The sequence below is a fragment of the Flavobacterium sp. 270 genome (assembly GCF_004368785.1).
In the GTDB taxonomy this organism is placed as follows: domain Bacteria; phylum Bacteroidota; class Bacteroidia; order Flavobacteriales; family Flavobacteriaceae; genus Flavobacterium.
In genome coordinates, this window is record NZ_SODM01000001.1 from 173014 (window position 1) to 230684 (window position 57671).

The following is a 57671-nucleotide window of genomic DNA, read 5'->3' on the forward strand; positions in this document are numbered from 1 at the left end:
TCAATAACCGAGTGCACACTGCTCCAGCCTTCCTGCGCTAAAGGTAAAACGGTTAAACTTCTTAAAACCGGAAGGATTTTTCCAACTGCGTCGATTTTATCGTTTGGAACGTTCATTAAAATATATTTCGAATTTCTCGCTCTTAAAACAGCTTGAATTCTAAATTTTAAAGTATCGATGTGCTTTTGGATTTCTGGAGAAACATTTGGAGAAACAGCTAAAACTGCCTCACTTTTCAAAATTACTTCAACTTCTTTTAAGTTGTTTTTGAATAAAGTACTGCCGCTTGAAACAATATCAACGATTGCATCTGCAAGTCCGATATTTGGAGCGATTTCTACAGAACCAGAAATTTGGTGAATGTCTACCGTTAATCCAAAAGAATTAAAATATTCGTTTACGGTGTTTGGGTATGAAGTTGCAATTCTTAATCCTGCTAAATCCTGAATAGAATTGTATTCTAAAGTTTTAGGAACGGCTACAGAAACCTTACATTTTGAGAATCCTAATTTTTGAACTACTTCGATTCCTTTTCCTTTTTCGACTAATAAATTATCGCCTACAATAGCTAAATCTACAACGCCGTCTAATAAATATTGCGGAATATCTGAATTTCTAAGATATAAAACTTCTAAAGGAAAATTTGAAGCTTCGGCTTTTAATTGGTCGATTCCATTGTTGATAGAAATACCGCAGTCTTTTAAGATTTGAATGCTTTCTTCGTTTAAACGACCTGATTTTTGAATTGCAATTTTTAAAGTACTCATTTTTTTTTAGTTTTTTTTTTGATTAATAGTCTGAGTACAAAGAATTGGAATTAAAAAACCCGTTTGATGTACTCAAACGGGTTTTAAAATATGATGATTTACATGCATACCATTAACACATCGCTTGAGAGCAATAATGAAAATGATGATGATGCAATTGAATAGAAATCATGATTTGTTGTATTTTGTATTCTTTGATTCGGTTGCAAATATACTAGTTAATTTCATAAAAAAGCAATTTTTAATTTAACTTAACGGTAGTTTATTGTTAAAAAAAATATCAAGCTCGATTTTTATTAGTTTTCTTCTATTGACTCAAACGTTGTAGATTTTTCGTTAAAAACTAAAACAACAGTTGTTCCTATTCCTATTTTACTTTCTATTTGAAATTTTATATGTAGTAGTTCTGTCATTCTTTTTACAATAGACAAACCAAGTCCTGTTCCTTTTATTTCTGAATGAAGTGTTGAATTCGATCTAAAAAATGGATTCATAATAGACTCCAGATCTTCTTTTTCAATTCCTATTCCGTTGTCTGAAATGGTGCAGTTAATTCTGTTATTTTCTTTGGCTAATGCAATGGTAATTTTGCCATTATCATTTGAATATTTTACAGCATTAGAAATAATATTTCGAAGAATGGTTACGACCAGATAATTATCAGAATAGATATAAAAATCTTCTTTTGCTTCAAAAATCACATCCATTTTTTTCGTATTGATTTTCTCAGAATTTAATGTCAGGACATCCAAAACTACGGCGTTTAAATAAACCGATTCTGTATTTATATTCTGCTTTTGGTTTTCAAAACGAGCCATTAAAAGCAGCTGATCTACTAACGAATTTAGATGATCAACTTCATTTATACAATAATTAATTTTTTCTTCATATTCCTTATTATCACGTGGTTTACGAATTAAAACTTCAAGTGTTCCTTTTATTACTGTCAAAGGCGTTCTTAATTCGTGTGAAGCATCAGAAGTAAACTGTTTTTCACGTTCAATTGCATCTTCAATTCTGTTCAATAAATTGTTTATTGTTTTAGAAAGTGTAAACAATTCGTCACGCGTTTTTGGAAGTGCAATCCTTGCTTTTAAGTTGTCTTTGGTAATTATTTTAGACGTATTTATGATCTCATTTATTGGTTTTATACTTCGCCCTGCAAAAAATCTGGCAATCATAAACAGCAATACTAATATAAATGGAAACGCAATTAATAAGGTATCAAAAAGGTTTTTTAAGACTTTAGAAGAGTCTGAAAGTGACATTGCAATAATCAAATAGCCGACTTTTTTTGATTTTATATGAAGCGGAATTTGAATCTGACGAATTGTATTGTTTAATAATTTGGTGTCAAATAATTGATAATGTTCTACACTATCATGAAACACAAGGGTTTCGTTCTTTAAATTAGGTGATTTTTCGATTGTCTTTTTATTCAAATCAAAAAACTGGACAAAAACAGGATTTACATCTACAGAATTATGTTCGCGTTCTTCCCATTCTTCGGCGTCCATAAAAATTACTTTCTTGTTTTCAACTCTGATTTCTTTTAAATGATCGTTTATTTCAATCATCAAATTTTCGTCAATATGCTTGTAAACCGTAAATTTTACCGTAAAATAAATGGCTGAAAAAACCACCAAAATCAACAATCCTGTTGTAATAATATAGTTTAATGCAATTCTGTTTTTAAAGGATAACTGTGCCATTATAAGTCGTTTGCGATATAACCAATACCGCGAATTGTTTTAATATAATCTTCTTCTATCTTAAGATTGAGTTTTTTACGAATAGCGTTCATAAAAACATCAATTACGCCGGTATCGTACTCAAAATGAATTTCCCACACATCTTTTAAGATCTGGTTTCGGGTGCAGACTTTGCCTTTATTCTGAATCAAATATTTTAATAACTCAAATTCTCTTTGTGTAAGGGCTACTTCTTCATCGTTTTTTAGGACAACGTGTTTCGATAAATTAATGGTTATAGTGCCCAAAGAAAGGATTTCTGAATCTTTTTGATTTCTAAAATGCACTTTTATGCGTTCTACCAATTCTTCAAAACTAAACGGCTTTTTTATATAATCGTTTGCGCCGGCTTTTAAACCTTCTATGGTTTCCTGAACGGTATCTTTTGCAGTTAAAAAAATAATCGGCGTTATTTTATCTTTAATTCTAATGGCTTTGCATAAATCCAGACCATTAATTTTTGGCAGCATCCAATCCAGCAGAATCAAATCAAATTGCTGGCTTTGAATTAATTCAAAACCTTTTGAACCATCATCTGCAGTGGTTATCTGATATCCTTCTTCCTGAAGTCCTTGCTGCAAAAACTGAACAATACCTATTTCGTCTTCAACTATTAGAATATGCATGTAGATTATATTATAATTTGTTTGTCAAAGATAAATATTTTAGAACGCAGAAATCGCTTAAAACCACGAGAATACACAAAATATTCATCTTAAGCAAACTTTAAGTTAACACTAAGAAAGGTAATAGTATAACTTAATCTGGTATTAATGAAGTGTAAGTAATTTTGTAAAAAAAATAATACCATGAATTTTTACAAGAAACTTTCCCCTTTTTACAATCTTGCTTTATTCTATTTTATAATAAGTTTTCTGCTTCGTATTGTCTTGTTTTTTCATCCCATTACGCAGAGTTCTTTTACTATAATCCAAAGTTTAAAAATCTTTGGTTTAGGAATTATTTCTGATTTTTTTGTTTTTGTTATCGCCAGTGTTTTTTTATGGCTGTACCTTATTTTTATTTCAAATTCTAAATACAATAAGCCTTCAGGGTACATCATTCTTAGCTTTTTTGTTCTTCTGTTTCTTTATATTGCTTCTGGAAAAAGTATTCTTGACGAATATGGCGGTGCTTTGCCAAGAATTGTTTTAATTTTTATCGGAATCAAAACAACTCTTTTTGCGCTTTTGCTTTTTCTTCCAAAACATAGGGATAAAATTAGATTTTGGCTGTTTGCTTTTGTGATCTTTTTATATGTTTTATTGATTCTTCAAAATGGTTTAAGTGAATATTTCTTTTGGAATGAATTTGGTGTAAAATACAATTTTATTGCCGTTAATTATCTGATTTACACTAATGAAGTGATCGGAAATATTATGGAATCTTATCCTGTAGTTCCGATATTTTCTGCTTTATTTTTAGTGACTGGAATTTTTACTTATTTCATTCTAAAAAAATCCAGAGCTTATATTAACGACATTCCAACTTTCAGCGAAAAACTAAAAATCTCGGCATTGTATATTGGTTTGTTTTTAATTTCCTTAATCGCAATTCCGACTTTGGCAACAACAGAAAATTCTAAAAATGTTTTTGTTAATGAATTACAAGCTAATGGTTTGTATAAGTTTTATTTGGCTTTTGAGAATAATAAATTGGATTATTTTAAATTTTATAAAACAATTCCAAACGAAAAAGCTTTTGCTATTTTAAAACAGCAGTTTCCGAATATTTCAGGCGAAAATACATCGAGAGTTATAGAAAGTGATACTGCAGAAAGTCATAAAAATGTGGTTTTAATTACGATTGAAAGCTACAGCGCAGAATTTATGAAACAATATGGCAACAAAGAAAATATAACGCCATTCTTAGACAGTTTATCTCAAAAAAGTCTTCAGTTTACCAATTTATATGCTGCAGGAAACCGCACCGTTCGTGGACTTGAAGCGGTTACGTTGTGCCTTCCGCCAACTGCCGGCGAAAGTGTGGTAAAACGTGAAGACAATAAAAACAAATTTTCTACCGGCGCTGTTTTTAAACAAAAAGGCTACAACGTAAAATTCATGTACGGCGGTGATGCATTCTTTGATAATATGCAGGATTTTTATTCTGGAAACGGCTATCAAATTATAGACAAATCCAGCTTTTCGCCAGAAGAAATTACGTTTTCTAATGTTTGGGGCGTTTGTGATGAAGACATGTACAACAAAGCTATAAAGGTGATGAATGCTGAAGCGAAAGAAAACAAACCGTTTTTTAATCACATTATGACTGTGAGCAATCACAGACCATTTACCTATCCGAATAATAAAATTGATATTCCGGGTGATATTAAATCGCGCGACGGCGGTGTAAAATATACCGATTATTCGCTTAAAAAATTCTTTGCAATGGCAAGTAAACAGCCTTGGTTTAACAATACTGTTTTTGTAATTGTGGCAGATCATTGCGCTTCGAGTGCCGGAAAAACACAGCTTCCACTAGACAAATATAGAATTCCGGCGTTTATTTACCGTCCGGGAGTAAATCCGGAAAAGTGTACTAAATTAATGTCTCAGATCGATCTTATGCCAACCGTTTTTGGTTTGCTTCATTTTGATTATCACAGTAAGTTTTTTGGTCAGGATGTTTTAAAACCGCATTATAAACCTAGAGCTTTTATCGCTACGTATCAGGATTTAGGTTTAATAAAAGATAATGTTTTAACGATTTTATCGCCTAAACAACAAGTAAGACAATTTCATTTAACGATGAATAAAAAAGAAGACATTGCGCATGATTATCAGATTTATTATGATGAAAAACCATTAAAAACAGAAAGAACTGATTTGGTAAACGAGACGATTTCGTTTTATCAAACCGCTTCGGATATGTTGAAACAAAAGAAATATCAGATGTAATTATTTTCGATTATACGAAAGGACTTTTATATTTTTGTAATACGATTTAAATTGAAATAATTACCGATAATATAAAAAATGTACAATTTTAAAAACGATTACTCTGAGGGTGCACATCCTAATATTTTAAATAAATTAATAGAAACTAACCTAGTACAACAATTGGGTTATGGCGAAGATGATTATTCTATTGAAGCTAAAGAATTACTAAAGAAAAAAATAAACAATCCAGATGCGGTAATTTATTTTTTATCAGGTGGTACGCAAACCAATCTTATTGTTCTTGCATCCTTATTACGTGCTCACGAAGCCGTTATAAGTGCGAAAACCGGACATATTGCATCAAACGAAACGGGCGCAATAGAAGCAACGGGACATAAAGTAATTACTATTGAAACTAAAGATGGAAAACTAAAACCGTCTGATCTTCAGCTTACATTACAAGAACATTCATTAAGACCACACGTTGTAAAACCAAGAATCGTTTACATCTCAAACTCTACAGAAATTGGTACAATTTACACCAAAACAGAACTTACTGCATTGTCTGAGTTTTGCAGATCAAATAATTTGCTGCTTTATTTAGATGGCGCAAGATTAGGACACGCTTTAACTGCAGCGAATAATGATTTGACCTTGGCTGATGTTTCGCAGCTTACCGATATGTTTTACATTGGCGCTACCAAAAATGGCGGTTTAATTGGTGAAGCAATTGTTTTTAATAAACTGGAACTTGCCACAGATTTTGATTATGTTTTAAAACAAAGAGGCGCTTTACTGGCAAAAGGACGATTATTAGCGATTCAGTTTTTAGAATTATTTAGAGATGATTTGTATTTTACTTTGGCAAAACACGCTAATGTTATGGCGCAGAAAATATCGGATGCGGTAAAAGAAAAAGGATATTCTTTTTTAACGGATTCTACCACAAATCAAATTTTCCCGATTTTACCAAAAAATGTTATCGAAAAACTAAACGAAAAATATCTTTTTTATGTTTGGAAAGAAATTGACGCAAACCATTCTGCCGTAAGATTAATTACTTCCTGGGCTGCAGATGAAACTCAAGTTGACGCTTTTATTAAGGATTTAAAAAGTTTATAAGTTTATTCAAAGCCACAAAGGCACAAAGACGCAAAGAGACAAAAATTAAAGCATTAAAAAAGCCTCAAATTCTAATGAATTTGAGGCTTTTCTTTATCCGTATTTCAACCTGAAACCTGAAACCAAAAGAACTTAAAACAAACTTTTAGTCATTCTGATTCTGCATTCCAAAAAGGTAACCACTTTGAAATAATTTTAAATCATCTTTTAAAGCTTGGTTGTTTCTTTGTGTAACCGCTGATGAATCTAAACTGCTTAAATCTGGTTTTCCGGCATTTACCCATGCAGTGTACCAAAAACTAGCAGTTGCAGAAATGGCTTTTCTCATTTGACTTTCCACCATTCCATTTAAATCCTTATGCAATTTTGTTGCATATTCATCCGTAAAAACAGCCGTATTGTATTTAGTTTTTAATATTTTCCCATCAGCATCTTTTTTAAATACTTCGCCTTCCGGAGTAGAAGTTCTTAGCTTTTTATCGATGTCCAATAAAGGTTTTACCAAACTATGTGTATCATTAATCATATCCCAAGTCGCTTTATGAACGTCTTGATAATATTGCGCTTCAGGAACATTTAATTTGTAATTTTTAGCAAATAATTCCGGTAATTTACTTTCCCAAAGAGAGTGAATCCCTTTTTGATCGCTCAATTGTCCGTCATGATTTGCAGAAGTATGCAATGGCATGTGCGCATCACCAATATAATGACCTAAATCTGCAGCAAGAAATAAAATTTCTGCTCTGTTTTTATTTTTAAATGCTGTGGTTAATTTCACCATTAAATCTTCAATGTACCAAGGAAGAATCCCGTTATCATTTAAGAATTTTGCATCGTATTTCTTTTTTGCAGCTTCCATAGTCTGCGGAATACTATCTACAGCCCCGAAGTTTTCCATGTCAAAATAATGTCTTGGATTTTCGTCTTTGTAATTTAAAGCATACTTACGAATGTCCGGCACAGAAGCTTCCTGCGTAATAAAATCGATGTGATTGTAAAAGAAAACCTGAACAGGTCTTGGCAATGCCATTACAGCAGCTTTATTAATACGTTCGTGACCTACAATTCCCCAGGATAATGTCAAAAATCCAATTCCTATAATTGCAAAAGCAATTAGTTTGGATTTCATTTTAAAGTTTTTCATTTGCAATTTGTTTTTGAAGTACAAATCTATTTCTTTTAAAGATAATACAAAAGAATACTAATTAATATTCTGTTAATTTAATTATTATTTGTTTTTATATGCTATAACTAATTTAAGTTCATTTTTAAATTATAGTTCAAAAGTTCTTATTAAATTTGAACTATATAATCCTAAATTCTGGTACATGCGCTTTATTAAATCTATTATTTTCTTTCTGCTTTTTACCTCAATCTGTGTCGCTCAAGACGATATTGTACAACTCAAAAATGTTACCGACACTATTTTAAACACCAAAAGAACCTTATTTGTAAAAGGACAATTAGACGGTGTAAAAACCATGCAGAAATTATTTCCCGGAAAACTATATAATTTATCAGATAAAAATACTTTTGTAAGCTGGAAATGCAAAAACTGCAAACCTGCTCCTTTTATTGATGCAAATGGCGAAGAAGGAGATCAGCAATTTCCTTATACTAATGGCGTTGCTACAAGACTTCTAGCTAATATTGATTATGCAGATTCTAAGGGAAATCAATTTAAATTATTGGTTTTCAATCATTCTGTTTACGATGAAGACGGTTTGCAAACTAGCAGATTTACAGGCGGACTTTTGGGTGTTGCTAAATTTGCCAAAAATAATGATGTTTGGGAAATGAAATCTTTTCAGCCTGCAATTGCCGCTTTTGGTTCTTTTGCACAATCTCCAACTCCTAAATTAGTTCAGATTGGTGAAGATCAATACGCACTCGCATTAACCCATGCAAATGGCGGAGCCGGCGCACCATACAACGGTATTTTATATTTAATTGCCGGATTTGATGGCAAATATCAGTCCTTGATGGAGGTAAATTATTATTCTCTTTTTAATAGCAGTAGTTCAGATTGGTCCAGTTCTTATACTGTAGTTACAGATAATAATAAAAAGTTTTTCCGTGATTTTGTAATTACAACCACAGGTTCATACAAAAAAGCAAAAGGAACCGAAGATGATTACGAAGTTGATTTACCGGAAGAACTTGCTGCAATGGCAAAGACTAAAAAGCAGTTTAATTTTGTGATTGAAAAACATTTTTCTTTTAAAGGAAAAAAATACAATCAAATTGGTAAACCTGTTGTTAAGTTTTCAAACGTAAAATAATCAATTATCCCAGATAAAGTATTGAAGCTAAACCCAAACCTGCAATAAATACCCAAAGAAAAACACCTTGCAACAAAGGCTTTACTCCTACTGATTTTAAAGTATTTACGTTTAAAGTTGCTCCAATTAAAAATAAAGTTATAGTTAAACCAATTTTGGCAATACCAACAATATGCGGCGCAATAATGGCAGTTGCGGGAACATAAGTATTAAGGAGCATTGCCAAAATAAATAATCCTATAAAGTAAGGAATTTTGATTTTACTGTTTTTATTTTTGAATAGTACGGCAGTAAAAATAGAAATTGGAATAATCCATAAAGCTCTTGCCAATTTTACTGTAGTTGCTATCTGCAAGGCTTCGGCGCCGTATTTATTGGCTGCACCAACAACAGAACTCGTGTCGTGAATGGCAATGGCGCACCATAAACCAAATTCTTTTTGAGAAAGATCCAGTTGATGTCCAATAAAAGGGAAAACAAATAATGCGATAGAATTTAATATAAAAATCACGCCCAAAGCAATTGAGGTTTGATTTTCGTTTGATTTGATTACAGGTGAAATTGCTGCGATGGCGCTTCCTCCGCAAATAGCTGTACCGCAAGAAATTAAGTGTGATGTTTTTTTATCGGTTTGAAACCATTTTCCTAAAAGAGTTCCGAAGATTAAAGTGCTGAAAATAGAAAATATAGTAAGTGCAAAACCTTCTTTTCCTGCAGAAACTGCGCTGGCGGCGTTCATTCCGAAACCTAAACCAACAACAGAAAATTGCAATAAAAAAGTAATCGCTTTATGATTGAAGGCTAAAAATGGATTTCCGAAAACATTGACTATTATTACTCCTAATAGCAGCGCTATTGGCGGAGAAATTATCGAAAACACACATAAAAGAATTACCACAACAAAAAACGCCTGTTGTAGATAAATATTTACTTCAAATAAATGTGATGCTGTTTGTTGCCGCGTTTTCAAAATAAGGTATTTAATAATTACCTTACAAAGGTCTGACGATTATATTGAATTCGCCAATCGTAAATTACAATCGACTATAACTTTAAGTTATAGAAAGAAGAAATATTTTCAATAAACAATTCAGATAATGGATCTGATTTGCCAAGTAAAGTAATAATAAAAAAGTGTCTTTCTATAGATAAGCCTTCAACATCTAATACAATTAATTCGTTATTTTGAAGCTCCTTACCTACCGCGTGTATTGACATAAAAGCAAAACAATCAGAATTCAATAAATAGGACTTTATGCTTTCTGTGCTTCCTAACTGCATTTCGATCTGCAAATCGGTTATTTTTACATCAACTTGTTTTAAAGCATATTCTATAACTTCAAGTGTTCCAGAACCACGTTCGCGAGTGATGAATTTCATTGCTTTTAAATCTTCTAATGAAATTTCGTTTTGCTGTACTAAAGGATTTTTGCTGTTACAGACTAAAACCAATTCGTCTTTTAAAAACGGAATGTATTTTATAGATTGATTTTTGGTTTGTCCTTCTACAATTCCAATCTCAATTTCTTTGTTGATTAAAGCATTTTCGATTTGTTCTGTATTTCCGTTTAACAAATTGACTTTTATGTCTTGCTGTTTTTGGTGAAAACGCGCTAAAACGGGTGAAATAATATATTGTGCAATTGTTGTACTTGCACCCAATCGTAACAATCCCTGACGATTGTCTATAAAAGTGCTTAAATCAAAATCTATTTCACGGTATATTTCAAATATACTTTTAGTATGTTTTAGGAGGATTTCTCCGGCTGGAGTTAAAGCAATTTTAGAACCGTTTCGTTCAAAAAGCTTTGTTTTATAAGTTTCTTCTAATTCCTGAATGTGTTTGGAAACGGCTGGCTGTGAGATATAAAGTTCCGTCGCAGCTTTTGTAAAGTTGAGCCTGTTTGCAACGGTATAAAAAACTTTTAGCCGGAAGTCCATGTTTTTTTTTATTTTTTGTTTCAGGTTTAAAGTTTCAGGTTTCAGGTTCTAACCTTTGTCCCTTTGTTACTCTGAACCTTTGCAACTTATAATAACCCATTATACTTTCTAATGAACCATTCTGAAGTTAATAGAACTGCAATTAAAATTAGCAACCAAACCCAGTCAATAATTGGAGTTTTAGTTGAAATATTTTTTTCGATCGATTTGTACTCTTTGTTTTCTAAAAGTGTATTAATCAAATTATCGGCTTGATTTTCAAAGAATGCTTTTCCGTTAGTTTGAAGTGCTAATTGCTTTAATTTTAGAACGTCTGGATTTACAAATTGTTTTTCGATATCAAAATCTAAGATTTCAAAATGACTTGAATAAGTGGTATTTGAATTCAATTCTTTTACAGAAAAATTATATTTTCCTGCTGCTAAACCGTCTAGATTGGCAGAGAAAGAATTGTTTCCTTTTAATAAATCGTAATTTTTGGTTTGTTTTGTCGATGCATTTGTTACACTTATCGTAAGTCTTGCTTTTTCGTCAAACTCATAATTTTTATTGAAATATTGCGCATTGATAACAATTGCTTCTCCAGAATTGTAAAAGCTTTCGTGTGTTACTACCAATGATTTTTTGGAAGCGCTTGTTGCTAAATATTGAACAATTTTATCAATAAAAACATCATATTTCTCAAAAGATTGATTGTCGATATGACTTTGTAAACGCCATTTCCAGCTGTTTTCTCCTAAAAGAAAAGCGGTGCGTTTTCCTTGATTTTCGGCGAAAGCCAATAATGGTGCATTTGTAGAAACGTTTCTAATTTTTGATGAAAGTAAAACCGAGACATTTCCGTTTGTTGTAACGGTTCCGAATACATTTTGCAAAGGCGGAAAATTTTCAAAACCTATATTATCGATTGCAAATAAATTAAACTGCGATTGAAATTCAGATAAATAATCTTCGCGTTGTCCGCTCATTTTAAAATCTAAATTGTTTTGCTGTTGATTTAGAAAATTAAAATCGGTGTTGTTTCCTGTTATGATAAAAGTATTTCTTCCTGCCAATTTGTTGTTGTCAAAAATAGGTTTAAAAGCAGTTGTTGGCTGGTATAAAATTAAGATTGAAGCATCTTGTAATAAATTGATTTCATTGGGTTTAACCAATATTACTTTACGCTGTGCATTAGATTCGATTGAGCGTTTCAGCGCTGCAATATCGGGATGATTTATAGACGATACAATCGCAATAACTGACTTTTGATCTATTACTTCTACCGCAAAATTCTTTATATTATTATAGCTGTTTTTTTCTTTTGCATTTGATGAAACGGATGCTCTAAAAACCTGTAATCCTACTTTGTCTGCCGGCAATAATAAATTTAAAACGGCTGTTTTTTTAGATGGCGAAAAAGAAACTTTTTCTTTTGCTACAACTGAATTTCCTTGTGTAATTGTAAAATCTGCATTTGTGGTTTTGTCTCCGGCATATTGCAGAAAAACTTCAACCGGAAATTTATTTTTGTGAAATGCATATTTATTTACATTTAACTGGTTGATTTTTAAATCCAGAAATGTGGTTGTATCTCCCACAACCAAAGGATAAACTTTATTAACCGGATCAAAACGATATACATAATCGTTTCCGGTAGTTTGATTTCCGTCGGTAATAATAACGGTCGGGAAAATCAGGTTTTTATTAATGCTTTTTAAATTCTTGGCTACCTGATCTATATTGGTTTGTTTTCCTTTAAAATCAAATTGTTTTGAAGATTTAAAATCGGCATCAAATTGATAAGACTGAATATCAAATTTCTCCTGTATGGCAGGGTTTGAAATGATTTTCTGGTATAATTCGGCAGCTTTTTTGTCTGACTTTAAAGCTGCTATAGAACTTGAATTATCGACTACAACTGCCAAAGGTGTTTTGGTAATTTCGAGGGCATTTTTAGTAATTATTGGGTTAATCAATAAAAGTAATAATCCAAAAATGGCCAAAAAACGTAAAAAAGCCAAAAGCAAAGTCACATTAGACTTGCTTTTGGCTTTAAAAAAATATTGAAAATATGACAAACCACCAGCTATTACTAAAGAAAGTAATAATAATAAAATCGTGTTTGTAGTCATATATATAATTTAATAAAAAATGGAAGAAATAATTCAAAGATTAGAAACCTCTGAACCTTTGCAACTTAGAACCTCAGTTTCTTAGGTTAACATTCCTCCACAAACATTAAGAACTTGTCCTGTAATGTATGCACTCATATCTGAAGCTAGGAATAAACAAGCGTTTGCAACATCTTCTGTTGTTCCGCCACGTTTCAACGGAATTCCTTCTCTCCATCCGTTTACTACATCTTCACTTAATTTTGCTGTCATTTCAGTTTCGATAAATCCTGGAGCGATTGCATTGCAACGAATGTTACGAGATCCTAATTCCAGAGCTACAGATTTTGTAAAACCAATTGCACCTGCTTTAGACGCTGCATAATTGGTTTGACCTGCGTTTCCAGATACTCCAACTACTGAACTAATGTTGATAATTGAACCTGCGCGTTGTTTTAAGAATGTTCTTTGAATTGCTTTTGTCATATTAAAAACAGATTTCAAGTTTACATCAATTACCTGATCGAAATCAGCTTCAGACATACGCATTAACAAGTTGTCTTTTGTAATTCCGGCATTATTGATCAAAATATCAACTGTTCCGAAATCAGCCAAAACAGCGTCAACAAAAGTTTGGGCTTCATTAAAATCTGCTGCATTTGATTGGTAACCTTTTGCTTTAACTCCTAAAGCGTTTAATTCAGCTTCTAAAGCTTCTGCAGATGCAGCCGACGAACTGTATGTAAATGCTACGTTTGCTCCGTGTTTAGCAAAAACTTCAGCAATTCCTTTTCCGATTCCGCGGCTTGCGCCAGTAATGATCGCTACTTTTCCTTCTAGTAATTTCATATTAAGGTATTCGTTTTTTATTTTTTGAAATACAAATATAGATTATTTGGGCGTTTTATAAAATTTGTCGCAGAAAAAAAGGCTTTGCAGCCTTGAATATTTCTGTTGTTGTTTAAAGATAAAATTCTTTAAAAGTAAACTAATATGATTTGAACATAAAAACAGCTATCAAATATGACAGCTGTTTTCATTATTTTAATATAAAATATATCAGCAGATAATTGGAGGTGCAAAATCATCATTAGGATCTGGACATAATGTAGGTATAATTCCAGGATTATGAGCACATGGATAAAACGGATATGATGAAGGTGAAGAGCCTGCAGGCGCAAAAACTATGCATCGGGGTTGCGTATCTCCTCCTGTAATAGTTTTTAGCTGTTCTCTGGAAAGCAATTCAATTCTTTCAAAATTTAAAATTTTCTTTAGCATAATAAAATTAGTTATTTAAAATTTTTATCTCTCATACGCTTTAATGTCCGATGAGCTCCAGACCTAAAAAAATAATATAATTCGTTCATTTATAGAGATTAAATATATAAAATAAATTCAAATATGTAAGTTTTTATTTAAAAAAAAGACAGCTCAACCTGAACTGCCTTTTATTAAAATCAAAACTAAAATCTTAAAAGTAATACTGTTTGTATTATTGATCTTTACTTTCTTTTTTCTTTTTTATATTATCAAAAATAATACAAGCAACTGCAATGATTATCGACAGATATAGATAAGTTCTTAAATATTCATAGAATTTTTCGTTTACAATTAGAAGTCCTATTCCCCAGAAGAAAATGGCAATTGTTGATGGTGTGAGAATTTTTTTGATCATAGTGTTTTAAATTAATTTAAACCGTGATATTATAATATTAAAAAGCAATTCAAACTAAATTGTCTTTTATCGAAACGAAATCTTACTAAATATGATCGTGTTTGGTGATAAAGAAAAATACACCAAGCAAAACAGCCATAATCAACATTCTATAAATAGAGGAACTAAAAGAATTCGTATGATTAAGTTTGTCTTCTTTCTTTTGCTTTACAAGATCGAATATCAGTATTAAAATGATGATTGGCAGTGACAGGTAAAAATAATACATCGTGTAATCTGAATAGATGTTTGATATAAGGATGTAAATCAAAAACCATAATAACAAAACTATATTTAATGATGAGAAATATTTCTTCATAAAATTCAAATTTTAACTGGTTAAACATTAAAAATATTTATTAAAAAAGCAGCTCAGTTAAGAGCTGCTTTTCCCAAAATAAAAAAAATCAAAACTAAATTTTTACAATTGGTATGTTGTTATTCTGAAATTACTGCTTGAACTGGTGATTGTCCAGATTTGATTTGAGAAAGTTATTTTAAAAATTTCTTTTTTAATATACAATCCACCAGCATTCATAAACTCTGCATCTAAATCTTTTAGGAAAGCAGGCGCTGCTATGTATGCAGAACCATTATCCCATGAATCATGATTTAGAATTATTGTTTTATTAGTTGCATTTTCTGATGTCGTTAAATTATGATAAAGACTTGCTTTACCTCCATTAAAACGATACTCAATGTAAGTTCCGAAAGCAGAATTGAAATAAATTTGTATTCTGCTAAGTTGCTGATTGGCTGGCAATGTTGCATTAACTTTATCTAATAATGTTTTGGCATATTTAGATGTTGTTGGAGCTGTATATAAATTAGCAGCGATATAACCCAAAACAATTTGAGGTTTACCTGTTAATAAAGCTTTATAATCATCATTAACAATTAATGGTCTGGTAGTATATTTTATGACTGCTGTCGCTCCTCCTGTTCCGGTAGCAGTAAAACTTCCGTCTGCAGGATTATACACAAATACAGATAGCTTTTGAGTCCCTACAAGTACCGCCGGACTTACTACTATGCCTGTTGGTGAATAACCAATTCCCATATTGTAACTCATAACATAACCTGCTTCTATAGAATTAGCCGTAGCAAATCTTGTAACCGGACTAAAGCTAAAATCATATTGGTGCTTTGTTGTTCCGTCGTTAGTTTCTAATAATCTGAAAAGCGGACGACTGTCTGCGCCTACTACATTTTTCTCCATATCTAGATTTAGATGAAGATTTGTCCAGTCTTCTGCTTTTGCTTTTACAAAACGCAATTCTATACCTGATCTGTTGGTTTTAAATATAATTTCTCCGTTTTCCTGACCATAGTAAAGAAACTGAAAATCACCTAAATATCCTTTTGCTCTTAATGCCGGAATTGGATAATTGTCTGATTCTGATAAAAGATGGATTCTGTTTCTGGTAGTAAATACTAAACTTACAGTACTTCCTAACTGAACTTGATATTCACTTTTGTATATAGCTGTATCAGCATCAAAATCTGAAGCCATCTGCACTGTTCCATCAGCAGCAAATTTGAACAAATGTGTGTAACCGCCTAAAACAGTATCATCTGTAAAATAAACTGCTTTCCATCCAAATTCTGAAGAAAGCAATACGTTGTTTAATTCTTCTTTTTGAGCATTTAAACGCTCTGTTGGTGTTTTTTCAAACAATTGCTCCGCCTCTGTTGCATTGCTGCAGGCGCTTAACTGCAATATCAGAATTCCTGCAATTAAGTATTTATATATGTTTTTCATAATACTTTTATTTAGTTGTTAATTACAGCAGTAGTATTTTTCTCAGCTTCGTCTCTTAATGTGTAAAAATCCATATTAAAAGCTTCTTTAAAGTATTTTACAACAATTGCTTCTTTTGTTTTTAAAGCTTGGTAAGCAAAAGGACTATCGATATTATCTAAAAAATCCTCATATTCTGCTTTTGTTAATATTAATATCATTGAAGCTGTTTCGGCAAAATCCTCATTAATATTAGATCTTGCATAACTGGTAATAAATCCAATTTCGTTAGATTCTTCAGTATCAAAATTATACCAATCTGCTGTATATCCTACAGGTGTTACTTTAGCCCACGCTTTTTCGTCAAAAGGTTTGTGCTGATTTAAAATGTGGATATACTCGTGTTGTATCGTATGTATAAATTCTGAAACATTGTCACGGTCGGATTTGTCTATATAATCTGTTTCAAATAATGTAACACGTTGTCCTCCTTCGGCTAAACCTAATGTTCTTGTTCCAACACTATTTAAGTTTACCCCTCCTACTAAAACAATTTCTCTTGGTGCGATCTTTTTTACGAAATCTGCTCCTCCAACGGTAGAATAACTTTTAAGCCAAATCTGCTGCACAATTTCCAGCGCCGGCATTACTTTATCTGTTGCTGGTGGAAATAAATAGCGGCTGTTATCAACTGTATTTTGATTCCATTTGTATTGAACGTTTATATTAAATGGATTTAAATAATTTGCTGTAATCCAGTTGTCTAATGGTGTCTTTATAGGCTGTGTATAGTCTAATTGACTTTCTCCCGGCTGGTCTTCGTGACTACAAGATGTCAGTGCTATCGAAACCAGAGCCAATATGGCAATTTTATTATATTTGAATAGTTTCATACGATTTTACTTTTAAGATTATCTAGGATTTAATTCGATGCCGGTATTAGAAGCATGCAATGGAATTTGCAATGCTCTACGGTTATCATCTTTTACCAAAACATTTACTGGTCTGTTGATTGATTCGTGATTAACTACGATATTAAAACGCTTAATATCAAACCATCTCATCCCTTCGTGTATAAAATCTCTACGTCTTGTTTCTGCAATCGCTTTTATATAAGATGTCTGTACTGGCGTTAAAGCGTAAAATGGTGTGTATTCGTCTGCAATTACAGGATATTTAGCTACAATTTTTGCCTGAGTAAGCTTATCTGCAGCTACATAACCAAACGCTCTTGTAGAAAGGAAATAATCAAGTTCGTCATTTGCTAAAGCAATCTGGCCCTTCATAACGTGAGCTTCAATTCTATTTAAGAAAAACTCGTCGTTACTTAATAAAACTTCTGCAACATAAGGATCTCCAATTCCAGCTGTTACGTTTGAATATTTAAAGTATTCATAAAACTTAGGTAGAAAAACTGTTATACTGCTGTTTGAAGAATAAAAGTTGTAGTACCACGCCTTACCATATGGACTGGCTGATGCTCCTAAAAACTCTTGATATCTTGCTCCCGAAAGGTTAAAACGATTAGAGTAATAAGATCTGCTTACGATAGAATTTGCTGAAACTATTAATAAGTTTGTTTCTGCATCACTACTGGCATAAATTAATTTTTGATCCTCAACACTAAGATTATCATAAGAAGGAAAATCTCTTAATTTTCCAACTGGTCTGGCACCCAAATCATTTGATAATTCAATAACTCTGTCCCATTCTCCTTTTACGAGATAAAATCTTGAAGCAAATGCTTTTGAAGCGTTTACATTAAAATGGAACTTTGGCTGTTTGTAATCGTTTGTTACGTTTTTCAAACCTTCTTCGATGTCTTTTTGAATAAAATCAAAAACTTCAGCTACTGTATTTCTCTTGTATTTAGTCAATAATTCTGTTTCCGGTTTTGTAACATACGGAATTCCTAAATCTGTAGCTGCCGTAGCTGGATTATAGCGTTTTGACCACAAAGAAACTAACATAAAATGAGCGTATGCTCTTGCCATTAATGCTTCTCCTTTTTGAGGATTAAGGCTTGCAGGGCTTCCTAATTCTTCTATTGCCTGTAATGCTTTGTTGGCATGGGCAATAGCAGCATAACAGGCATCCCAATAATAAGCCTGAGTATCAATATTTGTAGTTTCTGTCTGGATTTCCCAGTTATAACTCTGTTGGTTTTTTAATAAAGTCTGACCCAATCCGCTGTCATAAGCATTATCGGTCATGGTTTCAGCAATATCAAAATAACTCATTTGCGGATAAGCCGATACTAGTAATTCGGATATTTTATCTGGGGTGTCAATTTCGGTTCTGTTATCTGGTTTTTCAGATAGAAAGTCATCACAGCTAGTAATACAGATAAGTATTAATAGGGATAAAGCTATTTTTAAGTTTTTCATAATTTAAACTATTATAATGAAAGATTTAAAGTAAAAGTATATTGAGAGGTAACTGGTAAAGCTACTCCTCCAGAATTGCGGAACTCAGGATCCTGACCATTTAATCTTTTGTCTGAGTAAATTAACCATGGGTTAACTGCTGATCCTTTTAATGTAAATGTGCTAACTCCTAATTTCTTTTTGAAATCTTTAGGAAATTCCCAGCTTAATGAAATGTTTTTCAATCTCACAAAATCACCATCTGCAATACGAACATCAGAATAATTATAAGTATTGTAAGCTATTGCAAGTTGACGCTCACCACCATAATTAGCATTTAAACGTTTGTCTGCAATAACCGGAACATTAGTAAAGTTTTCGTCACCAGGATTTATCCAACGGTTTGTAAAATCTTTAGTAAATACAGTTAAATCATCATAAGCACTATCGTAAACAGGGTTTAAACGAACTTTATTACCTCCTGATCCTACGAAAAACACGTATAATGACCAGTTTTTATAAGTAAATGTGTTTGATAAACCTATTGATTTATTAGGTTCGATAGATCCTTCATATTTCAAGTATTTTGTAACATTCAGGTTATCCTGAAAATTAGCTCCGGTAATATTATCTGCTTCTCCTTCTGGCATAACAAAAGTTGGAAGACCTTGATTGTTTAAACCTGTAAACTGGTAAGAATACAATGAGTTTCTTGGATGTCCAATAGTGTTTCCTCCATTTGCATCAATTAAGTCAAATGCAGTTGGCGTGTTTTCCAATCTTGTAATTTCTTGATTATAAACTGAGAAATTAAGTGTTGTAGACCATTTAAAATCTTTGCTTTCAATGTTTCTTGTCGTAAAACCAATTTCAAGACCTTTAGTTTCCATATCAGCATTGTTTCCTTGTCTGATTCTTTGACCTCCAACTCCTGAAGTGATTACATAATCAACCAAATCAAACGCTTTACGGCTGTAAACATCAGTAGTAAACTGTACTCTGTTGTTAAACATCCCTAAATCAAGACCAATGTTAGTTTCAAACTGTTTCTCCCAAGTCAGACCTTGGTTTTGCAATTGATCAATATTAATTGCAGTTTCTCTGTCGCTAAGATTAAAACGATCTGTAACATAACTTTTGTAAATTGCTAAAGAATTTGTTGCCGGTCCTGCAGTAGCAGTTAAACCGTAAGAAGCTCTAAGCGCTAAATTGTTTACAGATTCTATACCTTTCATGAATTTTTCTTCAGAAACATTCCATTTTCCACTAAAAGTATACGTTGGTAACCATCTAGAAGAATCGCTGTTTCCTTGTCTGTTAGATCCATCATAACGACCTGTAACAGAAGCTGTATAACGACGATCGTAAGTATATCCTACTTTTCCAAAGAAACCTACTGTTCTTTCTTTTTCTTCATTAAAACCATAATAAGAATCTCCTCCATTAATAATCTTTTCGATTAATCTAGGATCAGTAAAAGCGGTTAAACCTCTGTCATATTGTAAACCTGCAGCTGTAAAATTATCGCTGTTTCTGTCTACAACTCTCATCTCTGTACCAAAGAAACCTTCTACTTCATGTTTGTCATTAAAAGTATTTCTGTAGTTAATACTATTTCTTAAGTTATAAGAAGTTAAATCATTCGTGAATTTTCTTAAGAAACCTCCATTTGGTAAAACTGAAACTTTAGGAGCAGTTAAATCATTTGGATCTTGATATAAAAAGATGTTATCATTTCTTACCAATGTATTTACACCGTCTTCTCCATCTGGCGTACCAGCTTTGTAAGCTCCTACTACATTTGAATTTTCTAAAATTTTGTGCTCACGGCTTGTATTTGCATAACGTGCAGAACCTGTTAAATTATAACTTAAATGCGAGTTTATTTTATAATCTAAATCCAATTGAAAACGAATGTCTTTTACCTGAATTTCCATGTAGTTATTTGCTAACTCATTTACGATATTCATTTTCGCCCAGTTGTTTCTATAGTACTCTAAATTACCATTTTCATCATAAGGTCTTAAAGTTCTACTTGTATTTAAAACATAGTTAAATGGGTTGATATCAAAGTCACGGGTTACTTTACCAAAAACTTCGTCTTTTTCGCTTTCATAACTTCCCGGCGCACCTTGATCACGCACAGAAGCCATTGTAGAAAGTGTAACATTTAATCTGTCATTTACATAAAATGTACCTTTAATGTTAGATGAAATTTGTTTTACATCATCGGCAATAGTCCATCCCGGATCTGTATAATATCCTAAAGACGCATAAAAAGTATTGTTTTTACCACCGCCAGAAAAACTTAAAGAGTGATTTTGTGTAATAGATGGTCTAAACAAAACACTAAACCAATCTGTATTTGCCTGCTCGTATTTCTTTAAAAAATTATTACGGCTAACAGGATCATTGTTAACCAAATAACCTCCGGTTTCTGGCACATAAGTATTAATTGCTCTACCCAAAAGGTTGTACGCACCACCGTATCTTCCGTTTACTGTAGTTGGCAAATCCAAATATCCTTTAGATTCCATTTCTTTAAGGATACTCATTGTTTCCTGAGAATTCAGGATATCATATTGGCTGTAATTAGGCACTGCTCTCACACTTTGCTCCAAGCCATAAGTTACTTTTAGCGGTGCATCTCTACGTCCTTGTTTTGTAGTAATAACAACAACTCCGTTTAATGATCTTGAACCATAAATAGAAGTTGCCGATGCATCTTTTAAGATCTCAATACTTTGAACATCATTTGAGTTTAATCCTGCAATTGATGAACTTAATAAAGTCTCTGAGTTTCCAGAAGCTAAATCTGCAAATGATAAGTTGATAATATCTTCCTGTACAATACCATCAATTACCCATAATGGTTTTGTGTCTCCAAAGATTGAAGAAGATCCACGAACGGTAATTTTTGGCGCTGTACCAAATGTTCCGGTAATGTTCTGAACTGTAACCCCAGCCGCTTTACCTTCAATCATTCTGCTTACATCTACAACACCATCTACTTTTAATTCTGCACCAGAAATTTTACTAATTGCTCCTGTAAAAGTTCTTTTAGATGTTTTTTCGTAACCTGTTGTAACTATAACTTCTTTTAGGTTTTGACCTGCCTCAGTCAAAACTATATTTGGTGAAGTATTCTCTGTACCAATTTCTTTTGTTTCCATACCAACATAAGAAATTACAAGAGCCGTACTGTTTGCCGGCATTTCGATGGAAAAGTTTCCATCAAAATCTGTCAATACTGCCACTTTTGTACCTTTTGCCATTACTGTAGCTCCTGGCAGCGGGCTTCCTGTTTGGTCTGTTACTTTACCTCTAATAATTGGACCCGGAACTAATTCTTCAAAAACAGAATTAGTAATGTCCAGATTTTCAAGAGGATTTGTAGCAGCAGCTTTTTGCAATACAATCTGATTACTTACTTCTGTAAAACTGATATTAAATGGTTTTAAAATTCGATTTAAAACACTTGAAAGCATTTCTTTATCTGCTTCAACTGTCACTTTCTCACCTAATTGTGGTAATCTCGAATTATAAGAAAATTTCACACGTGCGGACTTTTCCAATTTAGACAGAAAGCTATCTAAAGTCAAATCATTAACCGTGATGGTAACTCTTGTATCTAATTTTCTTTGCCCACTCGCTGTGTTTGCCATTGTAACGGTAGAAAACACAAATGCCAGGACAAGCTGAAATAGCGTTATTTTCATGATTTGGTGGAGTAATCGTTGCTTAACAACTGGTTTTTTCATAATTTTGGTTTGTTTTGATTAATACTATTCGCGTGTATTTTAAGAAACGTCAATAAATTACCCTTTACAGAGAGTGATTTATATCCTTTAAGTGTCGATAATGTTACAGCATTTCGGCACTTTTTTTATGCAATTATTTTTTACATAGGCATTTATAGATTTTTTTAGTTTTAACGATTAGTTTCATTTTGGTTTTTTATTTTAAATTAATTACAACCTTGAGAAGTAATTACAATTTGATTTCCGTTCATTTCAAACTTTGTATCATTACCAATGCTTTTACAAATAATTTTAAGCTTTTCCGGCAATGGCTGATCGCTTAAGGAAGTTGTAAGACGGCAATCTTTTAGTTTATCTTTTGGAAAATCAATATCAATTAAATAAGCCTGTTCTATTGTTTCAAAAATTTGTTCAACAGGAATATCAGTAAATTCGAAACTTAACTGTTCGATATTTCCAACACTTTTAACTAAGATTTCGTCTTGAGTAATGTTGTTTATTTTATTAAAAACTAAATCTTTACGAGTAAAACGCAATGCCTGGTTAGGAAGTAAAACAATTTCTTCGTTTTTTGAATCACTTACCAAATCATTAGATTTTACCCGAACTTTACCGGTGCGAACCAAAACTTCAACATCAGGCTGGTCAGAATAAGCTTTAACCCTAAAACTCGTTCCCACCACTTTTGTCACAATCTCATTCGCGTAAACGTAAAAAGGTTTTTTTGGATTTTTACTAATTTCAAAGAAACCTTCGCCAGATAAATAAACCTTTCTTTCGTTTCCGGTAAAAGTTTTTGGGTAACTTAATTTACTATTCGGCTGCAATAAAACAGAACTTCCATCAGATAATGTAATACTTTGCGGTTTATCAGAATTATTGGTCTGTTCTACTAATCCTTCGCTGTTATCGTCTATAAGCTCTTTATAAGTAACTTCAGAATTACTTCCTAAAGCATTGCTTTTATAAACCCATACTGATAAAAGACAAAAAATTAATGTTGCTGCAACGGCACCAAACCAGTGTCGTTGTATTGTTCTTATTTTTGAAAAGGGTGTTTTTTTAATAAAATATTCTTTATCCTCAATTTTTTTCCAAGTCGCTTCTAAAGCAGAGTGAATTTCGCCAGGAGATAATGCAGCATTTTGAACTTTCATTGCCAGCAGCAAAAGTCTTGCATCTTCAACTAATTTTGCACGTTGACGATTTTCTAAAGTCCATTCTTCCCAGCCTTCTTCATCAATTTTAGATAAAATCCATAATTGAAATGATTCATCACTTAAAAAGTCTTCTAATTCGGTATAATTGTTACGTTTTTGCATCTTAATATTAAGGTTACAAAAACATAGAGGACAGTTTTCTTATTATATACTCACTTATTTATGATTTTTTTTTGATTATTTCTTAAATAAATCACAAAACCCCTGTAGACAGTAGTAAAATAAGGGGAATTGTACCTTTCCATTCTTTACGAAGACTTAAAAGAGCACGATACAATAAGTTATTTGCAGATTGATAATTAACATTTAATAGTTCTGCAATTTGGTCTACAGACAAACCTTGATGATATCTAAGATATAAAGCTTCCTTTTGGCGCGCTGGCAAATCATTCAAAAGTTTGTTCAAATACAAAACACGTTCTGCAGTAACTTCATCTTCTACAAGATCATTTTCTATTGCAAAATCAAAAAGAAATTCAATTGCTTCCGTTGTAGTTGTTTTACGAAAGATATGATCTCTTTCAAACAAGCGGGCAATTCTTTTTCTTACGCTTGATAATAAATATGCTTTTACCACGACATTTTCCTGCAGTGTATTTCTATAAACCCAAATATCTGCAAAAACATCCTGAACACAATCCTGCACTTTTTCTGAAAATGGAGAAAGAGAATTTCCATAACTTATCAAGTCATTATAATATCGCTCAAAAAGTAAAGAGAACGATTTCTCGTCACCTTCTTTTAAATTACTCCAAAGAATATTGTCGTTGAGTATTTTACTCGTTTTTAAGATTGGATTTGGCATAATATAATGGCTGAATTAAGCTGATTAATTGTTACTGCTTTCGTTTACAAAAAGCACAAGTTTTCCCTGTAAAAATTGATTAGCTCAACTGTTTGTCTAACGTAGTTTTGGGGCAAACTTTTTTAAATCGAAACAAAAATTATAAGCTTTGATTGCTATAATTTTGCAATTTATTTACATTCAAAACAAAAAACATTTGTAGTTAAAGAGTTAAAATTTAACATTATTTTTTGTTTTTGTTCGATAAATATATAAAAGCTAATATTCAAAAACCAATTTATTTGTAAAAATTCTGCCTCTTTTCTAAATTTAACATTAAATCATTGCGTTTTTTACCTTTATCTTAAATTTTGATTGTTAAAATTAAATTTACATAAAGGCAATGAATTCGTAACATTTTACTTTTTTAGCTTTAGCTTTAAAATCAAAAATGATGAAACAAAAAAAGCTTTACCGAAGTAAAGCTTTTCATTAAGCTATTATATAAAAACAAAAAAATGTCTAAGATTACGATTTATTTTTTAATGAATTTAGCATTGGAAATTCCTTTATCGCTTGTGATCTTCAAGAAATAGCTGCCGGTTCTTAGATTAGATACATCAATATTTGAAACTTTTTCTGCATTAGGAACCGCAATAATTAATTGTCCTAAAAGATCATAAACAGCCATAGATTTAATTTGAATGTCATTTTTTATATTGATATTCAAAATATCCTTTGTAGGAACAGGATAAATGTTTACGTAATTTGAAAATTCAAAATCCTGAGTTCCTAAAACTTTAAAAGTTGAAGATGCTTTATTGGTTAAAATAGGAAAATTGTAATCAAAATATATATTGGCTTCATTAGTAAAACTGTCTCCAACTACAAGAGTTGGTAAAGTTTTTATTTTAAAAGCAATGTATCCATCATTGTCGGCATCATTAAAGGGAAGATTGATTTTCTCAAAGATAAACTCTACTTTATTGCCATCGGATATTTTAGTGGTATAAGAATGACTTGCACTTGTTGGCACAAGGGTCGAAATATCAAATTTTGACAAATCGATCATATCTTTAACGACAATATTTTCTGCTGGATATGTTCCTGTATTTTCAAAACGAATCATATAATGAACATATTCTCCAATTAACTCTGATTTAATAACATCTCCTTCTAAACATGTTTTATCATTTGGATCAAAGGAACCAACCACAATTTGACGCAATGCAAAAGAATTGTCTACTGGTTTCTCATCATTTGTTACAGGTGTAATTAATGCATTAAAACTTAAGCGATCATCTATATTTACCGCAGGAGTTTCCATTGGAGAGTTAACATTTAGAACAACTGTAATTTCTCTTGTTTCAAACGGCTGTAAGTCAACATAATTCCAGGTTAATTTATTAGTGGCCTGATTTGACAATGATGGAACAGATGAAATATAATCTAAAACAGCATCATTAAAATCAAGTACAACTGTTCCTGATTTTATTTGATTCCCCTTATTTTTATAAACTAATTTATAAATAGCATCAAAACCTGGTCTCGCAGGAATTTTTGGTAAAACTGAGATTTCTAAATCTTGATGGGAACCATTGGGAGTAACGTAAAAATTCTGAACAAAAGGACTTGGTGAATCAGGAAATTTAATATCAATTGATTCTGGTGAAACCTTAAAATAAGTTGGATTTTCAATTATTGGAGTTATGGTATGAGTTCCTTCCCCTGCTTGCAACTCATAATTTCCAGAAGAATTTGCAATAATATTTGCAGATTTTATTCCATCTGTAATTTTATAATTTAAATTTGGAAGCTTTATATCTACTTGATCTGGCCCATTATTATTACTGTCAAATGCATTACTTCCTTTTATTACATAATATATACCACCAGGAGTAAAAGAACAATATGTATTAATAGAAAAAGAATATGATACGCCATAACTAGGAAATAAATAATCATCTAGCTCATCACAGCAAATATATTTTAAATTATCGTTGTCATGGTATTGATAATTGTGCTTTTTAATTCCATTTTTTTGATTTATAAAAATTAAGTTATTGTTATTAATATGCAGATTTGCCAGCAATGGACATGTACTGATATCTAAATTCTCTAATTTGTTAAAACTGACAATAAGCCATTCAAGCTTTTTTAAATTAGTTACATCAATAGAAGTCAAATTGTTACGAGAACATGATAAATTTTTAAGATTTACTAAATCCTTTACATCCAGAGCTTCTATTTTATTGTTATCACAATTTATATCTTCGAGATTATTAGAATTTTTGAGATTTAAAGTTTCTAATTCATTAGATAATAAATTCAAATAGGTAAGATTTTTAAGATTTGATACATCTAGTGTCGGCAGCTTATTAATCCAGGCATCTACGTGAGTCAAACTAGTGCAACCAGATAATTTAAATGATGTTAATTTATTATTGTAAACATTTATTTTTTGAAGCTGTGTTAGTCCACTTATATCTAAAGTGACTAATTGGCCGGTGTGCATAGTAACCTCCGTTAAATTTTTACAACTGGTTAAATCTAAAATCGTAAATTGATTACCACTGCTAAGTAATGTTTTTAAATTTATTAATCCACTTACATTCAATGAGGTTAAATAAGTATTGTCACATTCGATAGTTTCTAATTTTGTGAAACTTCTTAAATCTAAAGCACCTGGTTTAGTACTGCTGCAATTTAATGCTGTAAGATTAGTACAGCCTGCAAAATCTAAATTGTTCAGGTCATAATTTGCCTGGCAGTTTAAATATTGAAGTTTAGTAAGCATACTAATTTTTAGCACTTTTAAAGTATTATAATTAACACTTCCTTCATTACCAAGGTCAAGATGAATTAATTGCGAAAAATTTTCAATACCTTCTATATCAGAAATTAAAGAATTTCTCAAGTCTAACCAGCTTATATTTTTCGCTTCTTCTACTTGTATTTCATAATCACCATTTTTATCTACAGAGGTAAAATTACCTTGTAAATCTTTAGCAATACTATTATTAATACTGGCAACAAGTAATATTGTTTTAAAATTTTGGTCTTTAAATACTATTGTTTGTGCATTAATCACAAAAGAAAATAAAAGTATAAATAATAGAAAGTAATTTTTCTTCATATAAAATTTTTTGAAGTAAATATAATATTTAAATGAACTCCATAATTCTTACTAAAACTTTTTTTTAAGATTTTATTAAGAAATCCAATATTCAAACATTTGGTTAATTATATTTGCTCACCAAGAATGGTTTTCCTGAAATTTTAATGAAAAAAATATCTTTTACATTTTTACTATTATTGACTTACAGCTTTGCAAATGCACAGTTAAACATTGATAATACAACATTAACTCCACAACAGCTGGCTCAAAATGTTTTACTAGGTCAAGGCATTAATATTTCGAATATCAGCTTTAATGGATCTGCTGTAAACGCTGCTGTAATCAGCGATCAAATAGGAAAATTTGACAATGGTGCATCAACAAATATTGGCATAAACAAAGGTATTATTTTAAGCACAGGAAATACTATTATAGCCAAAGGGCCAAACGATAGAGATTTAGCAACATTACCAACCTCAAATCCTTTTGAAGGAGATGGAGATTTATCAATTCTTACAAACAACCAAAGCATTAGAAATGTTGCTGTTCTTGAATTTGATTTTGTACCTGTTGGAAATAAATTGAGTTTTAATTTCGTTTTTGCTTCAGATGAATATCCAGAATATGTAAACGATATTTATAATGATAATTTTGGGTTCTTTTTAAGCGGCCCGGGTATAAATGGAATGTTTTCTAATAACGCCCAGAACATAGCCTTAATTCCTAATACGACTTTACCTGTTTCTATTAACAATTTAAACAATGGAACTACTAATAATGGTCCCTGCGAATATTGCCAGTATTACGTAAACAATCAAAACGGCGCGACTATACAATATGACGGATTTACAACTGTTTTAAAGGCGCAGTCTAATGTACAATGCGGACAAACTTATCATATTAAATTAATTATCGGGAATGTTGGCGATAATAATTACGATTCGGCAGTATTTTTAGAAGGTGCAAGTTTTAGTTCAAACGGAATTGATTTGGGAGAAGATCTAAAAATTTGTTCAGCATCAAATTACACCCTTAAAACAGGACTTGATCCATCAGTTGTACATCAGTGGAAATTTAACGGAGCAGTAATTCCATTACAAACAGGACCGGAAATTACAATAAATCAATCTGGGACTTATCAAGTAGATGCAGCACCAATAGGAATTGGCTGCCCAGTTTCTGATGAAATAAAAGTTGATTTTGGAACTATTGCAGAACCTTATCTTTATTGTGGAGTACAAACTGCAAACTCGATTACTTTCGATTGGCTTGCTTTGGGCAATGCAACGTTTTCTGTTGCCTATAAAATAGGAAATAATACTCTTGTAAATGTTGGTTTTGTTGGTAAAGTCTATACATACACCGTTGAAAATGTACCTCATGGTGAAACGGTGACTATTACTGTTACACCAATAGGAACGCCGGCAGAATGCTATGGTCCTAATTCTATATCTTGTAAATTAGATACTTGCACTGACACTCCTACTTTGGTAATAACTTCTGGGCCTACAGGACAGGAGCTTTGCCAGGACGTTATAATTTCTGATACAATTTATACCTTTGGAGGTGGTGCAACAAGCGCGTCAATAACTGCGGGAAATTTACCTCCAGGTGTTACAACTACTTTAGTTGAAAATACATTTACCATATCGGGAACACCTACTGCAGCTGGGACATACAATTATACAATCTCAACTTCTGGAGGATGCGGCTTAAGCGCGAGTATGAAAGGATTCATTACGGTAATAAAAACGAATCCTCTGTTTACTGCTGTTGCACCAATCTGCATAGGAGAAACTTTAGCCCCTCTGCCCCTGCAATCAAATGACGGAATAAAAGGAACTTGGTCTCCGGCATTAAATAATTTATTGACAACAGAATATACTTTTACTCCAAATTCTGGAGAATGTGCCAATATTGCAAAACTTACAATTGTTGTAAATTCAAAAACAAATCCTTTATTCAGCCCTATACCAGCAGTTTGCGAAGGCACAAGTATATCGCCTCTTCCTTTACAATCAAACAATGGAATAAACGGAACTTGGTCGCCAGCATTTAATAATTTAGCAACAACTGAATATATTTTTACTCCAAATTCTGGAGAATGTGCCAATGCAGCAAAACTTACGATTGTAATAAATTCGAAAATTACACCTTTGTTTAATAGTATTGCAGCTGTATGTGAAGGTGAAATTTTAACACCGCTCCCATTGCAATCTAATAATGGTATTCTGGGAACGTGGTCACCAGCTTTAAACAATCTCGTAACTACCGAATATACTTTTACTCCAAATTCTAGTGAATGTGCCAATACTGCAAAGATTACAATAACAATAAACCAAAAAACAGAGTCTATTTTTACTGCAATTGCGCCTATTTGCGAAGGAGAAGTCTTAAATCCTCTTCCGTTGCAATCGAATAATGGAATAAACGGAACTTGGTCTCCTGCATTAAATAACGAAGCAACAACAGAATATACTTTTACTCCAAATACAGGACAATGTGCAGCTGTTGCTAAACTTACAATAGCAGTAAATTTAAAACCAAAACCTGAATTAAAAGACGGGCAGATTTGTATCGAAAAAAACACAAATACTATCATTCAATCATATATTCTAGATACTAAATTAGATCATAATTTATATGATTTTGAATGGTTTTTTAATGGAAATAAAATTGACAATCAATCCAATAGTACTTTAGAAACCAAAACTGTAGGAAACTATAGTGTAATCGTTGTAAATAAAAATTCTCTTTGTATATCTAATTTTGTTGAAGCAAAAATTACTGCACAACAGACAGACGCTGCAACAATAAAAATAATACAATCTGAATCGTTTTCTGAAAATGCTGTAATAACAATCAATGTTCTTAACAACACAGAATCAAGCGGGTATGAATACCAGCTTGACAATAAAAGTTTTCAAGATTCAAACGTATTTACAAATGTTTCTCCCGGTACACATATAGTTCATATTATAGACACAAAAGGCTGTACCAATATAACTAAAGAAGTTGTAGTTGTTGGATATCCAAAATTCTTTACTCCTAACGGAGATGGCTACCATGATACCTGGAATATTCTGAAATTTGATACTATTATAAATGAAAGGATTTACATTTTTGATCGTTTTGGAAAACTCTTAAAAGAAATGGATACAAAAGATGCTGGCTGGAATGGTACTTATAATGGTTGCCAAATGCCAGCAACAGATTATTGGTTTAAAATAATATTTACAGAAAATCAGATAGAAAAAGAATTTAGATCTCACTTTTCTTTAAAAAGATAATTATTACAAAGTCAAATTCTACTAACAAAAAAAGCCTGAATAAATATTATATTCAGGCTTTTTGTATTTTATATTAAGATTATTTTTTAAGAAACTTTACACTCGAAGTTCCTTTGTCGGATTGGATATTTAAAAAATAATTTCCTGTTCTTAATTTTGAAACATCAATTTTTGATGCCAATTTTGCATTTGGGACCGCTATAACCAATTGGCCTAAAACATCATAAATCTTTATTGAATTGATATCAATATTTTCTTTTGATGTAATATTCAAAACATCGCCTGCAGGATTTGGATACAAACTGATATAATTTGAAAATTCAAAATCCTCAGTTCCCAAAGTTTTGAATGTTGAGGTTGCTTTATTCGTTACAATTGGAAAATTATAATCAAAATAGATATTAGCATCATTGGTAAAAGAATCACCGACTTTTAAAGTAGACAAAGTTTTAATTTTAAAAGCAATATATCCGTCATTATTGGCATCATCATAAGGAAGATTGATTTTCTCAAAAATAAACTCCACTTTATTTCCCTCCGAAATTTTAGTCACATAAGGATGACTTGCTTTTGTCAATACCAAAGTTGAAATGTCAAATTTTGACAAATCAATCATGTCTTTTACGACTACATTTTCGGCAGGATAAGTTCCGGTGTTTTCAAATCGAATTAAATAATGAACGTATTCGCCAATTAATTCTGGTGTTATAACGTCACCTTCTAAACATGTTTTATCATTAGGATCAAAAGAACCTACAACAATCTGGCGAAGTGCAAATGAATTATCTACTGGTTTTTCGTCGCCCGTTATTGGACTGATTAATGCATTAAAACTCAACCGGTCATTAATATTTACGGCTGGCTTTTCCATTGGAGAATTGACATTAAGCGTAAGATTAATTTCTCTCGTTTCCAGAGGTTTCAAATTAATATACTCCCAAACTAGTTTGTTTGTCGCTTGACTTGTTAAATTTGGAACAGACGAAACATAGTCTAAAACAGCATCATTAAAATCTAATGTTACAGAACCTGATTGGACCTGATTTCCTTTGTTTTTAAACACTAACTTATAACCAGCATCAAAGCCAGGCCTTGCAGGAATCATTGATAAAATAGTAATTTCTAAATCTTTATGATTTCCAACTGGCGATACGCAAAAGTTTTGAATAACCGGACTTGTCTCAGTTGGAAAAGTTACAGATAAAGACTCTGGTGAAACTGTAAAATAATTCGTGTTCTCAAGATTTGGTTTTATAATATGGGTTCCTTCGCCAACTGGAATCATATAATTTCCAGATAAATCCGAAATTATATTCCCTTTTAGAGTCCCATTTGTAATACTATAATTTAAATTTGGAAAAACAATATTCGATGCTTCACATTCGTTATTATCAACATTAAATTTACTTGTTCCGTTTATAGTATAAAACTTTCCACCCGGCGTAAAAGTACAATATGAATTTACTACACAATTTGTAAGACCAAAAAAACCAATCAATTGTGTCACATAATCAAGTTGGCTATCATCTACGCAAACAAACTTTAGATTTGGATTTAAGCCAAAAAGAAGCTGACTGTCTGGGCTTCCATTTTTTAAATTAAGTGTAATCAATTGATTATTATAACAAAGCAAATCATATATATAATTAACACTTGATAAATCGAGGTCGGTCAACTGATTATTCTCGCAGTGTATAGTTAATAAATTACTTAGTCCTGTTAAGTTTAATTCTTCTAAGTTATTAAAACCGCAATATAAATAGGTTAATCCTTTCAAAGGAGTCAGATCCAAACTTTTAAACTGGTTATTTTCACATTTAAAATTAAAAAGTTTAATTACACCTTCTAATTTAATATCATTTAATTGATTGTTATTACAAAGAAGACTTCCTAAGCCAACCAAACCATTTAAATTTAAACTTGTTAGTTTATTATTCTCACAGACAATAGTTTCAAGCGCGATGCAACCAGACACATTTAAACTAACTAAGTTATTAAAATCAACTTTTAAATATACCAGCTTTGATGCATTATTAACATCTAACTCTGCTAAAAGATTATTACTGCAATCTACTCGTTCTAAATTTGTTAAACCAGATAAGTTTAATTTTTGCAAATTACTGTAACCGCAGTTCAAAGATTTAAGCTTTTTTAAACCCCTTAAATCGAGTTCATTAAATACATTTGAATGACATTGGAGAACTTCTAAATTTTGTACATCAACTAAATTTAAATTTGATATTTTATTATTGTAACAGTAAAGCTCTGTTAAATTATTTAAACCTGATGTATCAAGCGCAGATAATAAATTTCCACCACAATCAAGAATATGTAAGTTTTTAAAATTTTCAATTCCTTTAATGCTAGAAATATTTGAAAAATTAATATTTAATTTATAGACATTCAACGCTTCATCAATTTGAATTTCTCCATCACTATTAACATCGATTTTAATTTTTTCTTCGTTTTTCCCTTGAGCGATGTAACTATTATCATTTGCTTCTAATAATTTAGATTTAAAAACAGCATCAGTAAAATTTATAGTTTGAGCTTGAGAAATTGTTGTAAAAAACAAAACAGCTGTTAAAAAGTAAAATTTCTTCATAGAAATTGTATTATTGTTTAATAAACTTAACATTAGAAATTCCTTTATCTGAATTTATCCTTAAAAAATAATTTCCTGTTCTTAATTTCGAAACATCAATTTTTGATGCCAATTTTGCATTTGGGACCGCTATAACCAATTGGCCTAAAACATCATAAATCTTTATTGAATTGATATCAATATTTTCTTTTGATGTAATATTCAAAACATCGCCTGCAGGATTTGGATATAAACTCATATAATTTGAAAATTCAAAATCCTGAGTTCCTAAAGCTTTAAATGTTGAGGTTGCTTTATTCGTTACAATTGGAAAATTATAATCAAAATAGATATTAGCTTCATTGGTAAAAGAATCACCGACTTTTAAAGTAGGCAAAGTTTTAATTTTAAAAGCAACATATCCGTCATTATTGGCATCATCATAAGGAAGATTAATTTTCTCAAAAATAAACTCCACTTTATTTCCATCCGAAATTTTAGTCACATAAGGATGACTTGCTTTTGTCAATACTAAAGTCGAAATGTCAAATTTTGACAAATCAATCATGTCTTTTACGACTACATTTTCAGCAGGATAAGTTCCGGTGTTTTCAAAACGAATTAAATAATGTACATATTCTCCAATTAATTCTGGGGTAATTACATCACCTTCTAAACATGTTTTATCATTAGGATCAAAAGACCCCACTACAATCTGACGAAGTGCGAAGGAATTGTCTACTGGTTTTTCGTCACCGTTTATCGGACTGATTAAAGCATTAAAACTCAGACGGTCATTAATATTTACAGCTGGCGTTTCCGTTGGAGAATTAACATTTAATGTAAAATTTATTTCTCTGGTTTCGAAAGGCTTTAAATCAATATAATCCCAGACCAGTTTGTTAGTTGACTGACTTGTGAAGACTGGAGAAGTAGAAACAAAATCTAAGACAGCATCATTAAAATCTAATGTTACAGAACCTGAAACTTTTTTTGTGCCTTTGTTTTTATAAATTATCTTATATATTGCATCAAACCCGGGTCTTGCAGGAAGTGTTGTCAAAATAGAAACTTCTACATCCTGATGAATTCCTTTTGGGATTATACAAAAATTTTGATTAAATGTAGCGGTTTCATTAGGAAAAGTAACTGTTGCAGATTCTGGAGAAGCTGTAAAATAGTTTGGGTTTTCCAGAATCGGCGTTATTGTATGTGTTCCCTCTCCTACTGGAAATGTATAATTTCCTGATGCATCTGAGATGATATTTCCTTTAGAAGTTCCATCAGTAATACTAAAATTTAAATTAGCAAAATTAGAATCAGAATCATCACATCCATTATTATCAGCATCTAGTTTTTGATTTCCCAAAATGGTATATATAGCTCCTCCCGGCGTAAATGAACAATAGGAGTTTACATTGCAATCATAGATATTACTTAATTTTAAATGATTCTCGGCCATTTCGATTGTATAACTATTATCATCAACACATAAAAATTTTAATTTAGTATTACCTACATTAAACATTGCATTTGCTCCGTTTTTTAAGTTTATGAAAGTTATTGGATTATTACTGCAATTTAATGAAAATAACTTTTTTTGATTACTAAGATCCAAAGTAGTCAACAAATTATCATAACAATATAAATCAGTTAATAAAATCTGATTTTTTAAATCAAGAGAAATAATTTTATTACTATTACAATATAAAGCCTTTAATGACTTATTATTACTCAAATCAATAGCAGAAATAAGGTTGTTTGTAAAATATAAAGATGTCAGATCAATTATATTACTAACATCAATATTTTTAATATTATTATAATTGAAAGAAAGCGTTTTTAATCTTGTATTATTAGTTACATCAATAGTAGATAACAAAGTTGAATCAAACGATAAAGATTCTAGTTTTCCTAGTTTTTTTAAATCAACAGACACTACAGCATTATAACCAAAATCTAAAGTTATCAACTCAGTATTACTATTAAAATCGATCGTAGAAAATTTATTGCTGGAACAATTCAATTCTTTTAGTTTCGAGATGTTGCTCAAATCTAAAGAAGGAATTAAATTGCTGTAACAAATTAATTTAGACAAGTTGTTTTGATCATTTATTTTAATCGAAGTTAATTGATTGTGATCACATACTAATTCTGTAATTTTTAACTGCGCCTGTAAATTAAGTGATATTAATCGATTAGTACTGCAATCCAATTTTTCTAAATTTATAAAAGGACTCAAATCAATTTCTGTTAGAGAATTATTCCTGCATACTAATTCTTTTACATTTGGAAAATTATTCAGCCCATCGAGATTAGCAAGACCGACACTGGATAAATCTAAATAAGATACCTTTAGTGCTTCGCTTACATCAATCTCACCATCATTATTGGAGTCAATTTTAAAAAAATTGCCTTCAATATTTTTTGCAATCAGATAAGGAGAATAGGAGTCAGATTGTAATAATTTAGCTTTAACATAATAGTTTGGGAAATTAATAATCTGAGCGTTTACAGAAAAATAGATAAAGAAACCCAGTAATAATAGGTAGTTTTTTCTCATATATTAGTTTGTTTTTGGTGTGTTAAATATATAACGCCAATAATTAGAAACCTAATTATTAATAAAAAAGCCCTACTAAATTCATAGCAGGGCTTAAAATAATATTTTATGAAAATTGCTTTTAGAAAGCTACATTCCATCTAGGTAATTTACCATTTGTATCTAAGAAATTCTGTAAAACCTGTCCTTCAACAGTCGTTGGGATTCCTTTTGTATCAGCATTAAAAGTTTCATACCAAACTACTTCTAGAGCAGCAATTGTTTCTAATTTCATTTGCGCTGGCCAAGAATATTTTCTTCCCGTTTTTGCAAATTGATGTCCGTTTACGATTTTATCGTACAAACCACCATTTTTACTCTTAAGAGTTCCATCATTCTGAACAGTTCCTGTAGAACCAACCATTATTAATTCTTTTGCATCACCTTCTACAGCGTACACAACAAAAACCCCTGCGCCAGATTCTGGAGCATTACAAACCTGTTCTAAACTATCTTCAACAGTAAATGTAAAGCTGTTGCTTGCTTTAAACTTTTCTAATTCTTTATACATATTTTTTTCTTTTAAGCTTCTGTCCCGATAGCTATCGGGACTAAGTCGCTAAGGTTTTTATCCTTTTTTTTAAATGGAAAAAAGTCTCAACAAAATATTGAGACTTTTTTGGAATTTATTATTTAAAAACTTGAAGATTATCCAAGTACTTCTTTTACTTTTTTACCAATTTCAGCTGGTGAATCAACAACGTGAATTCCATTGTCTCTCATAATTTGTTTTTTAGCAGCAGCTGTATCATCAGAACCACCAACAATAGCACCTGCGTGACCCATTGTTCTACCAGCAGGAGCAGTTTCTCCAGCGATAAAACCAACAACTGGTTTACGGTTACCATCAGCTTTAACCCATTTAGCAGCATCAGCTTCTAATTGACCTCCAATTTCACCAATCATGATGATAATTTCAGTTTCTGGATCATTCATTAATAATTCAACAGCTTCTTTAGTTGTAGTTCCAATAATTGGATCTCCACCAATACCAATAGCTGTAGTAATTCCTAAACCTTGTTTTACAACTTGGTCAGCAGCTTCGTAAGTTAAAGTTCCTGATTTAGAAACGATACCAACTGTTCCTTTTTTGAAAACAAAACCTGGCATAATACCAACTTTAGCTTCACCTGGAGTAATGATTCCAGGACAGTTTGGTCCAATTAATCTAGAATTTCTTTCTTTAACATAATTATTTGCTTTAATCATATCTGCTACAGGAATTCCTTCTGTAATCGCAATAATTACTTTGATTCCAGCATCAGCAGCTTCCATAATTGCATCAGCAGCAAAAGCAGGCGGTACAAAAATGATAGATGTATCAGCTCCAGCTTGATCTACAGCGTCTTTTACTGTATTAAAAACTGGACGGTCTAAATGGCTTGTCCCTCCTTTTCCCGGAGTAACACCACCAACAACATTAGTACCGTACTCAATCATTTGAGAAGCATGGAAAGTTCCTTCGCTTCCTGTAAATCCTTGAACAATTATTTTGGAATCTTTATTAACTAAAACACTCATGATATATATTTTATGTAGTTTTTAAAATTGTGATGCAAAAATAAGGTTTTGTAATCTATTTTAGCCCTTATAATGTCAAAAAAATATTAAGAAAATTGACTCATCTGATAACCTCGATAAAGTTTATCATCTTTTATCTGCCAAATCGTAACAAAATGGGCTAATAACATCTCTTCTCTAGGGTTCTCAATCGTTTTCACAAAATGAGAATAACGTACCGAAACCAAATCGTCTTCGGCTATTATATGACTGATTCTCACCTTAGAACGTACGTAAGCGCGACTAAGTTCATTTGCCATATCAACCATAGCCTGATAATTCATTTGAATTAATCCTGTCGTGCTGTGCCAATCCAATACAATTTCAGGATGCAAGTATGTTTTTAATACTTCGCCATCAATTAAAGCGTCTGATTTGTAAAATTTCTGAACAAATTCTTTGATAGACATATTATTTCAGTTTACTTAAAATTTCAGGAATCTTTTTGATATTAGCCAATTGCTTCAACTTTTCTCTTGATTCTTCGATTGGAGTTCCAAAATAAGATTTCCCTCCTTCAACCGATTTTGTAACTCCAGTCTGTCCCATAATAACAGCCTTAGCTCCTATTGTAATACCGCTGGTTGTACCTACCTGACCCCAAATTGTAACTTCATCTTCAATAATAACACAGCCTGCAATACCAGTTTGTGATGCTATTAAACATTTTTTTCCAATTACAGAATCATGTCCAACATGTACCTGATTGTCAATCTTTGTACCTTCGCCAATTGTAGTATCTCCTGTAACTCCTTTGTCTATTGTACAAAGTGCACCAATACCTACATTGTCTTCTATTACAACTCTTCCACCAGAAATTAACTGATCAAATCCATCTGGACGTTTTTTATAATAAAATGCATCTGCACCTAAAATTGTTCCTGCATGAATAATCACATTATCTCCAATTACGGTATGATCATAAATAGAAACATTAGAATGAATGATACAATTTTTACCAATTTTTACTTCATTCCCAACAAAACAATTGGGCTGAATTACAGTTCCTTCTCCAATTTCAGCAGAAATCGAGATTGAACTATTTGTAGCTTGAAAAGGCTTAAAATGTCTGGTTAAAGTATTAAAATCTCTAAAAGGATCATCAGAAATCAAAAGTGCTTTACCTTCTGGACAGTCAACTTTTTTATTAATTAAAACAATAGTTGCTGCTGATTGTAAAGCTTTATCGTAATATTTTGGATGGTCAACAAAAACAATATCTCCGGGTACAACAACATGAATTTCGTTCATGCCTAAAACCGGAAAGTTCTGGTCGCCTATAAATTCGCATTGAAGCAAATTTGCAATTTCTTGTAAAGAGTGAACTTTTGGAAATTTCATATAGTATAATTAGAAAATTTGTCAATTAGAAAATGTGTCAATTAAAAAATGAGTCAGTTAGAATATTGAATTCAAAATTATCTAATTGACTCATTGACAAATTATCTTAATTAAAAAACTACTCTTTTACACGCTCCATATAAGAACCTGAAGCAGTATCAATTTTAATTTTATCACCTTCGTTGATGAACAAAGGCACGTTTACATTTGCACCAGTTTCTACAGTCGCAGATTTAGTAGCATTTGTAGCCGTATTTCCTTTTACACCTGGTTCTGCATAAGTAACTTCAAGAATTACAGATGCCGGCATATCAACAGATAAAGGCAAATCAGTTTCAGTATTTACCTGAACCATTACACTTGTTCCTTCTTTTAATAATCCTGGAGCATCCAAGATATTTTTATTCAAAGAAATTTGCTCAAAAGATTCAGTATTCATAAAATGAAATTCATCTCCTTCAGCATATAAAAACTGGTAATTATGCGTTTCTACACGCACATCGTCAATTTTATGTCCTGCAGAAAATGTATTATCTAATACTCTTCCTGTAGTTAAACTTCTCAATTTTGTTCTTACGAAAGCAGGACCTTTTCCAGGTTTAACGTGAAGAAATTCAACAATTTTATAAATATCGTGATTGAATTTAATACACAATCCGTTTCTAATATCTGATGTAGATGCCATTTGTTTTTTATTTTAGATGTTAGAATGTAGATTTACTGAAACCTACATTCTTTATTTTTATTATTTAATATCTTAATCATTAATTCTCAGTTTAGAAATCCAAATCAGAAATCTAAAGTATAAAATTAATAATTTCCTGAATAACCTTTCATAATTCCTCTTGATGAATTTCTGATAAAATCCAGAATTTCATCTCTCTCAGGAGTAGCTTCCATTTCAGCTTCAATAATGCTTAAAGCTTGTGTTGTATTATAGTTCTTTTGATATAAAATTCTATAAATTTCTTGAATTTCTCTGATTTTCTCTGTGCTGAATCCTCTTCTTCGCAAACCTACAGAATTGATTCCTACATAAGATAAGGGCTCTTTTGCTGCTTTTGTATAAGGCGGCACATCTTTTCTAACCAAAGATCCTCCAGAAATCATTGCGTGATCTCCAATATGAATAAATTGGTGAATCGCTGCTAATCCGCCAATTACGGCATGATTACCAACAACTACGTGACCTGCAAGAGCAACTCCGTTTACGATAATAGCATTGTTTCCAATCTCGCAATCGTGAGCAATGTGAGCATATGCCATAACTAAACAATTGTTTCCTAAAATGGTTTGTCCAGAAGCAATTGTTCCTCTATTTATAGTTACACATTCTCTAATAGTGCAATTATCTCCAATAATTGCAAGAGAATCTTCTCCTCCAAATTTTAAATCTTGTGGCACAGCAGAAATTACGGCTCCTGGAAAAATATTACAATTTTTTCCAATTCGCGCACCTTCCATGATCGTCACGTTTGAACCAATCCAAGTACCATCCCCAATAATAACATTGTTGTGGATTGTTGTAAAAGGCTCAATTACAACGTTTTTAGCGATTTTAGCGCCAGGATGAACATATGCTAATGGTTGATTCATTATGTATGTTTTATATTTTAAATTAAAATAAGTCTGATTTGGGCAACAAACCTAAACAATAAAATTGATTTATATTATTGTTTTCTTGCAATTTGCGCCATTAATTCTGCCTCAGTAACTAATTTCCCGTTTGCGTATGCATTTGCCTGCATATGACAAATTCCTCTTCTGATAGGAGAAATCAACTCGCATTTGAAAATTAAGGTATCACCCGGCAATACTTTATGCTTGAATTTAACATTATCTATTTTCATAAAATAAGTCAAATAATTTTCTGGATCCGGTACAGTACTCAATACCAAAATTCCACCTGTCTGAGCCATAGCTTCAACAATTAAAACCCCCGGCATAACTGGTGCTTCCGGAAAATGTCCAACAAAGAAATTTTCATTCATTGTAACATTTTTCAAACCAACAACGTGGCTAGAAGACATTTCGATAATTCTGTCGATCAATAAAAATGGAGGTCTATGAGGAAGAACAGCCATAATTTTATGAATATCCATCAAAGGCTCTTGGTTCAAATCGTAAACCGGAACATGATTTCTTTGCTCGATTTTTATAATTTTTGCCATCTTTTTTGCAAACTGAGTGTTTACAAAGTGACCTGGTTTGTTTGCAATAATTTTCCCCTGAATACGAACACCAATTAAAGCTAAATCTCCAACTACATCAAGTAATTTGTGTCTTGCTGCTTCGTTTGGATAATGCAATGTAAGATTATCTAAAACACCGTTTGGTTTTACAGAAATTTTATCTTTTCCAAAGGCTTTCTTTAAATTTTCCATTGTACTTTCAGATATTTCTTTATCTACATATACAATTGCATTATTTAAATCACCACCTTTAATTAATCCGTTTTCTAATAAAGATTCTAACTCATGTAAAAAACTAAAAGTTCTTGAATGTGAAATTTCATCTTTAAAATCAGTTAGGTTTTTCATTGTAGCATTTTGAGTACCTAAAACTTTAGTACCAAAATCTACCATTGCAGTAACCTGATATTCATCGCTTGGCATAACCAAAATCTCGCTTCCGGTAGTTTCATCAGTAAAAGAAATAACCTCTTTTACTACATATACATTACGTTTAGCATCTTGCTCTTCTATACCAGCTTTTTCAATTGCTTCAACAAAATATTTTGAAGAACCATCCATAATAGGAAGTTCAGAAGCATTTAATTCTATTATAACGTTATCCAAATCACAACCTACTAATGCAGCTAAAACGTGTTCTGGAGTCTGAATTTTTACGCCTAATTTCTCAAGGTTTGTACCTCTTTGAGTATTAACAACATAATTAGCATCAGCCTCAATGACTGGTTGCCCTTGCAAATCTACTCTTACAAAAGTGAAACCATTATTAATTGGAGCAGGTTTAAAAGTCATTGTAACTTCTTTACCAGTGTGTAATCCAACTCCTGTTAGTGAAATTTCATTCTTGATGGTCTTCTGTTTAACCATTATTTCCATTTTTTGGGTTTATTATTTGTTTTTTTAAATCTTCTAGTTCGGCTACAATTTTAGGTAAGTTCTTAAAATGAACATACGACTTACTGAAATCGCTTAAATTAAATGTTGGACTTCCTTGCAAAATTTCACCGTCTTTTATGTTTCTAGTAACACCAGACTGCGCCTGAACTCGAACATTATTACCGATTGTTAAGTGGCCTACAATACCAACTTGTCCTCCAATCATACAGTTTTCTCCAATTTTTGTAGAACCCGCTACACCAGTCTGGGCAGCAATAATCGTATTTTTTCCGATCTCTACATTATGTGCAATCTGTATCTGATTGTCTAATTTTACTCCTTTTCTGATAATGGTAGAGCCCAGAGTCGCTCTATCTATAGTAGTATTAGCTCCAACATCTACATTATCTTCTATGATTACATTACCAATCTGTGGTACTTTATCATATTCTCCGTCTTCATTTGGGGCAAAACCAAAACCATCTGCGCCAATAATTGCTCCCGAATGTATCGTACAAAAATCACCAATTACAGTTTCTGAATATATTTTTGCGCCTGCAAAAATATATACATTATCACCAATAATAACATTATCACCAATAAAACTGTTTGGATAAATTTTTACATTCTCACCCAAAACCACATTTTGACCTACATAACTAAAAGCACCTAAATATAAATTTTCGCCATATTTAGTTCCTTCAGAAAGAAAAGAATTCGTTTCAATTCCGTTTTTATTCAATTTTACCTGATTATAAAACTGCAATAGTTTAGAAAAAGAAGCATAAGCATCCTCTACTTTTATTAAAGTTGTAGTAATTTCAGATTCTGGTATAAAGCTGTCATTAACAATAGTTACTGAAGCTTTTGTAGTATATATATGATTGATATATTTAGGGTTAGCCAAAAAAGTAAGCGATCCTTCCTCCCCTTCTTCTATTTTAGAAAGCCGAGAAACTTCTGCATTGGGATTCCCAACAACTTCTCCTTCTAAAATTCCTGCTATTTGTTCTGCTGTAAATTTCATCGCGACAAAAATATAAAAAATAGATTTTAAATGTTAATTTTAGATAAGTTGTTTTGGGAAACAGATATAATATTTTGTTACTAATTTAGATAACGATTTCAAATTCAGCTGATCAGACGCTTCAACAACATCCTCAATTGTTTTATCTTTTTTCAAAATTCGTATAGGTTCTGCTTCTTTACTGTACGCCTGATTTTTAATTTTTCCTCTAAAAATAAAATATCCAGCTTCTAAAAGACTAACATTATGATCGTTAGCAAATTCTTCTTTTAAAGTTTGAGATTCTTCCATTGGAATTTTCTCTGCACTTAATTTTATTTTTAGTAAATCTCTGTTAATGATCATTTTACTTAAAGTAGAAAGAATAAAATCATCATGTCGCTGCCAGGCTTTTAATGCGCTGATAATATCAAAATCATCCAATTGAGAAAACAAATCCAATTTTTCTGCATCAAAATTCTCCAAAGTAATTTTATTTTGCATAAAATATTTAAGCGGTTCACTGCAAGGCAGATTTACACCTTTTAAAGTCAATTCTTTGGCACGTTTTAAAACTTTCATCAAGATTAATTCAGCCACCAGACTTGTTTTATGTAAATAAGCCTGCCAGTACATTAATCGTCTCGAAAGCAAGAACTTTTCTACCGAATAAATTCCTTTTTCTTCTATTACCAAAACATCATCAACAACATTCATCATCTGAATCAAACGTTCAGAATTTACATTTCCCTCGGCAACACCGGTATAAAAACTATCCCGTTTTAAATAATCCATTCTGTCCATATCCAATTGACTTGAAATCAATTGCAACAGGAATTTTCTATGATATTCTCCTTTAAAAACCTGAATCGCTAAACTTAATTTTCCGTCAAATTCATCATTAAGCTGATTCATAAATAATAACGAAATAGCCTCGTGATTTACATCTTCAACAATACTTTTTTCCATAGCATGAGAAAACGGTCCGTGACCAATATCGTGAAGTAAAATTGCAATCAAGACTGCACATTCTTCTTCTGTAGTTATTGCAACTCCTTTAAAACGAAGTGTTTCTACAGCTTTCTGCATTAAATGCATACAACCTAAGGCATGATGAAAACGTGTGTGATTGGCTCCCGGATATACCAAATACGATAAACCCATTTGCGAAATACGGCGCAGACGCTGAAAATACGGATGCTGAATTAAATCGTAGATAAGTTCGTTCGGAATACTGATAAAACCATAAATGGGATCATTGAATATTTTTAGTTTATTGATTTGAGTCACTATTAGGTTCTTTTTTAGGTCAACAAATATAAGTAATTAACTATAATTCTTCCTTTGTTTTTTATTTAAAAATCAACATAATACAATCTTGATTTTAAGCATCATTATTCAACAAAAAACAATAATCAAAATAAAATCACGATGGATTAATCTGAATTTTATACTATTTTTAATACTTTTTAAGTTCTATACTTTTAAATTGCATTAAAATTAATTTGTTTATGGATAAGATAAAAATACTTTGGGTCGATGATGAAATCGATCTTTTAAAGCCACACATATTATTTCTTGAAAAGAAAAATTACGAAGTTACAACCTGCAACAACGGTTTAGACGCTATTGCTTTGTTTGAAGAAGACAATTTTGATATTGTTTTTTTAGATGAAAATATGCCCGGAATGAGTGGTTTAGAAACACTTTCTGAAATGAAAGAGAAAAAATCAGCCATTCCGATGATTATGATCACCAAAAGCGAAGAAGAATATATAATGGAAGAAGCCATTGGTTCTAAAATCGCTGATTATTTGATAAAACCCGTAAATCCGAATCAGATATTATTGAGTTTGAAGAAAAATCTGGATGATTCTAGATTAATTTCTGAAAAAACAACTTTAGATTATCAGAAAGAATTCAGGAAAATTTCTATGGAATTAGCGATGGTTAATTCTTATGAAGATTGGGTTGAACTCTACAAAAAATTACTTTTCTGGGAATTAAAATTAGAAAATATTAACGATCAGGCGATGATCGAAATCCTTGAATCACAAAAGGTTGAAGCTAATTCGCAATTCGGAAAATATATCGAACGTAATTATGAAGATTGGTTTGCGCCAAAAGCAGATAAACCAATTCAGTCACATGAATTATTTAAAGAATTAGTTGTTCCCGAAATTAAAAAGAAAGACAAGCCAATTCTTTTTGTTGTGATTGATAATCTGCGTTACGATCAATGGAAATCTTTTGAAACCGTAATTTCTAATTATTACAAACTAGAAAAAGAAGTTCCGTATTTTTCTATTCTTCCAACAGCAACACAATATGCCAGAAATGCAATATTTTCAGGATTAATGCCTTTGGATATGGAAAAAAAGCATCCTGAATATTGGAAAAATGATGTTGAAGACGGCGGAAAAAACCTTTATGAAGCAGAATTTCTTTCGGCACAATTAAAACGTTTGGGACTTAATATTAAGGAAGATTATTTTAAAATTACCAATTTTGCCAGCGGTAAAAAATTAGCCGAAAACTTTAAAGCCTTAAAAGGAAATGATTTGGTAACAGTGGTTTACAACTTTGTAGATATGCTGTCTCACGCCAAAACCGAAATGGATGTGGTAAAAGAATTAGCTTCTGATGATAAAGCGTACCGTTCGCTGACTTTAAGCTGGTTTAAAAATTCTCCTTTATTAGAAATTATTCAGCAAGCACAACTTTTAGGCTTCAAATTAATCCTGACAACAGATCACGGAACAATTAATGTAAAAAACCCGTCAAAAGTTGTTGGAGATAAAAATACAAGCTTAAATTTGCGTTACAAAACAGGTCGTAGTTTAACTTACGAGCAAAAAGATGTTTATGTAGTAAAAGAGCCAAAAGCAATTGGTTTACCTGCAATAAATATGAGCAGTTCGTTTATTTTTGCTAAAAATGATTACTTTTTGGCTTATGTAAACAACTATAATCATTATGTGAGTTATTATAAAAACACATACCAGCACGGAGGTATTTCATTAGAAGAAATGATTATTCCGTTTTTGGTATTTAATCCTAAATAATTGTTTTGTCACGAATTACACGAATTCTCACAAATTATTCTTTTTAATTTGAAGGAAAAAATTAGTGAGAATTCGTATAATCCGTGGCAAAAAAAAATAAAACAAGAAATGAATATCGTTTTTTCAGTAGATCAAATTCAGGAAGTAGCAGAGCAAATTCTGGCTTCAAATCCAAAAAAAATCATTCTTTTTAATGGAGAAATGGGCGTTGGTAAAACGACTTTAATCAAACAATTATGTAAAACTTTAGGAGTTGAAGGCGCAACAAGCAGTCCGACTTTTTCTTTAGTTAATGAATACAATACTTCTAATAATCAAACCGTTTACCATTTTGATTTCTACCGTTTAAATAAAGAAAACGAAGCACTGGACATGGGCGTTGACGATTATTTATATTCTGGAAATTGGTGTTTTATTGAATGGTCTGAGAAAATTGAAAGTTTAATTCCAGAAGAACATTCAACCATAAATATTGAGTTATTGGCTGATGGAAAAAGAGAATTAATTTTAAATTAAAACTCTACGGATTCTAAACGAATCTCTATGCAGATTTCTAACACAAAGTTTCTCAAAGATTACACAAAGAATAAATAAGATTTCACGAAATGAATACTACAGATGCCGTAGAAATAATTCCTTTTTCATCCGACTTAAAAGAACACATAAAAACCTTAAATAAAGCCTGGCTAGAAAAATATTTTAAGGTTGAAGAAAAAGACGAATTAACACTTTCTAATCCGCAGGAAGAAATTATTGATAAAGGCGGCATGATTTTCTACGCCAGATATAACAATGAAATCATCGGCACTTTTTCTTTAATGAAAGTTAACGATACTACTTTTGAATTAAGCAAAATGGCTGTTTCGGATCAAGCGCAAGGCCTCGGAATTGGAACCAAAATGCTTCTTCATTGTTTTGCTGTTGCCGAAGAAATGACATTAAAAGGCTTCTTTTATATTCTAATAGAAAACTCCTTTCAGCTATACATTTATATAAAAAATTTGGCTTTGTTGAAATTCCTTTAGAAGATGGAATTTACGAAAGGGCCGATATTAAAATGGAAAAAATACTACGCTAATTATTAATGTTTTATTAGCAGAATATTTCTACTAATTTTAAAACTTTTTACGTAATTTGTACCCTTAATATTTTTGAATAATACATGTCAATTACCTTAACCCCATTTACGAAACAACAATTACTGCCACAAGAAGAAAAACTTGAAGTTGGTAAATTTAAAAGAGAACTTTTTATAGGAATTCCTAAAGAAACAAGTTATCAAGAACGTCGTATTTGCCTGACTCCAGACGCTGTAAACTCCTTAACTTACGAAGGACACCGCGTTATGATAGAATCTGGAGCCGGAGAAAGTTCAAGTTATTCAGACAAAGAATATTCAGACGCTGGCGCAGAAGTAACAAAAGACACCAAGAAAGTTTTTGGTTGTCCGATGTTATTAAAAGTTGAACCGCCAACTTTGGCAGAAATCAAAATGATCAATCCCGAAACAATTATTATTTCGGCTATTCAGCTAAAAACAAAAAAGAAAGAATACTTTGAAGCCTTAGCTCAAAAAAAGATAACCGCTCTTGCTTTTGAATATATTAAAGATGAAGACGGATCTTACCCTGCAGTAAAGTCGTTAAGCGAAATTGCCGGAACTGCATCAATACTTATTGCAGCCGAATTAATGATTACTGACGAATTCGGAAAAGGACTTTTATTTGGAAACATTACCGGCGTTCCTCCTACCGAAGTAGTTATCTTAGGCGCAGGAACAGTTGGAGAATTTGCTGCTAAAACTGCCATTGGCTTAGGAGCAAACGTAAAAGTTTTTGATAATTCGATTACCAAATTACGTCGTTTACAGAACAATTTAAATCAAAGAATTTTCACTTCTACCGTTCAGCAAAAAGCATTATTAAAAGCGTTAAGACGTTGTGATGTTGCTATTGGCGCCATGCGAGGCAAAGAACGCTGTCCTATTATAGTAACCGAAACTATGGTAGAACACATGAAAAAAGGTGCTGTTATTGTTGACGTTAGTATTGACACCGGAGGTTGTTTTGAAACTTCTGAAGTCACTACTCACGAAAAACCTACATTTATAAAAAGTAATGTTTTGCATTACTGCGTACCTAATATTCCATCAAGATATTCTAAAACTGCCTCACTTTCAATCAGTAATATCCTGACTCCTTATCTGTTACAGATCGCAGAAGATGGCGGATTAGAAAGCGCGATTAGATGTAATAAAGGTTTAAAAAACGGAATCTATTTATACCACGGAATCCTTACAAATAAAGCTATTGGCGAATGGTTTGATTTACCTGATAACGATATTAATTTACTTGTATTTTAAGGGAACTTTAATGTACCTTTGCCAAAAATTTATTTCATGAAGTTCGTACACCGTTTTGCTTATTATTTGATTGGTTTAATTATGGGATGCTTTTTTGTAGCCCTTGTTTTTAGTGGAAAAGACACCAGATGTAACTACTTCCCAAATGCCAGAGTCCTAAATAATTTACGCACAAAACCTTTTCAATATTCTCCAAAAGCAATCCAGACTTTAAACGAAAAATGGGTCGATACTGCTGATGTTAGAAAAACGCTAACTTTCGGGGATGTTGATTTTGACCAAAGTAATGTACCTTTCAAAAAAGGTAAACTTTATATTATTGAAGGCAAAACTGTAAAAAATCAGGAAATTATCTTAAAAGTAGTTAACTACGAAAACAAAGCTGTTTTAGAAGAAATTGTAAAGAAATAAGTTTTTTTGTTTCTCGCAGATTTTGCAGATTCAACAGATTTATTTTTTTATCCTATTTTTTGTCATTTCGACTGAAAGGAGAAATCGCACTAGAAATTCTACAAAGATTGATTTTATCACTTTGCGGAAATACTAGTGCGATTTCTCCTTTCAGTCGAAATCAAAAACTAAGTCAAAAAATTCAAAGTTTCCCCTTTGAACCTTTGTCCCTCTGAAACTTTGAACCTCAAACTACCATTCTATTTCTTTCATTCCTTTAGATTTCAAGAAAGCATTAGTTTGACTAAAATGTTTATTTCCAAACCAAAAACCTCTGTTTGCACTTAAAGGCGAAGGATGTCCAGATTTTAAAATATGATGTTTTGATGCATCAATTAAAGCTGCTTTCTTTTGGGCAAAACCTCCCCAAAGCAGAAAAACAACATTTTCACTATTTGCAGAAATTTGTTTGATAACAGCATCTGTAAATTTTTCCCAGCCTTTTCCTTGATGACTTCCGGCTTCAGCTTGTCTAACGGTTAAAGTAGCATTTAAAAGAAAAACGCCCTGATCTGCCCAACGTTCCAGATTTCCCGTTTTCGGCATTGGTTTATTTAAATCCGTTTCGATTTCTTTAAAAATATTTTGAAGAGAAGGCGGAAACGGAATTCCATCATTTACAGAAAAACACAATCCATTTGCCTGATTTGGGCCGTGATAAGGATCTTGTCCAATAATTACCACTTTTACCTGATCAAAATGACAATGATCAAAGGCTGAAAAAATCTGGCTTCCCTTTGGGTAACAAACTTTAGTTGCATATTCCGATTTTACGAAAGCAATTAATTCATTGAAATAGGGTTTCTCAAATTCCTCATTCAAAACTGGTTTCCAAGAATCATGCATTTTAACGTCCATAAGTTTTTTTATGCTAAATTCGGAAATTTTATATTGAAATCATATTTGGCATCCATAAATTTAGACTCAAAGTTTGTAGAATTCAATCATATAGTTTTTGTACTTTTGTGTATACTTTGTTAGAAAAATTAAATGATCAGTATTACAGAAAAAACATTACAGGATTTACAATTTCCAACGGTTCTAGAAACCATTTCGGCAGGATGTAACACCGATATCGGAAAAGAAAAAGCCTTAAATATAACTCCTTTTAGAGATAAAGAAACTTTGATGCAGGCTTTGATGCAGACATCAGAATATGTTTCGTCATTCCAGAATAATAACGCAATTCCAAATCATGGTTTCGATGCTATTACAAACGAAATCAAGTTTTTAGCAATAGAAGATAGTTTCTTGGAAGTAGGCAGTTTTAGAAAAATTGCAACACTTTCTTCAACATCAAATTTTCTATTGAATTTCTTAAAAAAATTCGACGATTATTATCCAAATTTAAATGCAAGAGCTGCGAGAGTAGAATACACAAAAGATATTGTTACACTTATTGATGCCATTGTAGATAAATATGGAGAAATAAAAGACAACGCCTCTCCTGCTCTTTTGAGCATTCGCCAAAACATGAATATTGTGCGCGGAAAAGTAAACCAAAGTTTTGGAGTGGCACTTACACATAACAATAGTCTCGGATATCTAGATGATATTAAAGAAAGTTTTGTGCAGAACCGCAGGGTTTTAGCAGTTTTAGCAATGTATCGCCGAAAGGTAAAAGGCTCTATTTTAGGAAGTTCTAAAACAGGAAGTATCGCTTATATCGAACCAGAAGCGACCCTGCAATATTCAAGAGAATTAGCTAATTTGGAATACGAGGAGAAAGAAGAAATTACGAGAATCCTAAAACAATTATCAAATTCGATTCGTCCTTTTTTACCTTTATTAATTGAATATCAGGAATTTTTAAGTGATATTGACGTCGTTGCCGGGAAAGCAAAATACGCCAACAGAATAAATGGAATTCTTCCGACAATTACGGAAGAAAGAAGATTATATTTTAGAGAAGCGTATCATCCGATTTTGTATTTGAATAATAAGCAAAAAAACGAAGTTACGCATCCGCAAACTATTGAATTAAAACAAGATAATAGAATTATTGTAATTTCTGGACCGAATGCGGGAGGAAAAACAATTTCGCTTAAAACAGTTGGTTTATTACAATTAATGTTGCAATCCGGAATGTTGATTCCCGTGCACGAACGAAGCGAAACTTTCTTGTTTGATAGAATCTTAACGGACATTGGAGACAATCAATCTATTGAAAATCACCTAAGTACATATAGTTATCGATTAAAAAACATGAATTATTTCTTGAAGAAATGCAACAAGAAAACCATGTTTTTAATTGACGAATTTGGTACTGGTTCTGATCCTGAACTTGGAGGAGCTTTGGCTGAAATTTTCTTAGAAGAATTTTACCATCGTGAAGCTTTCGGAATTATTACAACGCATTATTCAAACTTAAAAATTCTTGCCAACGAATTGCCTTTTGCTACAAACGCGAATATGATGTTTGATGAAAAATCTCTGGAACCAATGTACAAATTGGCTCTCGGTCAGGCCGGTAGTTCTTTTACTTTTGAAGTTGCTTTGAAAAATGGAATTCCGTTTGGATTGATAAATCGTGCCAAAAAGAAAATCGAAGTTGGTAAAGTTCGTTTTGATAAAACAATTGCGACACTTCAGAAAGAACGTTCGAAACTCGAAAAAACTTCTATCAACTTGAAAGAAGAAGAAACCAGAGCGCGCGAGGAAAGCAAAAAGATGGAAAACATCAATGTAAAAATCAAACAAAAACTGGAAAGCTATCAGGAATTGTATGACAGCAATCAAAAGATAATTTACATTGGTCAAAAAATTGAAGACATCTCGGAGAAATATTTCAACAATAAAAACAAAAAAGAACTGATTGGCGAATTTTTGAAAATTGTAGAGATTGAAAATTCTAAACGAAAAAAAGCAACTCCAAAAGAAACTAAAGCGATAATAGAAAAGAAAAAAGAAGTAATCGCCGAAGTTACTGTAAAAGTGGAAGAAATTCGAAAAGAGAAAAAAGAAAAGAAACTCAAACCTGTTATCGAAAAGCCAAAACCAATCTTAAAAGTCGGCGACCGAGTAAGAATGCTTGAAGGAAGATCGGTGGGAAGTATTGATTCAATTGAAAAAAATAAAGCAACTGTAAATTACGGAATTTTTACTTCGAAAGTAAGTTTGGATGAATTGGAGTTGGTTGAGGCTGTTAAAAAATAAATTTATTTCTAATCGCAAAGTCATTGCGAGGAACGAAGCAATCTCACTAAAACAAGCAAGCCATCTAAACATAATACCCTTAAAAGAGCCAATAAATAAAAGAAAAAAACAACAAAAGCAAAATAAAGCGATATAATAGATCATTTAACCAAAATATATCTTCTGATATTCTTAAATAAATAAAATCCATTATAAACAATTTATACAAGTCGTTTTTAATCGAAAAATATTATTGAAAAACAAAAATCAATAATTAAAATAAATAATAATAAGAAACTTACAAAACAGATTTTATCATTAAATTTGTAATTGGGAGAAATTGAAGTATCAAAATAAATTTGATTTTGTCTCTCATAAAACAATTTAAAGAAAAAAGATGAAACCAGGATTTGTATACATAATAACTAATAAATATCAAACTGTTGTTTACGCAGGAGTAACATCAAATCTACCAAAAAGAATATTAGAACATAAAAACAAAAAATATCAGAATTCATTTTCAGCTCGTTATGATGTAAGTATTTTAGTTTATTATGAACAATTTCAAATGATTGGAGATGCAATAGCAAGAGAAAAACAAATCAAAGCTGGTTCGAGAGAAACAAAAAATAATTTGATTCGTTCTATAAATCCGACCTGGAAAGATTTATTTGAAGAAATTGAAGACATAATGATTTTATAATTATAATTGAAATGGAAAAACCGGATGAGATTGCTTCGTTCCTCGCAATGACTACCAAAAATAAAAAAATAATCCTTTTCGACGGAGTTTGTAACTTATGTGATTCTGCTGTGCAGTATATTATCAAACATGACAAAAAAGATATTTTTAGATTCGTAGCTCTTCAATCTGAATTGGGAATTTCTATTTGTAAATATCTTGGGATCAGCTTCTCCAAAATGGACAGCATTATTTTGTATAATCCTGGCGTTGCTTATTTTTACAAATCTTCTGCCGTTATAGAAATTGGTAAAAACTTTGGCGGCTTTTGGAATTTGGTTTCTATTTTTAGAATTGTGCCAATTTTTATAAGTGATCGTATTTATGATTATGTTGCTAAAAATAGATATAATTGGTACGGGAAAAAAGAAAGCTGCATGATTCCTACTCCGGAATTGAAGGCTAAGTTTTTGTAAATTATTTTACTGATTGAAGAAACTTATGAAGTAAACCACTCCTAAATGTAATTTGTAAATATTTTTCTTACTTAAATTTAATTTGTATATTTCTCAATTAAATTAATCACATGAAAATATCAAAATTAATTTTACTAATTCTTTTATTTAATAGCATCAATTTGTTGGCTCAGTTAACAAGTATTAAAGAAATTCATCCCATTACATTAGAAAAAGAAAAAAAAATTAGAAGTGAAAATAACATTAGCGAAAGCTTTGAGTATACACAATTGAGAACTAAAGACAGCATTCTAAAGTCTCATAAAACATTTAATAAGAATGGTGAGTTGGTTACCAATACAGTATACTCTTCAAAACAAGATACTATAAACTATGCTGTGTATGAATATGAAAATGGAAAAGTAGTGAAATCACTTATACTTACTAAGGATAAAAATGCGCTGGTTTTTTTTGACATTAGAAATTATTCTTATGATAAAAATGGAAACAATACCGAAATACAATTCATTAATAAAAATGGAGATACAATTTATCAAAAAATAGACTACTACAGCTATAACTTAAAAAAGACACTACATACAAAATGGCGAAATAATACAGATTTTTCTATTACAGAAGAATATTTTTACTCCAATAATAATTTAATTAAAACAAAAACATATCTCCCAAATGAGAAGTTGTTTTCTGAGACGGCCTATCAATATGATAATATTGGAAATGTAGTGGGTGATTACAGATTACAAAACGGAAAAAAAGACGTTATTTCTTTTTATAAATATGACTTAAATAATAATTTAATTGAAAGTGGTCTTAAATTTTTATCTGCTAATTATTCCAATCTTTATAAAACAAAATACGAATACGACAAAAATAACAACGTTATAAAAGAATACCATACCGGTAATAAAAATCTTAAATCTGTTCATACCATTTCTTATAAAAAATTTGAATAAATTATTTTCATTAATGAACACAAAAAAAGGATGCTAAAATTTTTAGCATCCTTTTTTATTAAAAACCAATTAGATTATCTAATCAATTTTCTGTATTTCAGACGTTTTGGAGTTAAATCACCACCAAGACGTTTCTTTTTGTTTTCTTCATATTCAGAGAAACCACCTTCAAAATAGTAAACTTCAGAATCTCCTTCAAAAGCTAGAATGTGTGTACAAATTCTATCCAAGAACCATCTGTCGTGCGAAATAATTACGGCACAACCAGCAAAATTCTCTAAACCTTCTTCAAGTGCACGAAGTGTATTTACGTCAAGGTCATTCGTAGGCTCATCTAGTAAAAGTACGTTTCCTTCTTCTTTTAATGTCATCGCCAAGTGAAGTCTGTTACGTTCTCCACCAGAAAGTGCTGCAACTTTTTTATTTTGTTCACCGCCGCCAAAATTGAAACGAGATAAATAAGCTCTAGAGTTTACTTGCTTTCCTCCCATCATAATCAATTCCTGACCATCGGCGAAGTTTTCCCAGATAGACTTATTCGGATCAATGTTTGAGTGAGACTGATCTACGTAAGCGATTTTTACAGTTTCTCCAACAGAAAACTCTCCGCTGTCTGTAGCCTGCTCGCCCATAATCATTTTGAAAATAGTAGATTTACCAGCACCGTTTGGCCCGATAATTCCAACAATTCCGGCTTGTGGCAACGTAAAGTTCAAATTATCGTATAATAATTTTTCACCAAAAGCTTTTGCAACATTTTTAGCTTCAATAACATTTGTTCCTAAACGAGGTCCGTTCGGGATATAGATTTCCAGATTTTCATCCAGTTGTTTTTGATCTTCGTTTAATAATTTATCGTAGTTCTGTAAACGCGCTTTTTGCTTGGTCTGACGTCCTTTTGCTCCCTGACGAACCCAGTCAAGCTCACGCTCTAACGTTTTTCTACGTTTAGAAGCCACTTTTTCTTCCTGAGCCATACGGTTTGATTTTTGATCTAACCAAGAAGAATAATTTCCTTTCCACGGAATACCTTCTCCTCTATCTAATTCCAAAATCCAACCTGCCACATTATCAAGAAAATATCTATCGTGCGTTACTGCAATTACAGTTCCTGCATATTGTGCTAAATGCTGCTCTAACCATAGAACTGACTCAGCATCAAGGTGGTTGGTAGGCTCATCCAGAAGCAATACATCTGGCTGCTGCAATAACAAACGACATAAAGCTACACGACGACGCTCTCCACCAGAAAGGTTCTTTATAGGAGTATCACCTTCTGGAGTACGTAAAGCATCCATTGCGATTTCTAATTTGGTATCGATTTCCCAAGCACCAAGAGCATCAATTTTGTCTTGAAGCGCCGCCTGACGATCCATTAATTTATCCATTTTATCTGGATCTGAATAATTTTCTTCAAGACCAAATAAATCATTAATTTGATTGTATTCTTCTAAAACTGCCATAGTTTCTGCAGCTCCTTCACGAACAATTTCGATAACTGTTTTAGAATCATCAAGAATTGGTTCCTGCTCTAAATATCCAACCGTGTAACCTGGCTGGAAAACTACATCTCCCTGATAGTTTTTATCTACTCCTGCAATAATTTTTAAAAGAGAAGATTTTCCTGAGCCGTTAAGACCTAAAATACCAATTTTTGCTCCGTAAAAGAAACTCAAATAAATATTTTTAAGTACAGGTTTGTCTGCTCCCTGATAGGTCTTACTCAATTTTTGCATTGAGAAAATTACTTTCTTATCGTCTGACATTTTTTATTTTTTTATTTATTATTCGTAATTATTGAAATTTGATATTGTAATTGAATTTTGAAATTAAACTCTACCTTTTAAAGCATTAAAAACCCAGGCATTAGCTAAAAATCCAACTCCTGTAGCTGCAAATCCCCAGCCCGAAACTTCACTATATCTAAAAGCGCCAAGACCTATAAGTAACAATCCCATAAGTACCATTATAAAAGTAGCCCATCCTAAAACGGTATTTTTATTCATTCCCATAATTGTATAATTATTTTTTAAAGTAGTTTAATTTTTTCGGAAATGCAAATATCGTGAATTTTCACGGCTTAATTAAATATTTTATAAAGCATTTCTTTTAACAAATCCGATTGTGGCAAAGCATTGGCACCAACACCTTTACTTTTTACATCGATATCTCGCAGTGCTCCAACAATCTGGCTTACTTTTCGCATTGGGTAATTTTTTATTGCCAAATCATATTCCTTTAAAAAATAAGGATTTACCCCAATTGCAGCGGCAACATTTTTAGGATTTTTATCTTTAAGTCCGTGGTATTTTAAAAGCTGTACAAAAAAACCAAAAACTAATCCTGTTGTCATTACTAAAGGATATTCTTTTGGATTGTGAGCAAAATTTTCGGCAATTTTATATGCTCTCAACTGATTGCGTTCTCCAATTGCTTTTCTTAATTCAAAAACATTATAATCTTTACTAAAGCCAATATTTTCTTCGATATGCTGCGGTGTAATCATTGTTCCTTGCGGCAAAATAATTTGGAGTTTTTCTAATTCATTATTAATTTTACTTAAATCAGTTCCTAAAAACTCAACCAGCATTGCATTAGCTTTCGGGTCGATTGTGTATTTTTTCCCCGCCAGAACCCGTTTTATCCAGTCACCAACTTGATTTTCGTATAATTTTTTGCTTTCGTAAACTACACCATTCTGAGCTAATGTTTTGGTTACTTTTTTTCTTTTGTCAAGCGTTTTGTATTTATAACAAAAAACAAGAACCGTAGTTTCCAGCGGATTATTGACATACGATTCGATTTTATCAATCGTTCTTGACAAATCTTGCGCTTCTTTTACTATAACAACTTGACGTTCAGCCATCATAGGATAGCGCTTGGCCGTTGCAACAATATCTTCAATAGAAACATCTCTTCCGTATAAAACAGTTTGGTTAAAACCTTTTTCTTCTTCCGCAAGTACATTCTGCTCAATATATTCCGATAATTTATCTATATAATAAGGTTCTTCGCCCATTAAAAAATAAATTGGTTTTATATTTCCGGCTTTTATATCGTTTACAATTTTTACAACTTCGTCCATTAAAAAAATTTGTTTCAAGTTTAAAGTTTCAAGTTGTCTTGAATCCTAAAACTATTTTATATTTTTGCTTTATGCTTAAACTTAATTTCCCTGCCTACACTTTCCGATTCAAAAATAGCGAAAATAAAGTGTCTATTTTTGATGAAATCAGGAAAAAATTTATCATTCTTACTCCAGAAGAATGGGTTCGGCAGCATGTTGTTCATTATTTAATAAATGAAAAAAAATATCCAAAATCGCTTATAAACGTAGAGAAAGTTTTAACAGTCAACGGATTACGAAAACGCTATGATGTTGTAGTCTTTAATTCTGATGGTTCTATACATATATTGGTAGAATGTAAAGCACCCGAAGTTAAAATATCGCAGGCAACTTTTGATCAGATCGCACGTTATAATATGACAATGCAGGCACGGTTTTTGAATGTCACAAACGGTCTGAGTCATTTTTATTGTCAGATGGATTTT

47 protein-coding genes (2 of these 47 only partly in view) are annotated in these 57671 nt (G+C 31.7%); 14 read left to right on the plus strand and 33 right to left on the minus strand.

What is annotated here, in order from left to right; translation table 11 throughout:
• From hisG to EV144_RS00835, 3 genes are all read right to left on the minus strand, one after another.
• Positions 1-767 carry the 5' portion of an ATP phosphoribosyltransferase gene (gene hisG / locus EV144_RS00825; RefSeq protein ID WP_134145233.1) on the minus strand. Its footprint begins 91 nt before the window's first position, so 767 of the gene's 858 nt are visible here — the first part of the coding sequence; its start codon is at positions 765-767; its stop codon lies beyond the left edge, outside the window.
• Between the two features lie 296 nt (positions 768-1063).
• Positions 1064-2479 (minus strand): sensor histidine kinase, encoded by a 1416-nt coding sequence (locus EV144_RS00830; RefSeq protein ID WP_134145235.1) that lies wholly within the window; start codon positions 2477-2479, stop codon positions 1064-1066.
• Positions 2479-3144, minus strand: coding sequence for a response regulator transcription factor (locus EV144_RS00835; RefSeq protein WP_134145237.1), 666 nt, complete (start codon positions 3142-3144; stop codon positions 2479-2481). The genes EV144_RS00830 and EV144_RS00835 overlap by 1 nt, the downstream gene beginning before the upstream one ends.
• 183 nt (positions 3145-3327) lie before the next feature.
• Between EV144_RS00835 and EV144_RS00840 the strand changes: the two genes are divergently transcribed.
• Positions 3328-5418, plus strand: coding sequence for an LTA synthase family protein (locus EV144_RS00840; protein ID WP_134145239.1), 2091 nt, complete (start codon positions 3328-3330; stop codon positions 5416-5418).
• Between the two features lie 78 nt (positions 5419-5496).
• Positions 5497-6522: a threonine aldolase family protein gene (locus EV144_RS00845; protein WP_134145241.1), complete on the plus strand. Its 1026-nt coding sequence runs from the start codon at positions 5497-5499 to the stop codon at positions 6520-6522.
• Between the two features lie 145 nt (positions 6523-6667).
• On the opposite strand, the gene EV144_RS00850 is transcribed toward EV144_RS00845, so the two are convergent.
• Positions 6668-7666, minus strand: a complete 999-nt coding sequence (locus tag EV144_RS00850) for a zinc dependent phospholipase C family protein (RefSeq protein ID WP_134145243.1) — start codon at positions 7664-7666, stop codon at positions 6668-6670.
• A gap of 184 nt (positions 7667-7850) precedes the next feature.
• Here EV144_RS00850 and EV144_RS00855 point away from each other — a divergent pair, with 184 nt between their 5' ends.
• Positions 7851-8804 (plus strand): hypothetical protein, encoded by a 954-nt coding sequence (locus EV144_RS00855; protein WP_134145245.1) that lies wholly within the window; start codon positions 7851-7853, stop codon positions 8802-8804.
• Between the two features lie 4 nt (positions 8805-8808).
• Here EV144_RS00855 and EV144_RS00860 read toward each other — a convergent pair whose 3' ends face one another.
• From EV144_RS00860 to EV144_RS00925, 14 genes are all read right to left on the minus strand, one after another.
• Positions 8809-9774, minus strand: coding sequence for a YeiH family protein (locus tag EV144_RS00860; protein WP_134145248.1), 966 nt, complete (start codon positions 9772-9774; stop codon positions 8809-8811).
• 74 nt (positions 9775-9848) lie between these two features.
• Positions 9849-10745, minus strand: coding sequence for a LysR family transcriptional regulator (locus EV144_RS00865; protein WP_134145250.1), 897 nt, complete (start codon positions 10743-10745; stop codon positions 9849-9851).
• A gap of 86 nt (positions 10746-10831) precedes the next feature.
• Positions 10832-12859, minus strand: coding sequence for a hypothetical protein (locus EV144_RS00870; protein WP_134145252.1), 2028 nt, complete (start codon positions 12857-12859; stop codon positions 10832-10834).
• Positions 12860-12940: 81 nt separating this feature from the next.
• On the minus strand, positions 12941-13687 hold the full coding sequence (fabG, locus tag EV144_RS00875; protein ID WP_134145254.1) for a 3-oxoacyl-[acyl-carrier-protein] reductase: 747 nt from the start codon (positions 13685-13687) through the stop codon (positions 12941-12943).
• Between the two features lie 210 nt (positions 13688-13897).
• A complete protein-coding gene (locus EV144_RS00880; RefSeq protein WP_134145256.1) occupies positions 13898-14119 on the minus strand; it encodes a hypothetical protein in 222 nt (73 codons plus the stop codon).
• A 214-nt stretch (positions 14120-14333) separates the two neighbouring features.
• Positions 14334-14516: a hypothetical protein gene (locus EV144_RS00885; protein ID WP_134145258.1), complete on the minus strand. Its 183-nt coding sequence runs from the start codon at positions 14514-14516 to the stop codon at positions 14334-14336.
• An 85-nt stretch (positions 14517-14601) separates the two neighbouring features.
• Positions 14602-14874 carry a hypothetical protein gene (locus EV144_RS00890; protein ID WP_134145260.1) on the minus strand — a complete coding sequence of 91 codons (273 nt, stop codon included), beginning with the start codon at positions 14872-14874 and terminating at the stop codon, positions 14602-14604.
• Between the two features lie 102 nt (positions 14875-14976).
• The gene (locus EV144_RS00895; RefSeq protein WP_134145262.1) at positions 14977-16317 is read right to left on the minus strand and encodes a DUF4302 domain-containing protein; all 1341 of its coding nucleotides are present in this window, start codon (positions 16315-16317) and stop codon (positions 14977-14979) included.
• Positions 16318-16328: 11 nt separating this feature from the next.
• Positions 16329-17189 carry a substrate import-associated zinc metallohydrolase lipoprotein gene (locus tag EV144_RS00900; protein ID WP_134145264.1) on the minus strand — a complete coding sequence of 287 codons (861 nt, stop codon included), beginning with the start codon at positions 17187-17189 and terminating at the stop codon, positions 16329-16331.
• An 18-nt stretch (positions 17190-17207) separates the two neighbouring features.
• On the minus strand, positions 17208-18683 hold the full coding sequence (locus tag EV144_RS00905; RefSeq protein ID WP_134145266.1) for a RagB/SusD family nutrient uptake outer membrane protein: 1476 nt from the start codon (positions 18681-18683) through the stop codon (positions 17208-17210).
• Between the two features lie 11 nt (positions 18684-18694).
• A complete protein-coding gene (locus EV144_RS00910) occupies positions 18695-22423 on the minus strand; it encodes a SusC/RagA family TonB-linked outer membrane protein (protein WP_134145268.1) in 3729 nt (1242 codons plus the stop codon).
• A gap of 206 nt (positions 22424-22629) precedes the next feature.
• Positions 22630-23745, minus strand: coding sequence for a FecR family protein (locus EV144_RS00915; protein WP_134145270.1), 1116 nt, complete (start codon positions 23743-23745; stop codon positions 22630-22632).
• Between the two features lie 91 nt (positions 23746-23836).
• Complete coding sequence (locus tag EV144_RS00920; protein WP_134145272.1) at positions 23837-24448, minus strand: RNA polymerase sigma factor; 612 nt, start codon at positions 24446-24448, stop codon at positions 23837-23839.
• 514 nt (positions 24449-24962) lie between these two features.
• Entirely contained in the window at positions 24963-27563 is a 2601-nt protein-coding gene (locus EV144_RS00925; RefSeq protein WP_134145274.1) for a T9SS type A sorting domain-containing protein, read from the minus strand.
• Positions 27564-27709: 146 nt separating this feature from the next.
• Here EV144_RS00925 and EV144_RS00930 point away from each other — a divergent pair, with 146 nt between their 5' ends.
• Entirely contained in the window at positions 27710-30835 is a 3126-nt protein-coding gene (locus tag EV144_RS00930; protein ID WP_134145276.1) for a T9SS type B sorting domain-containing protein, read from the plus strand.
• A gap of 79 nt (positions 30836-30914) precedes the next feature.
• On the opposite strand, the gene EV144_RS00935 is transcribed toward EV144_RS00930, so the two are convergent.
• The 11 genes from EV144_RS00935 to EV144_RS00985 all read right to left on the minus strand — a co-directional run bounded on the left by EV144_RS00935 (position 30915) and on the right by EV144_RS00985 (position 44286).
• On the minus strand, positions 30915-33440 hold the full coding sequence (locus tag EV144_RS00935; RefSeq protein WP_134145278.1) for a T9SS type A sorting domain-containing protein: 2526 nt from the start codon (positions 33438-33440) through the stop codon (positions 30915-30917).
• A 10-nt stretch (positions 33441-33450) separates the two neighbouring features.
• A complete protein-coding gene (locus tag EV144_RS00940; protein ID WP_134145280.1) occupies positions 33451-35982 on the minus strand; it encodes a T9SS type A sorting domain-containing protein in 2532 nt (843 codons plus the stop codon).
• 121 nt (positions 35983-36103) lie between these two features.
• Positions 36104-36532 carry a hypothetical protein gene (locus tag EV144_RS00945; protein ID WP_134145283.1) on the minus strand — a complete coding sequence of 143 codons (429 nt, stop codon included), beginning with the start codon at positions 36530-36532 and terminating at the stop codon, positions 36104-36106.
• A 137-nt stretch (positions 36533-36669) separates the two neighbouring features.
• Complete coding sequence (gene sucD / locus EV144_RS00950) at positions 36670-37542, minus strand: succinate--CoA ligase subunit alpha (protein ID WP_031455321.1); 873 nt, start codon at positions 37540-37542, stop codon at positions 36670-36672.
• Between the two features lie 86 nt (positions 37543-37628).
• Complete coding sequence (locus tag EV144_RS00955) at positions 37629-37991, minus strand: nuclear transport factor 2 family protein (RefSeq protein ID WP_134145285.1); 363 nt, start codon at positions 37989-37991, stop codon at positions 37629-37631.
• A gap of 1 nt (position 37992) precedes the next feature.
• A complete protein-coding gene (locus EV144_RS00960) occupies positions 37993-38922 on the minus strand; it encodes a UDP-3-O-(3-hydroxymyristoyl)glucosamine N-acyltransferase (RefSeq protein WP_134145287.1) in 930 nt (309 codons plus the stop codon).
• Between the two features lie 118 nt (positions 38923-39040).
• On the minus strand, positions 39041-39607 hold the full coding sequence (efp, locus tag EV144_RS00965; protein WP_134145289.1) for an elongation factor P: 567 nt from the start codon (positions 39605-39607) through the stop codon (positions 39041-39043).
• A gap of 125 nt (positions 39608-39732) precedes the next feature.
• Positions 39733-40518 carry an acyl-ACP--UDP-N-acetylglucosamine O-acyltransferase gene (gene lpxA, locus EV144_RS00970; protein WP_134145291.1) on the minus strand — a complete coding sequence of 262 codons (786 nt, stop codon included), beginning with the start codon at positions 40516-40518 and terminating at the stop codon, positions 39733-39735.
• 74 nt (positions 40519-40592) lie between these two features.
• The gene (locus EV144_RS00975; protein ID WP_134145293.1) at positions 40593-41981 is read right to left on the minus strand and encodes a bifunctional UDP-3-O-[3-hydroxymyristoyl] N-acetylglucosamine deacetylase/3-hydroxyacyl-ACP dehydratase; all 1389 of its coding nucleotides are present in this window, start codon (positions 41979-41981) and stop codon (positions 40593-40595) included.
• Entirely contained in the window at positions 41974-43017 is a 1044-nt protein-coding gene (gene lpxD / locus EV144_RS00980) for a UDP-3-O-(3-hydroxymyristoyl)glucosamine N-acyltransferase (RefSeq protein WP_134145295.1), read from the minus strand. The genes EV144_RS00975 and lpxD overlap by 8 nt, the downstream gene beginning before the upstream one ends.
• Positions 43018-43056: 39 nt before the next feature.
• Entirely contained in the window at positions 43057-44286 is a 1230-nt protein-coding gene (locus EV144_RS00985) for an HD domain-containing protein (protein WP_134145297.1), read from the minus strand.
• Positions 44287-44507: 221 nt separating this feature from the next.
• Between EV144_RS00985 and EV144_RS00990 the strand changes: the two genes are divergently transcribed.
• The 5 genes from EV144_RS00990 to EV144_RS01010 all read left to right on the plus strand — a co-directional run bounded on the left by EV144_RS00990 (position 44508) and on the right by EV144_RS01010 (position 48834).
• Positions 44508-46061 (plus strand): bifunctional response regulator/alkaline phosphatase family protein, encoded by a 1554-nt coding sequence (locus EV144_RS00990; RefSeq protein ID WP_134145299.1) that lies wholly within the window; start codon positions 44508-44510, stop codon positions 46059-46061.
• Between the two features lie 60 nt (positions 46062-46121).
• Positions 46122-46577, plus strand: coding sequence for a tRNA (adenosine(37)-N6)-threonylcarbamoyltransferase complex ATPase subunit type 1 TsaE (tsaE, locus tag EV144_RS00995; RefSeq protein ID WP_262712215.1), 456 nt, complete (start codon positions 46122-46124; stop codon positions 46575-46577).
• Between the two features lie 89 nt (positions 46578-46666).
• Entirely contained in the window at positions 46667-47086 is a 420-nt protein-coding gene (locus EV144_RS01000) for a GNAT family N-acetyltransferase (RefSeq protein ID WP_317129068.1), read from the plus strand.
• Positions 47087-47223: 137 nt separating this feature from the next.
• The gene (locus EV144_RS01005; RefSeq protein WP_134145301.1) at positions 47224-48423 is read left to right on the plus strand and encodes an alanine dehydrogenase; all 1200 of its coding nucleotides are present in this window, start codon (positions 47224-47226) and stop codon (positions 48421-48423) included.
• A 36-nt stretch (positions 48424-48459) separates the two neighbouring features.
• Positions 48460-48834: a DUF4258 domain-containing protein gene (locus EV144_RS01010; protein ID WP_134145303.1), complete on the plus strand. Its 375-nt coding sequence runs from the start codon at positions 48460-48462 to the stop codon at positions 48832-48834.
• Positions 48835-49065: 231 nt separating this feature from the next.
• Here the strand turns inward: EV144_RS01010 and EV144_RS01015 are convergent, their stop codons facing one another.
• Positions 49066-49731, minus strand: a complete 666-nt coding sequence (locus tag EV144_RS01015; protein ID WP_134145305.1) for a uracil-DNA glycosylase — start codon at positions 49729-49731, stop codon at positions 49066-49068.
• A 132-nt stretch (positions 49732-49863) separates the two neighbouring features.
• Here EV144_RS01015 and EV144_RS01020 point away from each other — a divergent pair, with 132 nt between their 5' ends.
• From EV144_RS01020 to EV144_RS01035, 4 genes are all read left to right on the plus strand, one after another.
• On the plus strand, positions 49864-52029 hold the full coding sequence (locus tag EV144_RS01020) for an endonuclease MutS2 (protein WP_134145307.1): 2166 nt from the start codon (positions 49864-49866) through the stop codon (positions 52027-52029).
• 376 nt (positions 52030-52405) lie between these two features.
• Complete coding sequence (locus EV144_RS01025) at positions 52406-52711, plus strand: GIY-YIG nuclease family protein (protein WP_134145309.1); 306 nt, start codon at positions 52406-52408, stop codon at positions 52709-52711.
• A gap of 11 nt (positions 52712-52722) precedes the next feature.
• Positions 52723-53166, plus strand: a complete 444-nt coding sequence (locus EV144_RS01030; protein ID WP_134145311.1) for a thiol-disulfide oxidoreductase DCC family protein — start codon at positions 52723-52725, stop codon at positions 53164-53166.
• Between the two features lie 110 nt (positions 53167-53276).
• Entirely contained in the window at positions 53277-54119 is an 843-nt protein-coding gene (locus EV144_RS01035) for a hypothetical protein (RefSeq protein WP_134145313.1), read from the plus strand.
• A 74-nt stretch (positions 54120-54193) separates the two neighbouring features.
• On the opposite strand, the gene ettA is transcribed toward EV144_RS01035, so the two are convergent.
• From ettA to holA, 3 genes are all read right to left on the minus strand, one after another.
• Positions 54194-55885 carry an energy-dependent translational throttle protein EttA gene (ettA, locus tag EV144_RS01040; RefSeq protein ID WP_134145315.1) on the minus strand — a complete coding sequence of 564 codons (1692 nt, stop codon included), beginning with the start codon at positions 55883-55885 and terminating at the stop codon, positions 54194-54196.
• A gap of 63 nt (positions 55886-55948) precedes the next feature.
• Complete coding sequence (locus EV144_RS01045) at positions 55949-56125, minus strand: CAL67264 family membrane protein (RefSeq protein ID WP_208326824.1); 177 nt, start codon at positions 56123-56125, stop codon at positions 55949-55951.
• Between the two features lie 74 nt (positions 56126-56199).
• A complete protein-coding gene (gene holA / locus EV144_RS01050; RefSeq protein ID WP_134147496.1) occupies positions 56200-57204 on the minus strand; it encodes a DNA polymerase III subunit delta in 1005 nt (334 codons plus the stop codon).
• Positions 57205-57275: 71 nt separating this feature from the next.
• Here holA and EV144_RS01055 point away from each other — a divergent pair, with 71 nt between their 5' ends.
• On the plus strand, positions 57276-57671 hold the 5' portion of the coding sequence (locus EV144_RS01055) for a type I restriction enzyme HsdR N-terminal domain-containing protein (protein ID WP_134145319.1). 51 nt of this gene lie beyond the right edge of the window; the window shows 396 of its 447 coding nt (coding positions 1-396); its start codon is at positions 57276-57278; the stop codon falls past the right edge of the window.

Coding starts and splice junctions, on each gene's coding strand:
- EV144_RS00830 (WP_134145235.1), bottom strand. CDS start 2,479: ATGGCACAGTTATCCTTTAAAAACAGAATTGCATTAAACTATATTATT.
- EV144_RS00835 (WP_134145237.1), bottom strand. CDS start 3,144: ATGCATATTCTAATAGTTGAAGACGAAATAGGTATTGTTCAGTTTTTG.
- EV144_RS00840 (WP_134145239.1), top strand. CDS start 3,328: ATGAATTTTTACAAGAAACTTTCCCCTTTTTACAATCTTGCTTTATTC.
- EV144_RS00845 (WP_134145241.1), top strand. CDS start 5,497: ATGTACAATTTTAAAAACGATTACTCTGAGGGTGCACATCCTAATATT.
- EV144_RS00850 (WP_134145243.1), bottom strand. CDS start 7,666: ATGAAAAACTTTAAAATGAAATCCAAACTAATTGCTTTTGCAATTATA.
- EV144_RS00855 (WP_134145245.1), top strand. CDS start 7,851: ATGCGCTTTATTAAATCTATTATTTTCTTTCTGCTTTTTACCTCAATC.
- EV144_RS00865 (WP_134145250.1), bottom strand. CDS start 10,745: ATGGACTTCCGGCTAAAAGTTTTTTATACCGTTGCAAACAGGCTCAAC.
- EV144_RS00870 (WP_134145252.1), bottom strand. CDS start 12,859: ATGACTACAAACACGATTTTATTATTATTACTTTCTTTAGTAATAGCT.
- fabG (WP_134145254.1), bottom strand. CDS start 13,687: ATGAAATTACTAGAAGGAAAAGTAGCGATCATTACTGGCGCAAGCCGC.
- EV144_RS00880 (WP_134145256.1), bottom strand. CDS start 14,119: ATGCTAAAGAAAATTTTAAATTTTGAAAGAATTGAATTGCTTTCCAGA.
- EV144_RS00885 (WP_134145258.1), bottom strand. CDS start 14,516: ATGATCAAAAAAATTCTCACACCATCAACAATTGCCATTTTCTTCTGG.
- EV144_RS00890 (WP_134145260.1), bottom strand. CDS start 14,874: ATGAAGAAATATTTCTCATCATTAAATATAGTTTTGTTATTATGGTTT.
- EV144_RS00895 (WP_134145262.1), bottom strand. CDS start 16,317: ATGAAAAACATATATAAATACTTAATTGCAGGAATTCTGATATTGCAG.
- EV144_RS00900 (WP_134145264.1), bottom strand. CDS start 17,189: ATGAAACTATTCAAATATAATAAAATTGCCATATTGGCTCTGGTTTCG.
- EV144_RS00905 (WP_134145266.1), bottom strand. CDS start 18,683: ATGAAAAACTTAAAAATAGCTTTATCCCTATTAATACTTATCTGTATT.
- EV144_RS00910 (WP_134145268.1), bottom strand. CDS start 22,423: ATGAAAAAACCAGTTGTTAAGCAACGATTACTCCACCAAATCATGAAA.
- EV144_RS00915 (WP_134145270.1), bottom strand. CDS start 23,745: ATGCAAAAACGTAACAATTATACCGAATTAGAAGACTTTTTAAGTGAT.
- EV144_RS00920 (WP_134145272.1), bottom strand. CDS start 24,448: ATGCCAAATCCAATCTTAAAAACGAGTAAAATACTCAACGACAATATT.
- EV144_RS00925 (WP_134145274.1), bottom strand. CDS start 27,563: ATGAAGAAAAATTACTTTCTATTATTTATACTTTTATTTTCTTTTGTG.
- EV144_RS00930 (WP_134145276.1), top strand. CDS start 27,710: ATGAAAAAAATATCTTTTACATTTTTACTATTATTGACTTACAGCTTT.
- EV144_RS00935 (WP_134145278.1), bottom strand. CDS start 33,440: ATGAAGAAATTTTACTTTTTAACAGCTGTTTTGTTTTTTACAACAATT.
- EV144_RS00940 (WP_134145280.1), bottom strand. CDS start 35,982: ATGAGAAAAAACTACCTATTATTACTGGGTTTCTTTATCTATTTTTCT.
- EV144_RS00945 (WP_134145283.1), bottom strand. CDS start 36,532: ATGTATAAAGAATTAGAAAAGTTTAAAGCAAGCAACAGCTTTACATTT.
- sucD (WP_031455321.1), bottom strand. CDS start 37,542: ATGAGTGTTTTAGTTAATAAAGATTCCAAAATAATTGTTCAAGGATTT.
- EV144_RS00955 (WP_134145285.1), bottom strand. CDS start 37,991: ATGTCTATCAAAGAATTTGTTCAGAAATTTTACAAATCAGACGCTTTA.
- EV144_RS00960 (WP_134145287.1), bottom strand. CDS start 38,922: ATGAAATTTCCAAAAGTTCACTCTTTACAAGAAATTGCAAATTTGCTT.
- efp (WP_134145289.1), bottom strand. CDS start 39,607: ATGGCATCTACATCAGATATTAGAAACGGATTGTGTATTAAATTCAAT.
- lpxA (WP_134145291.1), bottom strand. CDS start 40,518: ATGAATCAACCATTAGCATATGTTCATCCTGGCGCTAAAATCGCTAAA.
- EV144_RS00975 (WP_134145293.1), bottom strand. CDS start 41,981: ATGGTTAAACAGAAGACCATCAAGAATGAAATTTCACTAACAGGAGTT.
- lpxD (WP_134145295.1), bottom strand. CDS start 43,017: ATGAAATTTACAGCAGAACAAATAGCAGGAATTTTAGAAGGAGAAGTT.
- EV144_RS00990 (WP_134145299.1), top strand. CDS start 44,508: ATGGATAAGATAAAAATACTTTGGGTCGATGATGAAATCGATCTTTTA.
- EV144_RS01000 (WP_317129068.1), top strand. CDS start 46,667: ATGAATACTACAGATGCCGTAGAAATAATTCCTTTTTCATCCGACTTA.
- EV144_RS01005 (WP_134145301.1), top strand. CDS start 47,224: ATGTCAATTACCTTAACCCCATTTACGAAACAACAATTACTGCCACAA.
- EV144_RS01010 (WP_134145303.1), top strand. CDS start 48,460: ATGAAGTTCGTACACCGTTTTGCTTATTATTTGATTGGTTTAATTATG.
- EV144_RS01015 (WP_134145305.1), bottom strand. CDS start 49,731: ATGGACGTTAAAATGCATGATTCTTGGAAACCAGTTTTGAATGAGGAA.
- EV144_RS01020 (WP_134145307.1), top strand. CDS start 49,864: ATGATCAGTATTACAGAAAAAACATTACAGGATTTACAATTTCCAACG.
- EV144_RS01025 (WP_134145309.1), top strand. CDS start 52,406: ATGAAACCAGGATTTGTATACATAATAACTAATAAATATCAAACTGTT.
- EV144_RS01030 (WP_134145311.1), top strand. CDS start 52,723: ATGGAAAAACCGGATGAGATTGCTTCGTTCCTCGCAATGACTACCAAA.
- EV144_RS01035 (WP_134145313.1), top strand. CDS start 53,277: ATGAAAATATCAAAATTAATTTTACTAATTCTTTTATTTAATAGCATC.
- ettA (WP_134145315.1), bottom strand. CDS start 55,885: ATGTCAGACGATAAGAAAGTAATTTTCTCAATGCAAAAATTGAGTAAG.
- EV144_RS01045 (WP_208326824.1), bottom strand. CDS start 56,125: ATGAATAAAAATACCGTTTTAGGATGGGCTACTTTTATAATGGTACTT.
- holA (WP_134147496.1), bottom strand. CDS start 57,204: ATGGACGAAGTTGTAAAAATTGTAAACGATATAAAAGCCGGAAATATA.